This window comes from Variovorax sp. MSC1_012 (assembly GCF_023667525.1).
GTDB lineage: Bacteria > Pseudomonadota > Gammaproteobacteria > Burkholderiales > Burkholderiaceae_C > Variovorax > Variovorax beijingensis_B.
In genome coordinates this window covers 2,472,234-2,526,059 of record NZ_CM174443.1, presented here as the reverse complement: position 1 = coordinate 2,526,059, position 53,826 = coordinate 2,472,234, and the positions used below count along the sequence as shown (strand labels likewise).

Sequence of the window (53,826 nt, the reverse complement as noted above, 5' to 3'; positions counted from 1 at the left end):
CAGAGCGAGGTGGCGCATGAAGCGATTCATCGAAGGCGAAGACCGACAGCAGGTCGCGTTGTTGCCGGAATGTCTTGACGACTATATCGGCGAAGACAACCCGGTGCGCGTTGTCGACGTCTTTGTCGAGGAACTGGATCTTCAGGCACTCGGCTTCAAAGGCGCAGACCCCGCTCCACCGGTCGGCCTGCGTACCACCCGGCGGTGCTGCTCAAGCTCTACATCTACGGCTACCTGAACCGCATCCAGTCCAGCCGGCGTCTGGAGTGCGAGGCCCAGCGCAACGTCGAACTAATGTGGCTCACCGGCCGGCTTGCCCCGGACTTCAAGACCATTGCCGACTTCCGTCACGACAACGGGGCGGGCATCCGCAACGTCTGCAAGCGCTTCGTCGGCATGTGCCGGGAGCTCAAGCTGTTCACGCAGGCCATCGTGGCCATCGATGGCAGCAAATTCAAGGCGGTCAGCAGCCGGGACCGCAACGTCACGCCAGCCAAGATCGATGCGCGCCAGCGGCAGATCGAGCAGAGCATCCAGCGCTACCTCGACGCGCTGGAGACCGCCGACCGCACGCAGCCCGCGGAGGTCGAGGCCAAGACCGAGCGGCTGCAGGACAAGATCAAGAGATTGCGCGAGCAGATGCGCCAGCTCGATGAGACCAAGGAGCAACTGAAGCACGAGCCCGACGGCCAGCGCTCCACCACCGATCCCGACTCACGCTCGATGAACTCGCAGGCCAAGGGCTCGGGCCTGGTGGGCTACAACGTGCAAACGACAGTCGATGCCAAGCACCATCTGATCATTGCCCACGAGGTAACGAACATCGGCAATGACCGAGCCCAGCTAAGCAAGATGGCGCAGGCCGCGCGCGAGGCGATGGGTAAAAGCACGGTGCGCGTCTTCGCTGATCGCGGGTACTTCAACGGCACTGAGCTCAAGGCCTGTGAAGACACGGGCATCGCGACTTACGTGCCCAAGCCGATGACCTCGGGCGCCAAGGCCCAGGGGCGCTTCGACAAGAGCGACTTCATCTATATCGCGAAAGATGACGAGTATCAGTGTCCTGCAGGACAACGACTGCGGTGGCATCAGACCACCACGGAACGGGAGATGAACCTGCGGGCTTACTGGACGTCGGTCTGCCCGCAGTGCCCCCTCAAGGCGCAATGCACCACTGGCAAAGAACGACGCGTGAAGCGTTGGGAGCACGAAGCGGTGCTGGAGCGCGTTCAGCAACGGCTTGATCGCAAGCCCGATGCCATGACGCTGCGAAGAAGTACCGTGGAGCATGTGTTCGGTACGCTGAAGCACTGGATGGGATCGACCCACTTCCTCACCAAGACATTGGCGCATGTGAGCGCCGAAATGAGCCTGCACATGCTGGCCTACAACCTCAAGCGAGTGATGAACATACTGGGGATCGCGAGAACAATGAGGGCGATGCAGTTGGCAAGGGCGTGAGCCCTTTTAGTCGCGCTCGCGGCGCAGCGCGGCCAGTGCCTGCATCACTGACTTCGCCGCCGAGTTCCGCGTCTGCAGCGCGCCAGCTTGCATCTGAGTTCGGCATACTCGCACGTCGAGTGCGTTTCCACACAACCTCGGCCATAAGAAGCCGTTCGAAGGCGGCGCTCAATAAGGAATCTCATGGCGACAAAATTGGACCTGTTTGAAGACTTGGCGGGGGCCTTGGACGACTGGGCAGCCTTGGCGTCGGAGGCCCTTACCAATCGGGACACGAAGCTCGATTGGGTCGAAGACGATGTGCCGTACCGGGAGATTCAGAACGCGTTCGCCACGGCGGGTGTGAGCGACGCAACGGTTGCAAAGGTCCTTTCAGAGTGTTTGCGTGGTTATTGCGTTTCGCTTTTGACCGCGCTTGATGGCGGAACGGCCCTCGCGGATAAGGGGCGCATCTATCTGATTGACGAACGAGACAACCATCTGGGCGAAGGCCTACATGATGACTTCGTCGGATACCTCATGGATACTGGGCGCCTCACTTAGGGAAGGTCTGAACAACTCGCAAACGCGAGCCGGCGGCGCACGCGTATGTTGCGATGGTTCGCTGAGTTCATGATGCGATCGCCTCCAGAAGTGGCTTTTGAGGTGCCTCTTAGGCGCTCACGTCGCTTTTGGACGGACTACACCCGTCATCGCCATCAATGGCCTGCGCGCCATCCACAGGTTCGACAGCGCGAACAGCGTCAGCAGATGGGCCGTGTTCTTCTGCAGGCCGCGGAAGCGCACCTTCACCAGGCCGAATTGGCGCTTGATCACGCGGAACGGATGCTCCACTTTCGCGCGGATGCTTGCTTTGCGATGCTCTTGCTTCTGCAGCCGCGTCTTGGCCCTCCCGTCGGGCATCTTGGCGATGTCGCTGGGCCGCGCGGCGATATGCCACTGCAGGTCTTCGCGCTCCACGCGACTCGGGGCGCCTCGATAGCCGGAGTCGGCCCAGACTTGTTGCTCCTTGCCATGCAGGAGATCGGCAACTTGCTCCACGTCGGCCTCATTGGCTGGCGTGGTGGTCACCGTGTGGACCAGCCCGCTGTCAGCGTCCACGCCAATGTGCGCCTTCATTCCGAAGTGCCGCTGGTTCCCCTTCTTGGTCTGGTGCATCTCGGGGTCGCGTTCGCCCTCGGCGTTCTTCGTCGAGCTGGGCGCTGCGATGATCGTTGCGTCCACGATGCTGCCTCGCTTGAGCAGCAGGCCCTTGCGCGCAAGGTGCGCATTGACCTGCTTCAGGATGTCTTCGGCCAAGTCGTATTCCTCCAGCAGCTGCCGGAAGTTCAGGATCGTGGTCTCGTCCGGAATGGGCTCGCTCAGGTTCAGCCCCGCGAAGTTGCGCAGCGAGGCGATCTCATACAGCGCTTCCTCCATCGCTGGATCGCTCAGCGCAAACCAGTTCTGCATCAGGTGCACACGCCGCATAGCTTCAAGCGGATACGGCCTGCGGCCGCGACCGGCCGCCGGATAGAACGGCTCGATGACCTTCAGCAGCGCCTTCCAGGGCACCACCTGTTCCATCTCTTCGAGGAAGACCTCGCGTCTGGTCTTCTTCCTCTTGCCCGCGTACTCCGCGTCCGAAAGCTCAGCTGGCTCATCGCTTCGGCTCCTTTGAGCGATCAACGTCTGGTGGAATGATCGGTGGACTTGTTCAGACCTTCCCTAGCCCTGATGCACGGCAACGGCAACCGAGTGCGCATCAAGCCCTGGCTGGTGCCAATGACGGGGGTGGAGCTGGGCCTGCCGTGCGAGATCCGCAACTACAGCGACTTCTTCATCGGCATCCACCATGCGCACAACACCGGTCGCTTGTCCCGGCCCGACACGCCACTGTTGCCGAACTACCGCTGGGTGCCCATCGGCTACCACGGACGCGCGTCATCCATACAAGTCAGCGGGCGAGATTTCGCGCGGCCCAAGGGGCAGGTCAAGCCCACAGGTGCCGAGGAGCCGTCGATGCAGCCAAGCGCCCGGCTGGATTTTGAGTTGGAGATGGGCATCGTCATTGGCCGAGGCAACGAGCAAGGCGATGCGATCCCCATCGACGAGGCCGAGGAGCACATTGCAGGCCTGACGCTCCTGAACGACTGGAGCGCACGTGATCTCCAAGCTTGGGAAGCGCAGCCACTCGGGCCGTTCCTGGCGAAGAGTTTCGCCACGACGCTGTCGCCATGGATCGTGACGCTGGAGGCCCTGGCGCCATTCCGCACGCCCTTCGTCCGATCGGCCGATGAACCGCAGCCGCTGGCCTACCTGGAGGCCCAAGCGGGGCGTGAACTCGGAGCGATCGATGTGAGGCTCGAGGTCTGGCTACAGACGCCGCAAATGAGGGCTCAGGGGCAGAGCGGGGAATGCATCGTTCGCACCGGCCTCGCCAAGGCGGCGTATTGGACGGTGGCCCAACTGGTGACACATCACACCATCAACGGATGCAACCTGATGTCAGGAGATCTTCTTGGAACGGGGACGCTGTCCGGCGCGGGAACTGGCGAAGCAGCGTGTCTGCTGGAAATCACACAAGGTGGAAGGCATCCACTGCGACTGTCTAACGGCGAAGAACGTCTCTTCCTGCACGATGACGACACAGTCACATTGCGGGGCCGCTGCGAGCAACCGGGCCGCCGTTGGATCGGCTTCGGAGATTGCACAGCGACTGTGCGCAAGGCGAGGCTATAACTTGTCTGGAGAGTTCTTGGACGCCAACTAGCACGCTTACCAAATTTCCGGTCCGGGCCGATAGTACCCGTCCGCACGCTTCGATTGGACATCTGCAACCAGTCTGAACCAGAAGTTCGAGAACGGACTCTTTCGTGCCCAGCGATTTCATGCACCGCAGCAACTGCGTAAACACCATGTCGCTGCAGGGATTGACTCTAGGAGATATCAGGCCGCTGTTGATTTGCTGTTCTCGCTGTCTTGGCGGCGTACTTCAAGGAGCATGTCTTGGGGGCGCTGTCGTCTTGGCAGAGTTCACAGCTCGTTCCTTTGGTGGTCCAAATAGTCCGCCCACGCTTGCAGCATTGACCGGCGTTCGTCGTGATAAGCATGTCGGTTGTAGGCTGCACGCACTCGATTCACTGGCGCATGAGCGAGGCAATGTTCAATCACGTCGACGCTCGCCCCCAGTTTGTTGAAATGCGTACTGAACGCAGCCCGCATGCCGTGTGGGGTGCTTTCGCCGCCGTAGCCGAGACGTTCCAGAACAGCGTTGAGTGACCGATTGGCCATCGGCCTTGTCGGATCAACGCGGTTGGGGAACAGATGAAGGTGTTTGCTGTTGGTGTCTTTGCGCAATTCCTGGAGCAGTTCGACAGCTTGCTCCGAAAGCGGGACCCAGTGTTCCTGTTTCGCTTTCATGCGTGCGGCTGGAATGGTCCATGACTTTCCTTTCAGGTCAAACTCCTTCCATTCGGCCCCGATGACTTCATTCTTTCGGCAGGCCGTCAGAAGAACCATCAACATCGCGATGCGGGTCTCTGGATTGATACGCGACGCATCAAGTGCGCGCAGAAAATTTCCCATGCGCTCTGAAGGCAGCGACAGATGGTGCGTTGACCGCCGTGTGGAGAGTACTCGGCGGGGCGGAGTGGGGTTTGCCGTAAGCAAGCCAACATCAATTGCGTGCTCAAAAATTGCGTCGAGATGGGTGCGCAGATTTCTGGCTGTCTCGGGGGCGCGTTTCTCCACAGTGGTCAGATGAGCGGCTAGCTCTGCGCGCGTAATGCTCGCCACCGGTCGATTCTGAAACTTCGGAAGCAAATCATTCTTCAGCTCGCGCTCGCGTTGCTTGATGGTTGCCGGGCGCAGCCGGCCATCTGTCACCAAGCGCCACGATGTGGCCAAGTTGCCGAAAGTCGATAAATTTGTCTGGAGCTTTTCGCCTTGCCGGTGGTGAACGGGATTGATGCCGTCCGCGACGAGCTTGCGAGCATCTTGGTGCAGCTCACGTGCACGCTTCAGTGTCGTGTCGGGGTAGCGACCCAAAGCCAGCAAGCCTTCGGTTCCGTTCAGCTTGAAGCGGTACCGCCAAAGCTTTGTACCGCTTGGCTGCACAAGCAGGAACAGGCCGCCGGGCTCTACGAGCTTGTAAGGGCGCGGATTTGGCTTGGCGTTTTTTACCCGCGTTTCGGTTAGCGGGCGGCTGTTTTCGCGAAGGGGTATTGCGGTAGTCAAGGTGCTGTGGCGAGGTTCCGTACCCACCAGCATACCCACAAAAAGCTCGGCTACCAAGGAAGTGCGCCAAGATGCAAGGCCGCACAGGAGTGGGTGTAAGTTGTTGTTTTATAAGGTATTTATTTCGGAGAGAGCTATTAAAGAAATTCAAGAAAATCCAAAATGCGGTCAATGCACATTCCAAGTAGCAATTTTCATGAAATATTCTAAGCTGTTGATTTCAAAAAGTTTTTTCCCGTGCTCTCAGCGTCGTTTCGGTCCGTATCTGTCCTATGCTTCGCTGCGCTTTTGCCGTGGGGCACAGAGCTGGCCAGCTTAGCAAAAGCCCTCGAACTCCCCTCGCCGTTGAGGTATCTGTCGGCTGGCGCAGGTGCATTGCCAGGGCGGCGCATCCTTGCACACGAAGCTACTCGCCTTCGGCGCAATGGCAAGCCTTCGGCCCTCGCGCGGGCGACGCAGCCGCAAACCGCTCAATCGTGCACCCTGACTCTGTTTCGCCCCTCTTGCTTGGCAAGGTAGAGCGCTTCGTCCGCGGCTCTCAACAGTTCAAACGGCGTGCCGCCGGGCTGCGGAACCCCGGCTGCTACGCCAAGGCTGACGGACACTGTACCCAGCGCTGACGCCGCATGCGGAATTTGCAAGTCGACCACGGCCAGCCGCGCCCTTTGCGCAACCTCGAGTGCACCTTCGGCGTCCGTCGCAGGCAATAGCAAAACCATTTCTTCGCCCCCGTAGCGTGCGACAAGATCGCCCGAGCGCCACACGGCCGAGCGCAGTGCCTGTGCGACCCGCTGCAAGCAGTCGTCGCCTTCCAGGTGGCCGTACAGATCGTTGTATTTCTTGAACTCGTCAACGTCGACCATGACGACCGCCAGCGCCGTTTGGCTTGCCAGCGCCTGTTGAAAGTTGAGGACCAGGCGGGCGTCGAAGTAGCGGCGGTTGGCCAGGCCCGTCAGTCCGTCTTCCTGCGCAAGATGTTCCAGCCGCTCATTGGCCTCCGTCAATGCGTCCCGGGCATTTCGCAAATGCAGTTCAGCGACCAGTCGTCTGCGCATCGAGCGAATCAGATAGCGGCCCGACACGCCGACGACCAGGCACAAGAGAACCACCCAGGCCGTTTGATAGATCGATGCGGATTTCCATTCCCGCAGCGCCTCGTCCTCGCCCACGGCAACCGTGACGAAGAGCGGATAGTCCAGCAAGTGCTCGAAGCTGATGATCCGTGTCACGCCATCGATCGCTGATCTCCCCTCGACGGTGCCCGAGCGCGCGGCCCGGAAGCGCTGCTGCAACGGAGTGTCCGTATTGCGCCTGCCCAGGTCGGCTTCCCTGAAGGGCCTGCGAACCAGGAGCTGGTCCGTCCCGAACAGCGCAATCGCTCCTTGCTCGCCAATCTGAAAGCGGTCCAGGACGTTCAGCAGGTGCTTGACGCTGAGCGTGACCAGCACCACGCCGGCGAAGTTGCCGTCCGGATCATTGATCCTCCGCGACACCGGAATCACCCACTCGCCCGAAGAGCGGCTCACGATGGGGCCGCTGATCAGCGTGCGCACACTCGGGTTGGTTTTATGGTGAATGAAATACTCGCGGTCCGAATTGTTTCGAGTACCCGCTGGGGATGCATCGGAATAGACCAGCCACCGGCCTTGATCGTCGTAGATGAAGAGTCCCTTGATGGCCTGGACTTCGGAGGCATGGTTCACGAGGACCGGTTGAAGGCGCTGCAGCGTGTCGGGCGTGATGTCCGCACGCTCGAGTTCGAAGACGATGCCCGAGATGATGTGCTCGGCCAGGGCAACGGTGCTGTCGATCTGCTGGCTGACCGCGCGTGCGAGGTTGGAATTCGCCCGCGCGATTTGCTCGTTTTCCGCTGTGCGCGCGCGAATGACCAGCCATGCGTTCATGACCAGCAACGCCACGCACACAAACACTACAAACAAAGTAGTACCGTAGATGACGCGACTTCTTTGCGCGTCTGTTTTGCGGGCAAGAGCGTTCGCGTCGGTCGCCGGCCATGGATCAGTAGAAGTATCCGAAGCAGTCTCGGGCGACGTGGGCGAAAAAACCGTTTTCATCGAAGACCTGACTTCACATGGTCCGCGCAGGCGCAGTACGGAATTGAATTCGTCACTAGGGAGGCCATCTTTTCAATTGGGTGGCAACGCAACCGGTGGCATAGCAAGTTGCCTCTACCGTATTACCGAATACTTTTCGCGGGCTCGCCCCATCAACGCATTCCTGCCAATGCGCGAAGGACCGCTCCCGGCTGCTTGCTGCTGCTTGCCAACTGTAGCCGATGGGTCCGTTGCCCGCACCCCGACGTTCAGGAACGGGTTCGTCTTCGTGCTGCTGAAGCGCGACGCACCGGCCAGTGTTGCGGCATCATGACTCCCCATTGAAAAGGGACTTCATGCGTGTTTTCACATACTCCGTTGCCATCTTTGCATCAGCGATGTTCTCGCATGCTGCTCTGGCGCAACCTGTACGCGCAACCTGCGAAAGCAAGCGCGTGGACATCGCGCGCGACATCGATCACGCCAAGGCCAAGGGCCAAGCAAGCCGCGTACGCGGACTGGAGAAAGCGCTGCGCGAGATGCAGGCCAACTGCAGTGACGCGGAGCTTGAGAAAGAGCACGCAGCGCGCATTGCCCGCCAAGAGGAGAAGATTGCCGACCGACAACGCGACATCGACAAGGCGCGGGAACAGGGCAAGGCCGGCAAGATCGCTGACCGGGAAGCCAAGCTGGCCAAGGAGAAGGCCGAACTCGAGAGGCTGCGTAGCGGAGCGCGCTGAACGCGGATAGGAAGGGGGCGGGCTCCGTCGATCTCCGGCCCCGCCGCCAGGGGAAAATCGCCTGTGCCCAAGTCCGCCCTCCCGCTTTGCCCGAACCTTCAAGCTCTCTCGTGACATTCACCGAACTCCAGGGCTTCATCCTCACGCGCCACTGGCGTGACGCGCCCGCCGGCACGGAGATCGAGTACTGGCTCGCTACCGATGCGGGGCCGAGGAAAGTGGTCCTGACCTCCCGGAGCAGCGTCGCGTTCGTCGCCGCCCGGCACAGGGCGGCGGTCGAAGCCCATCTTGCGGCCATGCCGGGCGCGCAGATGCGCGAGCTCGAGCTCAAGACCTTCCAGCAGGAAGCGGTCCTCGGCGTCTATGCGAAGCACTTCCGCCAGCTCGGCCGGTTGGCACGCGCGCTCCAGGCACAGGACATTCCCCTGCTCGAGGCCGACGTGCGCCCGCACGACCGCTACCTGATGGAACGCTTCATCACCGCCGGCGTGCGGGTGGAAGGAGGGCGGGCAGAGCGCACCACCATCGTCGACTGCAAGCTCAAGCCCGCGCCCGAATTCCGGCCCGTGCTGAAGCTCGTGTCGCTGGACATCGAGACGAGTCAGGACGAAGCGCTCTATTCCATTGCGCTGGACGGCACGCCGGAACGTGTCGTCTTCATGCTGGGCGAACCGCCACAAGGGGTGCCACCCGTATCGGATGAGCCCATGTCCTTCTCGCTCATCTATTGCCCGTCCCGCCAGGCCATGATCGAGAAGCTCAACGATTGGTTCGAGCGGAACGACCCCGACGTCATCATCGGCTGGAACGTCATCCAGTTCGACCTGCGGGTGTTGCAGAAGACAGCCAACGACTGCGGTGTGCAGCTCTTGCTCGGGCGGGAGCGCCGCCCCATCGAATGGCGAACCCATCCGGGCAAGCAGGGCTACCTGTTCGCGCCTACGCCGGGCCGGGTCGTCATCGACGGCATCGACGCGCTCAGGGCCGCGGTGTGGAGCTTCCCGTCCTTCAGCCTCGAGACCGTCTCGCAGACGCTGCTCGGTGAAGGCAAGGCCATCGGCGACGAGTACGACAAGATGGCGGAGATCGAGCGGCGCTACCAGCAAGACAAGCCCGCGCTCGCGCTCTACAACATCCGAGACTGCGAACTGGTCCTGCGCATCTTCGACAAGGCCAGGCTGCTGCAGTTCGTGATGGAGCGGGCCCAGACCACGGGCCTGCAGGCCGACCACTTCGGTGGCTCCATTGCCGCGTTCAGCCATCATTACCTGCCGCGGATGCATCGCCTTGGCTACGTGGCGCCGAATGTGGGCGAGATTCCGAGCAAGGCCTATCCCGGCGGCTACGTGATGGATTCGAAACCGGGGTTCTACGACTCTGTCGTGGTGTTGGACTACAAGAGCCTCTATCCCTCGATCATCCGGACCTTCCTGGTCGATCCGGTGGGGCTCATCGAGGGCTCGAACGCCAGCGAAGAACCGGCCACGCTCGTCAAGGGACCACAGGGGACCGTCTTTTCACGCGACAGGCATTGCCTGCCCGCGATCGTGACCACCCTCTGGCGCGCCCGGGACGAGGCCAAGCGGGCGAAGAACGAACCGCTGTCGCAAGCGCTGAAGCTGCTCATGAACTCCTTCGCCGGCGTGCTGGGCGCGGCCGAGTGCCGGTTCTTCAACCCCAAGCTGGTGTCCGCCATCACCCTTCGCGGGCACGAGATGATGAAGCTCACGCGCGAGTTCGTGGAGAAGCGGGGCTACGAAGCCATCTATGGCGATACCGACTCCATCTTCATCTGGCTCAAGCGCGCCCACACCAACGAGGAGGCGCACGCCGTCGCGACCAGCCTGGCGGCCGACATCAACGGCTGGTGGACGCGCACGCTGCACGAAGAACAGGGCCTGGAGAGCTTTCTCGAGATCGAGGTCGACACCCACTACAAGAAGTTCTTCATGCCCACCATCCGCGGCACGGAGATCGGCAGCAAGAAGCGCTACGCAGGCCTCAGTGCCGATGCCGCGGGCAAGGAGGAGATGGTGTACCGCGGACTGGAAATGGCGCGCAGCGACTGGACCCCGCTGGCGCGGCAGTTCCAGCAGGGCCTGCTTTCACGCATCTTCCAGGGCGAGCCCTACAAGGAGTTCGTGACCGACTATGCGAAGTCGACGCTGGCCGGTGCCAAGGACGACCTGCTCATCTACCGCAAGCGCCTGCGCCATCGGCTCGACGCCTACCTGGTCAACGTGCCGCCGCAGGTCCGGGCCGCGCGCATCGCCGACGAACACAACGGCCGTGTCGGTCGGCCCAAGCAGTATCAGAAAGGCGGCTGGATCCAGTACGTGATGACGCAGAACGGGCCGGAGCCGCTGGAAACCCGCCATTCGCGCATCGACTACGAACACTACCTCACCCGGCAGCTCCAGCCGATTGCCGACGCCATTCTTCAGCCGATGGGGGAAAGCTTCATGGCCTTGACGACTTCGCAACGCGGGCTTTTCTAGACCGGGTCAGGTCTTCCGGGCGCCTGGTCTTCTTGCAATCTTCTCTCCGGAATGGCCTCGGTCCAGGCGGCCACGTCTTCGGCCGTCATGGTGCTGGCAGGGGTGAGGCGGCCGTCCACGTAGCCCAAGTGCTCGATGTCGTGAAGGTATTGCTCGCGCGACAAGAGGGTGCCGGCGCATACGTTCTCGCTCGAGGCCGGCGGCTCTCGCATCTCATCAGCCAGGCGTGCCATCAGCCGGTCCAGCACCCAGCCGGGAATGCGCTGCCGCTCGCGGGGGTAGATGTAGCCGAACAATGTCAGATGGGCCAGCAGCACCCGCCAGTGCGGGCCAAAGCGCTCCAGCAGGCGGGACCAGTCCAGCTGCTCGGCGTTGGCCTGCAGCAGGTGGGCGATGTCGCCGCCGTCGTAGCGCTCGCGCTCCATGATGAAGGCCTTGGACAGCAGGCTGTCCTCCACATTGGCAACGAGCACCGGCACGCCCAGGATTTCGGTGCGGCGGTTGTCGCGGAACCAGCGCTCGTCCACAGGCATGAGACCGTTGCCCGAGTTGAAGATCAGGTCGATGAACTCCTGCCCGTCGTGCACCTTGGCCAGCCAGTGCGGATAGCTCATTTCGGTGCGCCGGCCGTGCTGCCCCATCAGCTGCGCGATGCGTTCGTAGTCCGCGCGGCGGATGAACAGGTCCAGGTCCTTGGTCGATCGGCGGATGCCGGTGTGGCAGGCATGCGCGAAGGCGCCGCCGACCAGGAAAGGAATGCCCGCACCGTTCAGTGCGCACAGCGTCTGCCGGTAGAAGTCGGCCACGCGGGGTTCGACTTCTTCTGCTTCTTCCAGCGAAAGCGCAAGGGCGGTCGTGGGCTCCATTCAGGCAATGTAGGGCCGGCCGGCAGGGGCGCTCCTGGCAAACGGCCCCACCGGTCGTCGGCAAGCGCCTACAGCCGTCGCAGGATGAGGCCGATCACGGTCAGCGGCATCCAGGCGCAGCCTTCTTGCGATGCCCAATCCGAAATCTTCTTCCCATGTCCGGTTCGCCGCGGTCGGCGACATCCATGTCCACAAGGACGCGGCAGGCACGCTGCGCAGCTTCTTCGCGCAGGCCGCCGACGAGGCCGATGCGCTGCTGCTGTGCGGCGATCTCACCGACTACGGCACCGCGGAGGAAGCCAAGGTCCTGGCCGAAGAGCTGGGTGCCGTTCCCATCCCCATCGTTGCCGTCCTGGGCAACCACGACTATGAATCCGGCACGCCCGAACGGGTGACCGAGGCGCTCACGCATGCCGGCGTTTGCGTGCTCGATGGCGCGGCCTGCGAGATCGAAGGCGTGGGCATTGCCGGTGCGAAGGGCTTTGCCGGCGGCTTCGGACGCGGCTCGCTGGGGGCCTGGGGCGAACCGGCGATCAAGCTGTTCGTGCAGGAGGCGCTCAACGAGGCGATGAAGCTGGAGTCGGCGCTGGCCAAGCTGCGCACCCGGCGGCGCATTGCGCTGCTGCACTACGCGCCGATTGCCGGCACAGTGCAGGGCGAGCCGGTGGAGATCTTTCCGTTCCTGGGCAGCAGCCGCCTGGAAGAGCCGCTGCTGCGCTATCCGATGGATGCGGTGTTCCACGGCCACGCGCACCGCGGCACGCTCGAGGGGCGAACCATCAACGGCGTGCCGGTCTACAACGTTGCCAAGCCCCTGCTGCAGCGCAGCCGGCCCGACGCGCCGCCTTTCTTCCTGTACGAGCTGCCGCGCGAGCCGGCCGAGGAAGAAGCGGAACTGGCTTCATGAAACATCCCGAAACCGCGGCAGGCCACGGCATGTAGAACATGTCCTGCATGAGCCATGGCATCCGGCTGGCATGGCGGCTTCCCCGGCCGGGGAAACTTCCGTCTCCAACCCACTTGGAGATCCCGCGATGCCGGACGACATGGAGATCCGCGTCCCACAGGACGATGAGCAAATCGACATCACCGACCTGAAAGAGGTCGACTACTGGACGAAGTGTTTCGGCGTCAGCGAGGCCCGCCTGCGCATGGCGGTCGCATCCGCGGGGACCATGAAGGACGATCTGCGGATCTACCTTGGCCTTCCCTGAAGGCTGAAGGCTGAAGGCCGGGGCTGAACGCAAGGGCCGAGCGGCGCACCGCCGTCCGAACCCCTGATGGCTGCCGAATCGAAGCTTGCGATCTACGGCGCCATCGCGGCCAATGTGGCCATTGCCGCCACCAAGTTCACGGTGGCCGGCATCACCGGCAGTTCGGCCATGCTGTCCGAAGGCATTCATTCGGCGGTCGATACCTTCAACGGCGTTCTGCTGCTGGTGGGCATCCGGCTGAGCCAGCGGCCCGCAACACCCGAGCATCCCTTCGGCCACGGCAAGGAGCTGTACTTCTGGAGCCTGATCGTCGCAGTGCTGATCTTCGGGCTGGGCGGCGGCGTGTCGTTCTACGAGGGCATCCAGCACATCCGCAAGCCGGAGCCGATGCGCGATCCGGGCTGGAACTACTTGGTGCTGGGGCTGGCCGCGTTGTTCGAAGGCGCGAGCTTCCTGGTTGCGCTGCGGCAGTTCCGCGCCCAGTCGCGGGGCACTCCGTTTTGGCGCGCGCTCGGGCAAAGCAAGGACCCCACCACCTACACCGTGCTGGCCGAGGATTCGGCGGCGCTGGCCGGGCTTGCCGTGGCGGCGCTGGGCATCTACTTCAGCCATCGGCTCGGCATGCCGGCGCTGGACGGCGCGGCCTCGGTGGTGATCGGGCTGCTGCTGGCCGGCGTGGCGGTGCTGCTGATCGGCCAGGCCCGCGGGCTGCTGATCGGCGAGGGCATTCGCCCGGAGACCGCGCGCGCCATCCGCAGCCTGGCCATGGAGCAGCCGAGCGTGCAGGACGTCGGCCACGTGCTGTCGATGTACATCGGCCCCGACGAGGTGTTGGCGGTGGTCGACCTGAATTTCAGGGAGGGCACGGCGACCGGCGAGGCCGCCGATGCCATAGCCGCGATCGAGCGCCAGGTACGCGGTCGCTTCCCGATGATCAGGCGGCTCTTCATCGAGGCGAGCGAGGCGCCCGTGGAAGAAGCAGCTTCCGCGCGGGCCGGCGGGATCGTCGGCGTTGGCTGACGATTGCTGCCGCCATTGCCTGAGCGCGCCCGTGCCGCAGGCACTCCACTGTCGGGGCTCATTCAGGAGGTTGCCAGCCATGAACAAGCCACCGCCGAAGCGCCGCGAGCGCTCCCATGACGAACCGGAGATCACCCAGGAAGAATCCGTGCCCACCGATGGCAAGGACACCGAGGGCGAGGAGCTGATGAAGAAGGTCGACAACAAGAAGCTCGAGGACCGGGGTGATGCCGAACGCAAGACACCTGACAAGTCCTGAGGCCTTCCGCAGCCCGCGTACGGCGGCTGCGGCGCAGTGGCGTTGTCTTGTCCCGAAGAAGGGTGATGCCCTACAACCCTGGGGCCACGCCTCTTGATAAAAATCCTTGCGCCAGCAGATCGCAAGCAGAGAACAGGGCAGAAAGGACTGTCTGTCCAACGATGGAGGAAGAAATGAAACTCGACGGCACGGCCTTGCCGTCCGCCCAGGACGGCCTGATGAAAGTCGGTGTTCCCGGCCTCGACGATGTTCTGGGTGGCGGGCTCACGTCCAACCGCCTCTACCTGGTCGAAGGCACGCCCGGTGCCGGCAAGACCACCATCGCGCTTCAATTCCTGATCGAGGGCGCCAGGCGCGGCGAATCGGTGCTGTACGTCACGCTGTCGGAAACAGCGCGCGAGCTCAGGGGCGTGGCGAAATCCCATGGCTGGGACCTGAGCGGCATCGAGGTGCGCGAGATGCTTCCGTCGGAGGCCGCACTCGAGCCCGACGAGCAGTACACGATGTTCCACCCGTCCGAGGTCGAACTCAGCGAGACGACCCTTCGCATCCTCTCGGATGTCGATGTGCTCAAGCCCTCGCGCGTGGTGTTCGACTCGCTGTCCGAACTGCGCCTGCTGGCCGGCAGTTCGCTGCGCTACCGGCGGCAGATCCTCGCGCTCAAGCAGTTCTTTGCCGGCCGCCAATGCACGGTGCTGCTGCTGGACGACATGACTGCCATGAAGCACGACCTGCAGGTGCAGAGCATTGCCCATGCGGTGATCCGGCTCGAGCAGATCAGCTCCGACTACGGCGCCGCGCGGCGCCGGCTCGTGGTCAGCAAGTACCGGGGCCAGCAATTCCGCGGCGGCTACCACGACTACCGCATCGAGCGCGGCGGCCTGCGCGTCTTTCCGCGCCTGGTCGCCTCCGAGCATCCCTCGGCGCCGGCCGTCGTGCAGGCGCGCATTCCCAGCGGTCTGGATGCGCTCGACGCGCTGCTGGGCGGCGGCCTGGAACGCGGCACGAGCACGCTGTTCGTCGGCGCGCCGGGCACGGGAAAGTCGACGGTGGCCGTGCAGTTTGCACTGGCTGCGGCGCAGCGCGGCGAATGCGCGGCCCTCTTCATCTTCGACGAGAGCATCCACACGCTGCGCACGCGCTGCCAAAGCATGGGCATGGACCTGGGGCCGTACATCGAATCCGGCCGCATCAAGGTGCGGCAGGTCGACCCCGCCGAGCTCTCGCCGGGCGAGTTCGTGCACCTGATCCGGCTGGCGGTGGTGGAGTGCGGTGCGGCGGTGGTGGTGATCGACAGCCTCAACGGCTACCTCAACGCCATGCCGGACGAGCGCTTCCTGATCGTGCAGTTGCACGAGCTTCTTTCCTACCTGGGCCAGGCCGGCGTCGCCACGTTGCTGGTGGGCGCGCAGCATGGCCTCATCGGCATGCAGATGAAGACGCCCGTGGATGCGAGCTACCTGGCGGACGCGGTGGTGCTGCTTCGCTACTTCGAGCTGGCGGGCGAAGTGCGCCAGGCGATCTCGGTGCTGAAGAAGCGCGGCGGTGCGCACGAGCGCAGCATCCGCGATTTCTCGATGACCGCCACAGGCCTCAAGGTCGGCGAGCCGCTGCGTCATTTCAGGGGCATCCTGACGGGCATCCCCATTCCCATCGACGGCGCGCAGCACGCATCGTGAGCCCGCCCGCCGCATCCGCCGAGCAGCGCATCCTGTTGCGGACCGCAACCTCCAGGGACGCCCTCATGGCAAGCGCCGTACTGGCCCGCGCACAGATTGCGGCCCACACCTGCGACAGCCTCTGCGAGCTCGTGCGGGGGCTGGGGGAAGGCGCCGGCGCCATCATGCTGGCGGAAGAAGTGCTGGCCGATCCGGCCGCGGCCGCGCTGGCCGAAGCGCTGGGCTCGCAGCCTCCGTGGTCCGATCTGCCGGTGCTCGTTCTTGCGCGCCAGGGCGCGGACTCGCCCGTCATCGCCAAGGCCATGGACCGGCTCGCGAACGTCACCGTGATCGAGCGGCCGATGCGCGTGGCCTCGCTGATCAGCACGGTCCGCGCGGCGCTCAGGGCGCGCAACCGGCAGTACCAGCTGCGCGAGCTGCTCGACGGCCTGCGCGAATCGGACCAGCGCAAGACAGAGTTCCTTGCAACGCTGGCGCATGAGTTGCGCAACCCGCTCGCGCCGATGAGCACCGCGCTCGCGCTCCTGACGCGAAAGCCGCACGAGCCCGCGGAAGCCCGGCGCTACTACGAGCTCATGGGGAGGCAGATCGATCACATGGTGCGGCTCGTGAACGACCTGATGGAGGTCTCGCGCATCACGCGCGGCAAGATCGAGCTGCGCATGGAGGCGGTGGCGCTCGAAGCGGTGATCGAGGACGCCATTGAGCTGAGCCGGCCGCTGCTCGAAGGCGCCAGGCACACGCTGAGCACGCAGCTGTGCACCGAGCCGGTCGTCGTGCGAGGCGACGGCGTTCGCCTGACGCAGGTGTTCTCCAACCTGCTCAACAACGCCGCCAAGTACACCGCGCCCGGCGGAAAGATCCGCATCGTGCTGCGCCAGGAAGGGCGCGACGCCGTGGTCGAGGTCTGGGACAACGGCACCGGCATTGCGCCGGACATGCTGAAGTCGATCTTCGAGATGTTCGTGCAGGTGAGCGGCACCTCCAAGGCGGCGCAGGGCGGCCTGGGCATCGGCCTCACGCTGGTGAAGAGCCTGGTCGAGCTTCATGGCGGCAGCGTCGAGGCAACCAGCGCGGGCCTGGGCCAGGGCGCGATGTTCTGCGTGCGCCTGCCGCTCGCCCGCGTCGAGGCCGGCGTGCCGCAGTCGCCGGCACCGGCCGTTCGCGGCTGGCCGGCCTCGCTGCCGGGCACGGTGCTGATCGTCGACGACAACAGGGATGCGGCCGATGCGCTGGGCGAGCTGCTGCGCTCGATGGGCGCAACCACGCGCGTGGCCTACAGCGGAGATGCCGCGCTGCGCATGATGGCCGACGGTCCGCCGCCCGGGCTCGCGATCCTCGACATCGGCATGCCGGGCATGGACGGCTGCGAGCTTGCAACGCGGCTGCGCGCCGACCCCGCGCTGGCCGGCTTGATCCTCGTCGCGCTGACCGGCTGGGGCCAGCACGGCGACAAGGAGCGCATTGCGATGGCCGGGTTCGACCACCATCTGCTCAAGCCGCTCGACCTGCCGGCGCTGATTTCCACCCTGGTGCCGCCATGAACCACGACGCGACCACGCTTTCGGCCGCGGACCCGCCGACCGGCAGGCCATCGCTCTGGCGCCGCTGCCGCCGATGGCTGCTGCCGCTGCTGGGACTCGCGGTGCTGGGCCTGCTGCTGTCGCATGCGCACAAGGTCGACTGGGCCGGCGCATGGGAGGCCCTGCAGCGCTATCCGGCGATGCTGCTGCTGGGGGTCTGGGCCATCGCAACCGCGAGCCATGCGCTCTACGGATGCTTCGACCTCATCGGCCGGCGGCACACGCGCCACCGGGTGCCGCGCTGGCGCACCTGGGCCATTGCGGTGACGAGCTATGCCTTCAATCTCAACCTGGGTTCGCTGGTCGGCGGCATTGCGATGCGCGCCCGGCTCTATGTGCGCGCCGGCCTCGACGAAGCGGCGGTGGCGCAGGTGGTCGGCGTGAGCCTGGCCACCAACTGGCTCGGCTACGGGCTGCTGGCCGGCGGCCTGTTTGCCGCCGGCGTCATCACGCCGCCGCGCCAGGCGGGCATCGGGGCGGACGCGTTGCGCGCGCTGGGCGTGCTGATGATTCTTCTCGCGGCAGCGTACGTGGTGGCCTGTGCCTTTTCGCGCGGGCGGCAGTGGCAGGTGAGGGGGCGGCGGGTGAGGCTCCCCTCGGCGCAGCTTGCGGTCGTCCAGCTCACGCTCTCCACCGCCAACTGGGCATTGATGGGCTGCGCGATGTACCTGCTCTTGGGCCGGCAGGTGCCGTACGCCACCACGCTGAGCGTGCTGCTTGCCGCGTCCATCGTCGGCGTGATCACGCCGATTCCGGCCGGGCTCGGCGTGCTCGAGGCCGTCTACCTGGCGCTGCTCTCGGGCACCGTGCGCCAGGGCGCGCTGATGGGGGCCGTGCTGGCCTATCGCGCGCTCTACTACCTGCTGCCGCTGATCGGCGGCCTGGTGCTCTACCTGCTGCTCGAACGCTACGCGGCAAGCCATCCGCTGGACACGGAGGCCGACACACCATGGCGCGCACAAACCCCCTGAAGCGCTACAAGGAAAAGCGCAACTTCGGCGCCACGCCCGAGCCCGAGGAGGGCGGCGCATCGGCGCCCGGCGTGCTGCAGTTCGTGGTGCAGAAGCACTGGGCCACCCGGCTGCACTACGACTTCCGAATCGAGCTCGATGGCGCCATGAAGAGCTGGGCAGTGCCCAAGGGCCCCAGCTACGACACGCACGACAAGCGCATGGCCGTGCATGTGGAGGACCATCCCATCGCCTACAACCAGTTCGAGGGCGAGATCCCGCCCCGGCAGTACGGCGCTGGCAAGGTGATCATCTGGGACAAGGGCAGCTGGACGCCCATCGGCGATCCGCGCAAGGGCTACAAGGCGGGGCGTCTCAAGTTCGAGCTGCACGGCTACAAGCTGCGCGGCAAGTGGACCCTGGTGCGCATGCACGGCAAGGCCGATGGCAAGCAGGACGCGTGGCTGCTGATCAAGGAGCACGACGAGTACGCCCGCCCGGCTGCGGAGTTCAGCGTGGTCGACCAGTTCCCGGACAGCGTGGCGCAGATGCCGATGCCCGCTGCGGCGATCTCGGCGCCCGCTGAGGCGCCGCCCGCGCCGGCCAAAAGGCGCGGCAAGGCATCGGCCAGCGGCATGCCCGCCGATGCGGTGAAGGCCGCCATGCCCGCCAAGCTCTCGCCGCTGCTCGCCACGCTGGTCGATGGCCCGCCGCCCGACCCCGAGAACTGGTTCTACGAGATCAAGTTCGACGGCTACCGCCTGCTCGCGCGCATCGATGCCAAAGGCGGCGTGCAGCTGCTCACGCGCAACGGCCATGACTGGAGCGGCCGCATGCCGCACCTGGTGCGCGCGATCGAGCGCATGAAGCTGAAGCCCGGCTGGCTCGATGGCGAGATCGTGGTGCTCAACGAGTCCGGCGGCACGGACTTCCAGGCCCTGCAGAACGCCTTCGACAGCGAGAACACGCGCAACATCATCTACTTCCTGTTCGACCTGCCGTACCACGGCGGCTTCGATCTCACCGGCGTGCCGCTGGTCGAGCGGCGCCGTCTGCTGCAGGCGCTGCTTGCCAAGGCACCGCCCGAAATCCGCTTCAGCGAGATCTTCGATGCGCCGCCCGAGGACATCGTCGCCTCGGCCTGCAAGATCGGTCTCGAAGGCGTGATCGGAAAGCGCAAGAACAGCGTCTATGCCTCGCGCCGCTCGCCCGACTGGATCAAGCTCAAATGCTCGCAGCGGCAGGAGTTCGTCATCGGCGGCTACACCGATCCCAAGGGCTCGCGCGTGGGCATCGGCGCACTGCTGATCGGTGTGCATGACGACAAGGGCGACCTTGTCTACGCCGGCGCGGTGGGCGCGGGCTTCAACGGACGAACGCTCGCCGACATGCTCGAGAGGCTGAAGCCGCTCGGCATCGACCAGCGGCCGTTCAAGAACCCGACCGAGAACGACCGCCGCGCGCACTGGGTCAAGCCGGTGCTGCTGGCCGAGGTCACGTTTTCCGAATGGACGAAGGACGGCCACGTGCGGCATCCGGTGTTCCACAGCGTGCGTTCGGACAAGCCCGCCAAGGCCATCATTCGAGAGAAGCCGGTGCACCAGGCGGGCGCCGACCGCGAAACGGAGCCCGAGCCCGAACCCGCCGCCACCATGCCCGCCAACTTCAAGGTCTCGCACGCCGACCGCGTGGTCGATCCGTCGACCGGCATCACCAAGGTGGAGGTGGTGCGCTTCTACGGCCTGGTCGCGCCGCTGATGATGCCGCACCTCAAGGGCCGGCCCGTGTCGTTCGTGCGCGCGCCGCAGGGCATCAAGGGGCAGCTCTTCTTCCAGAAGCATCTCGAGCTGGGGCAGATGGCCGGCGTGCGGCAGCTCGATGCGGCGCTGTGGCCGGAGCACCCCGAGCTGATCGAGGTGGCGGGCCCGCTCGGGCTGCTGAGTGCGGCGCAGATGAACGTCATCGAGTTCCATACCTGGAACGGCGTGAAGACGCTCATCGGCAAGCCCGACCGCATGACCTTCGACCTCGACCCGGGGGAGGGCGTTGGCTGGCCCATGGTGCTGCAAGCAGCGGAGCTGATGCGCGTGGTGCTCGACGAACTGGACCTGGCGCCGTTCTGCAAGACCAGCGGCGGCAAGGGGCTGCACGTGGTGGTGCCGCTCAGGCGGCAGTACGACTGGGACACCATCAAGGATTTCTCGCAGGCCATCGTGCGTCACATGGCGCGCACCCTGCCGCAGATGTTCGTCGCCAAGAGCGGGCCGAGCAACCGCGTCGGCCGCATCTTCATCGACTACCTGCGCAACGGCTTCGGCGCGACCACCATCTGCGCCTGGTCGGTGCGGGCGCGCCCCGGCATGGGCGTGTCGGTGCCGGTAGATTGGCAGGAGGTTCCCACGCTCGCGAGCGGTGCGCAGTGGACCTTGCGGAACATCCATGCCCGGCTCGACCGCGGCAACGATCCTTGGGCCGGATACGAAAAGGCTGCAAAGAGTCCGGGAGCCGCGATGAAGCTGCTGGGCTTCAGAGTTCGATGAAGGCCGAGGTGGCCTTGTTCAGCGCCAGCTTGCCCTTGGCGGTGATCGATTCCACCTGGGCGAGCTGGCGTATCGCCCGGTCGTCCGGCGCATGGCTGGACGGCGGGATGAAAGCGGTCACCAGCTCGGCCGCACGCAGCACGCGCAGCCTGTCAATGTCGGCTGGCGTGTGGACGACGTATGGCAATTTCTGCTCGGCGATGACCCGAAGAAACTCCATGGACATGAGCCGTCTCCTTGTCTGGATGGTGGAGGGAACATTCTGCGGAAAAAATCACGGTTCTGCCTAATCCCTGCGAGGCACACGACTTTCTGGTGTGTACCTAAGTGTTCTTTTCTCGCCGATACCGGAAACGAAGGTGCCGATAGTGTTTCGGCGCCGGGCGCTCACCTTGCCAGCTGGATCGGTGCCGGGGCCCGTTCGGGGGAAAGAATCTGCCAGAGGCCGGGTGCCACGCCTTCGAAGGCGGCCGCATAGCGCTCGGCGCGGCTGTCCTCGCCGGTCACGTCGCGTATCGCGATGCTCTCGATGCGGCCGGGATGGGCGCGAAAGACCTGCCCGTAGATCTCGGGATCGCTCTCGCCCGAATCGCCCACCAGCATGAACCGGCGCTGCGGAAAGTCGGCCAGCAGGCGCTCGATCACGCCGAGCTTGTGCGTGCGCGAATCCTGCTCGCCGGGGATGAGCGTGCGCCAGGTCGTGCTTTCGCGCAGGTGCATGCTGCCCAAGGGAAAATCCGCATCGCGAAGGAAATCGGCGAGCGCGCGGTACAGCTGTATCGGGCTTGCCGAAAGATAGTGGAAGCGCGTGTCCGGCGCCTTGGCCAGCGCGCGGTAGTAGGCCGCCATGCCGGGCGCCGCCTCGAAGCGCCGCGCGAACGTGTTGAGCAGCATCTCGCGCCGGTCGCGCACCTGCGTGCGCTTGATGGTGTCGTCGATGTCCGAAATGATCGACAGGCCCTGCGCGGGGACGATCAGTGCCTCGCCCCTGAAGCGATGCAGCAGTTCGCCGGGCCCGGTCACGGCATGGAACTTCAGCCACTCGGCCGAAGGCGGCGTTCGGGGCGGGTCGATGACGATGCGCATGTTCATGCGGCCGTCGGCGCCCGAAGGCGGCGTGGCCACGCGCGCGGCGCTGCCGTCGAAGTCGAGTTCGAACACCTTGCCTTCTTCCGACTCGGCGTGGAACAGCGCGGTGCGCTGGTTGAAGCGCAGCCGCGCCGCCGGCGAGAGCTTCTTCAGGTTCAGGCCCAGGTAGTGCGCGAACGCGGCATTCAGGCCCCAGCGGCGCTCGGGTTCGTAGACCCAGGCGTGGATGTCGACTTCGAGCCGGCCATCGGCGGTAGGGCGCGCGGTGCCGGGAATGAAGAGCGCTTCTTCGTCGGGATCGAGCCGCTCGGCCGCCCGCAGCGCCTGCATGGGCGCCAGGCCACAAAGCAGTGCGGCGCCGGCCAGCAGGGAGCGGCGCCGCAGCGGCGGGGCGATGGCGCGCGGCTCGTCTGCGTTCATGCCTTCGATGGCGCGATGCGTTCGTAGGTCACGAAGCTGTAGTTGAGGCCCTCCTTCGCCGAGACATGCGATTCGCGCTTGGTTTCGCGCCAGGCGGAGGGGGAGAGTTCCGGCGCATGCGCATCGCCTTCGTAGTCGTGCGCGAGTTCGGTCACGACCACCTGCTGCGCGAGCGGCTCGGCTTCGGCATAGATCTGCGCGCCGCCGATGACCCACACATCGGGTACCTGCGATTCCTCGCACAGCGCCAGCGCATCCTGCAGGCTGCCCACGCGCCACGCGCCTTCGGCCTTCCAGTCGTCCTGCCGCGTCACAACGATGTTGCGCCGCCCCGGCAGCGGCCGGAAGCGCGGCGGCAGCGAATCCCAGGTCTTGCGGCCCATGACCACCGGGGCGCCGGCCGTCTGCTGCTTGAAGTGCACCATGTCTTCGGGCAGGTGCCAGGGAATGGTGCCCTTGGCGCCGATCACGCCGTTGGCGGCGCGCGCGAAGATCAGGTGGATGCGCGGTGTCGTGGCGAGCTCGGACATGGGCCTACACCGCCACCGGTGCCTTGATGGGATCGTGGTGCCGGTAGTCGAGCACCTCGAAGTCTTCGTACTGGTAGTCGAAGATCGAGGCCGGCTTGCGCTTGATGCGGAGCGTGGGATACGGGTAGGGCGTGCGGCTCAGCTGCAGCGCGACCTGCTCGGCGTGGTTGCTGTAGATGTGGCAGTCGCCGCCGGTCCAGATGAAATCGCCCACGTCGAGATCGCACTGCTGCGCCACCATGTGCGTGAGCAGCGCGTAGCTTGCGATGTTGAAGGGCACGCCCAGGAAGATGTCGGCGCTGCGCTGGTAGAGCTGGCAGCTCAGCCTGCCGCGCTCGCCCGGTGCCTGCGGCGGCGCCACGTAGAACTGGAAGAAGGCATGGCAGGGCATGAGCGCCATCTTCGAAAGCTCGGCCACGTTCCATGCGCTCACGATGATGCGGCGCGAATCGGGGTTGGTCTTCAGGGTCTTGATGACTTCGGAGATCTGGTCGATGTGGCCGCCGTCCGGCGTGGGCCAGCTGCGCCACTGCACGCCGTACACCGGGCCCAGGTCGCCGTCCTCGCGCGCCCACTCGTCCCAGATGGTGACGCCGCGCTCCTTGAGCCAGTTGTTGTTGCTGGAACCGGTCAAGAACCACAGCAGTTCCTGGATGATGGACCGCAGGTGCACCTTTTTAGTGGTCACCAGCGGAAAGCCTTCGTTCAGGTCGAAGCGCATCTGGTGGCCGAACACGCTCTTGGTGCCTGTGCCGGTGCGGTCGCTCTTGTGGACGCCATGGGTGTCCACATGGCGCATGAAGTCTTCGTATTGGGAGCGGACGGGGCGGGCGGGCGAGGTCATGTTGGGAATTTTACGGGGCGGCGCTAGCATTGGCCGATGACCGGCCATGACCACTCCCACGAACGCAGCGAACTCGGCGAGATGGACCTGCGCGTGCGGGCGCTCGAGAGCGTGCTCACCCAAAAAGGCTACATCGATCCGGCGGCACTCGACGTGCTGATCGACACCTACCAGACCCGCATCGGCCCGCGCAACGGCGCGCGCGTGGTGGCCAGGGCCTGGGTCGACCCAGCGTTCCATGACTGGCTGCTGAGGGATGCCACGGCCGCCATCGCCTCGCTGGGCTACACCGGCCGGCAGGGCGAGCACATGGTGGCGGTGGAGAACACCGCGGAGCAGCACCACATGGTCGTTTGCACGCTCTGCAGCTGCTATCCCTGGCCGGTGCTCGGCCTGCCGCCCACCTGGTACAAGAGCGCGCCTTACCGCTCGCGGGCCGTGAAGGACCCGCGCGGCGTGCTGGCCGATTTCGGCACGGTGCTGCCCGAATCGACGCGCATCCGCGTCTGGGATTCGACCGCCGAGGTGCGCTACCTCGTGATCCCGCAGCGCCCGGACCGCACCGAAGGCATGAGCGAAGAAGAGCTTGCCGCGCTGGTCACGCGCGACTCGATGATCGGCACGCGGCGGGTGGAAGCACCGGCAGTGCCTGGGAGCGCCGCATGAGCTATGTCACGCATGCCGACCTTGGCGGCCAGCCCGGTTTCGGCCCGGTCACGCCCGAGCCCGAGGGCGAACTGTTCCATGCCGCGTGGGAGCCGCGCGCGCTGGCGCTCACGCTTGCCATGGGCGCCACCGGCTCCTGGAACATCGACGCGAGCCGCGCCGTGCGCGAGACACTGCCCGGCTACGGAAACCTGAGCTACTACCAGATCTGGCTCGGCGCACTGGAGCAGCTGATGCTGCAGCGCGGCCAGGTCTTTCCGGACGAGCTCGCATCGGGCGAGATGCGCCATCCGGCGGCACCGGTTGCCCGCGTGCTGCAGGCCGCCGACGTTCCGGCCGTGCTGGCCAAGGGCTCGCCCACCCAGCGCGCCGAGCCCGGGCCGGCGCGCTTTGCCGTCGGCCAGTTGGTGCGCATGCGCCCCGGCAAGGTCGACCACCACACGCGCCTGCCTGGCTACGTGCAGGGCAAGCGCGGCGTGATCGAGCATGTGCATGGCGCGCATGTGTTCGCCGACGCCCATGCGCAAGGCCAGGGCGAGCAGCCGCAGTGGCTCTACACCGTGGTATTCGACGAGGCCGAGCTCTGGGGCGAAGGCGCGCCGCGCCAGAACCTCGCGGTGTCGGTCGATGCCTGGGAAAGCTACCTGGAGCCCGCCGCATGAAGAGTGGCACGGCACCACCGCTCGCGCTGGCCCCTGGCATGCCGCGCGATGCCGACGGGCCGGTGTTCAACGCACCCTGGGAGGCCCAGGCCTTTGCGATGACGCTGGCGCTGCACGAGCGCGGGCTCTTCACTTGGGTTGAATGGGCCGAAGTGCTTGCGGCGCAGATCGCGGCCGCGCAGGCCGCGGGCGACCCGGACACCGGCAGCACCTACTACCGCCACTGGCTCGCCGCGCTCGAAAGCCTGGTCGCGTGCAAGGGCGCCAGCTCTGAAGACGAGCTCGCGCGCTACCGCCACGCCTGGGACCACGCCGCGGACCGCACGCCGCACGGGCAGCCGATCGAGCTGCGCGGCGAAGACTTTCCGGGTTAGACGCGAATCACGCGCCCGGGGTTCAGGATGTTCTTCGGATCGAGCCCGCGCTTGATCGCCCGCATCATCTCCAGCGCCACCGGCGACTTGTGCTTCTCGAGCTTGTCGACCTTGAGCGAGCCCACGCCATGCTCGGCCGAGAACGAGCCGCCGAACTTCTCGACCGCGTCGTACACCAGCGTGTTGATGCGCTCTTCCTCGTTCTTCAGGAAGGCCTTGGTGTCGATGTTCTCGGGCGCCTGCACGTTGTAGTGCAGGTTGCCGTCGCCCAGGTGGCCGAAGTTCACCAGCCGCACGCCGGCGATCTCGCGCGCCAGCAGCGCGTCGGTTTCCGCCACGAAGGCCGGAATGCGCGACACGGGAATCGAGATGTCGTGCTTGATGTTCAGGCCCTCTTCGGCCTGCGCGAGCGGAATGCTTTCGCGGATGTGCCAGAGCTGGTGCGCCTGCGCGAGGTTCTCGGCCACCACCGCATCGGTTACGCAGCCGTCTTCGAAAGCCGTTTCGAGCAGCGCCTCGAAGCGTGCGCGCGCATGGTCTTCGGATTCGCTGTCGGAGTTCTCCAGCAGCACACAGTACGGCACGGCTTCGTCGCCGATGAAGGGCACGCGCAGCTGCGGCATGTGCTTGTCGACCAGGCTCAATGCAAAACGGCCCATCACCTCGAAGCCAGTGAGGCCCGAACCCAGCTGCCTGTGCGCAAGGCCCAGCAGCGTGACCGCGTGGTCGAGCGAGGGCACGGCGGCCCAGGCCGTGAGCTGCGCGGCGGGCAGCGGGTAGAGCTTCATGGTGGCCGCGGTGATGATGCCGAGCGTGCCTTCGCTGCCGATCATCAGGTCGCGCAGGTCGTAGCCGGTGTTGTCCTTGCGAAGGCCGCTGGTGCCTTCCCAGATCTCGCCCTGCGGCGTGACCACTTCGAGGCCCAGGCACAGCTCGCGCGTGTTGCCGTAGCGGACCACCTGCGTGCCGCCGGCATTGGTCGCAAGATTGCCGCCGATGGTGCAGCTGCCCTCGGCCGCAAGGCTCAGCGGGAACAGGAAGCCCTGCTTCTCCGCTGCATCCTGCAGCGTCTGCAGGATGCAGCCGGCCTCCACCGTCATCGTGAGGTTGGCGGCGTCGATGGTGCGGATGGCGTTCAGACGCTGCAGGCTCAGCACCACCTGCGTGCCGCTGTCGTCGGGAATGGAGCCCACCGCCAGGCCGGTGTTGCCGCCCTGCGGCACGATGGCCGTGCCGGCCGCGGCGCAGGCCTTGACCACCTCGGCCACCTGCTGCGCATTGGCGGGCCGCACCACGGCCAGCGACTTGCCGCGCGCGCGCTTGCGCCAGTCCTGTTCGTAGGCCGTGAGGTCGCCTTCGTTCAGCACGTGCGGCGCGCCGACGATGGCACGCAGCTGTTCGATCAGGGGAGCGGAAGAAGAAGTCGTCATGGGGTGGAAGTCTCCAGTTGGCGGGCCGCCTTGGCGTTGCGCAGCCGCAGCCGCACATGCCAGGCACAGGCCGCGAAGAGCATGAGGCACAGCAGCACCTCGACGAGCGCGAGCACCTGCCCCACGCCGTTGGTGTCGCTCCAGGCGCGCACCACGCCCTCGGTGAAATAGAGCCAGATCATCAGGCTGACCCAGCGGTAGGTGTACATGCGGTTCTTGTAGAGCCCCGCGAGCGGAATGACCAGCGGCAGCACCTTGAGCGCCAGCAGCGAACCACCCGGGCGCAGCGGCGCGAGCCACAGCTCCCAGGCCAGGCCCAGCACGATCAGGCCGGCGAGGCTGCCCACGGCAAGCCAGCGGGTGGCGCTGACGGAAGAAGAGGCTTGCGGCGTGATGGTTGTCATGGGCAGAACACCGCGGAACCGGGTTGGCCGGGCCGGCTCTTTCGAGCGGAGGCCACGGCGACACGAAGTGCGCGAAGACGGGGAAAGGATTCGGGTTCTTATGATACCGGCCATGAATCGTCGTCAACTCTGGAGGGATCTTTCGCGCTTTCCGTGGGGCAACACCGCGGCGGTGCTGGGCGAGCGTTTCCGCGAAGACCGGCTCGGGCTCACGGCCAGCAGCCTCACCTTCACCACCACCATCGCGATGGTGCCGTTCTTTACGGTGGCACTGGCGCTCTTCACCGTGTTCCCGATGTTCGCCAAGCTGCAGGGCCGGCTGCAGCGCTGGCTCATCGAGAGCCTGATTCCCGACAACATCGCGCGCCAGGTGCTGGGCTACCTGAACCAGTTCTCGAGCAAGGCGGGCGGCCTGGGCATCGCGGGCCTGGTGGTGCTGCTGATCACCGCCATTGCGCTGATCCTCACCATCGACAAGACGCTCAACAACATCTGGCGCGTGCGCTCGCCCCGGCCCTTTGCGCAGCGCGTGCTGATCTACTGGGCCGCCATCACGCTCGGGCCACTGATCCTGGCGGTGAGCCTCTCGACCACCTCGTACGTGTTCGCTGCATCGCGCGACGTGGTGGGCGGGAGCATCCTCAAGCTGTTCTTCGATACCTTCGAATTCGTGCTGCTCGCGGCCGGCATGGCGTCGCTCTACCATTACGTGCCCAACACCAACGTGCGCTGGTCGCATGCCTGGGCCGGCGGCATCTTCGTGGCGGCCGCCATCGAGATCGCCAAGCGCGTGCTGGGCTACTACCTGAGCCTGGTGCCGACCTATTCGGTGCTCTACGGCGCCTTTGCCACCGTGCCGATCCTGCTGGTGTGGATCTACGTGGCCTGGGTGATCGTGCTGCTGGGCGCGGTCATCGCGGCCTACCTGCCGAGCCTGCTGACCGGTGTTGCGCGCCGGGGCGGGCGGGCCGGGTGGCCGCTGCAGCTGGCCATGGAGGTGCTGCAGCACCTGGCGCGGGCGCGCGCCACGCCGGCCAAGGGCATGGGCGCCACCGAACTTGTCACCCGCATGCGGGTCGATGCGCTGCAGGTGGTGCCGGTGCTCGAAACGCTGGTGGCGCTGGACTGGATTGCGCCGCTCGCCGAGGAAACCGCCAATGAAGATCCGCGCTACGTGCTGCTGGCCGATCCGTCCACGCCGATCGAGCCGCTGCTCAGGGAACTGCTGATGCCGCGCGCGGAGCCGCTCGAAGACCTGTGGCGCAAAGGCCCGCTGCACTCGCTGCGCCTGGGCGACGTGCTCCTGATTTGATAGCCCCTCAGATCTTGACCTTGCCCCGCCAGATGTCGCGGTACATCGCCCAGTCGCCCATGAAGCTGTAGAGCGGGCGCTTGAACGAGGCGGGTTTGTTCTTCTCGAACCCGAAATGCCCGATCCAGGCAAAGCCGTAGCCCGCGACCAGCCCGGCCAGCAGCCAGAGCGGGTTGAGCGTGACGGCCAGCGCCACCAGGCACAGCAGCGAGATCGTCGAGCCCGCGAAGTGCAGGCGCCGGCAGGTGCGGTTGGCGTGCTCGCTCAGGTAGAAGGGGTAGAACTCCGCGAAGCTCTTGAAACGTCGCGGATCGACAGCAGATTCCGGGGCAGTCGTGGTGTTCATCGTGCGAGTCTCCTGAACGCCGGAGGCGCTTTGTCCATAATAGCCACGACCTTTGGGCCGCACCACTGCGGCTTCGTATTCACACCTCCACCGCATCAGCCTTGAGCGCCCTTCCTGCCGCCCCCGTTTCCGCCGAGCCGGCCAGCGATGCGCCGTGGGTCGTTTGCCTGTGCGCCGAATGGTGCGGCACCTGCCGCGACTACCGGCCGCTGCTCGAGCAGGTGGCGCGGGCGCATCCGCAGTTCCGCTTCGCCTGGGTCGACATCGAGGACCACGCCGAGATTGCCGACGCCTTCGACGTCGAGACCTTTCCCACACTGCTGATCGCCGGTGCCGACGGCACCCGCTTCCTGGGCCCGCTGCTGCCGCATGCCGAGACGCTCGCGCGCATGCTCGGCGCGCTGCAGGCGCCGCAGCCTTCCAGCCTCGACGTCGACCTGCTGCTGGCGGTGCTCGAGAAGCGTCCCGCCGACTTCGCGGTCTGACCGCGCCCCATCCCATGAAGATCCTGATCTTTGGCGCCACCGGCATGGTGGGGCAGGGCGTGCTGCGCGAATGCCTGCTGGCGCCCGACGTGGCGCGCGTGGTCGCGGTCGGCCGCAATGCCACCGGGGTTCAGCACCCGAAGCTGCAGAACGTGGTCATCAAGAACATGGCCGACTACAGCGGCTTCGAGCCGCAATTGCAGGGCTTCGATGCCTGCTTCTTCTGCCTCGGCGTGTCGTCGGTCGGCATGAAGGAGGCCGACTACAAGCGCATCACCTACGACCTCACGATGGCCGCCGCCACCGTGCTCGCGCGGCTCAATCCCGGCATGACCTTCACCTACGTGACAGGTGCAGGCACCGACAGCAGCGAGCGCGGCAGCCGCATGTGGGCGCGCGTGAAGGGCGCGACCGAAAACGCCTTGCTGAAGCTGCCGTTCAGGGCCGCCTACATGTTCCGCCCCGGCATGATCCAGCCGCTGCATGGCGTGCGCTCGAAGACGCCGCTCTACCAGGCCGCGATCATGGTGCTCAAGCCCGTGCTCGGGCTGGCCTACCGGCTCTGGCCCGACAAGGTGACGACCACGGAGAACGTGGGCCGCGCCATGCTGGCCGTGGCGCGGCACGGCGCACCGAAGGTGCTGCTCGATCCGGCCGACATCAACGCGCTGGGCCGCTGAAGCTCAGACGCTCGAACGCGCACGCCCCAGCTTGCGCCGGCCTGCGCTGGCAATGGCATGCACCAGGTGCCGCACGAACTCCTGCGCCAGTGGCGTGAGCGTGCGGCCTTCGAGCGCCAGCACCTGCAGCTGCCGCTGCTGCAGCGGCGCCTCGGCGAACGGGCGCGCCACCACCGTGCCCGCGTCGATCAGGTGCGTGACCGTGAGGTGCCCCGACAGCATCACGTCCGGCGTGCGCAACAGCGGCAGCAGCACCGATGAAAAATTGCTGACGAAGATCGCCCGGTATTGCAGGCCCTGCAGGCTGCACGCCTGGTCGAACAGCTGCCGCGCGGTCACGCCCTTGTCGCCCACGGCCAGCGGGTAGCGCACCGCGTCCGCCACCGACACCACGCGCTGCCGCGCCAGCGGATGGTCGGGGCGCAGCACCGCGAACACCGGCGCATTGGCCGAGTGCTCGATCTTCAGGCCGGGCTCGGGCGCCACCACGTACTTGAGTGCGATGTCCGCCTCGCCGCGCGCGAGCAGCGTGCTCACGCCATCGGGCGAGCCCACGTGGAGTTCGAGCTGCGTGCCCGGATGCGCCGACTCGAAGCTGCGCATGACCTGCGGCATGAAGTGGGCCGCAAAGCCTTCGGTGCACGCCATGCGGATGCGGTGCGCGCTGCGGCCGCCGAGGTCGCGCACCTGCTCGACGACCTGCTCGATGTCGAGCTGCGCATTGCGCAGGTGCGCCGCGAGCCGCTCGCCCGCCGCGGTGAGCGCCATGCCGCGCGCGTGGCGCTCGAACAAGGGTGTGCCCAGGCTGTCCTCAAGTTTGGCGATCTGCCGGCTGACTGCCGACGAGGCCACGAACAGCCGCGCCGCGGCCTGGCTGACCGAGCCGCTGCGCGCCACTTCGAGGAAATGGCGCATCGGAATGCTGAGGAGCGGTGGCGTCATGGCGATGGGAGCGTTGCCTTGAAGGCAATGGTAGCTTGCAAAATCGGTGCTGGAAGCATTGCCCTTCAGGCCTTGTACTTGCTGCATCCCACGCAAACAGGAAATCCCTTCATGCAACGTACCGAGAGCCTTGCCGCTGCCGCCGCCTATTTCGACGATGGCGGCTTCTTTGCCGACCTGCAGCGGCGCGTCGCCTTCCGCACCGAGAGCGACACCGGCGCCGCCACGCCCGCGCTCGGCGCCTACCTGCGCGACGAACTGGTGCCGCCGCTGGCGGCGCTGGGTTTCGAATGCGAGATCGTCGAGAACCCGGTGGCCGGCGGCGGGCCCTTCCTGATCGCGCGGCGCATCGAAGACCCTGCACTGCCCACCGTGCTGAGCTACGGCCATGGCGATGTGGTGAGCGGGCAGGACGCGCACTGGGACGAAGGCCTCGGACCCTGGGCGCTCACCGTGCGCGGCGACCGCTGGTACGGGCGCGGCACGGCCGACAACAAGGGCCAGCACAGCATCGCGCTCGGCGGGCTGGCCGCCGCGCTGCGCGCGCGGGGCGGGCGCCTGGGCTACAACATCACCTGGCTCATCGAGACCGGCGAAGAGGCCGCGTCGCCGGGCCTGCACGCGGTGTGCGAGCAGCAGCGCGACCGGCTGCGCGCCGACCTGTTCATCGCCAGCGACGGGCCGCGCGTGAGCGCGGAGCGGCCCACGCTGTTCCTGGGCTCGCGCGGCGCCGTCAACTTCAGCTTGAGGCTGCGCGCCAGGGCAAGGGGCTACCACTCGGGCAACTGGGGCGGCGTGCTCGCCAATCCGGGCACCGTGCTGAGCCATGCAGTCGCATCGCTGGTGGACGCGCGCGGGCGCATCCTCGTCGAGGCCTTGCGGCCGCCTGGAATTCCGCAGGGCGTGCGCGAGGCGCTGGCCGACATTGCCATCGGCGGCGGCGCGGACGATCCCGCACTCGACGAAGGCTGGGGCGAGCCCGGCCTGAGCCCGGCCGAGCGGCTGGTGGCGTGGAACACCATCGAGGTGCTCGCGCTCGGCGCCGGCTCGCCGCAGCGGCCCGTCAATGCGATTCCATCCGAGGCGGCGGCGCATTGTCAGCTGCGCTTCGTGGTCGGAACGCCGTGGCGCGAACTCGCGAGCATCGTGCGCACCCACCTCGATGCGCATGGCTTCGGCGATGTGGAAGTGAAGGTCACGCTGGAAGGCGCGGCGACGCGGCTCGACGTGGAGAACCCCTGGGTCGACTGGGCCCGCCGCTCCATCGAGGAGAGCAGCGGCCAGCGCGTCGACCTGCTGCCCAACCTCGCGGGCTCGCTGCCCAACGATGTGTTTGCCGACCTGCTGGGGCTGCCCACGCTGTGGGTGCCGCATTCGTACCCGGCCTGTGCGCAGCACGCGCCCAACGAGCACCTGCTGGCGCCGCTGGCACGCGAGGGCCTGCAGATCATGGCGGGCCTCTACTGGGACCTGGGCGAGCCGGGGCTCGCGCCGTGGGCCGCCGGTAAAACGCCGCACGCCGCTGCTGCCTGATTTCTCTTCCTGGACGAACCCCAATGAAAACTGCTCTCTTCCATCGGCTCCGTGGCCTGCTGGTCTGCGCCTTGGCGCTCGTCGCCTTCCATGCGCCCGCGCAAGAAAAATGGCCCGACAGGCCCGTGAAGCTGGTCGTGCCCTTTCCGCCGGGCGGCGGCACCGACATCGTTGCGCGGGCGATGGGGCAGGGCCTGTCGGAGCGGCTCGGCCAGCCCGTGGTCATCGACAACAAGCCGGGCGCAGCCACCATCATCGGCACCGACGCCGTCGCCAAGGCCGCGCCCGACGGCTACACGCTGCTGCTCTCGGGCTCCACCAGCTACAGCGTGAACCCTGCGCTGCGCGCCAGGCTGCCCTACGACCCGGTGCGTGACCTCGCGCCCATTGCCATCGTGGCGCGCACGCCGCTCGTGCTGGTGGTGGGTGCCGGCACGCCGTGGCGCTCGCTGCCCGAGCTCATCGCCGCCGCCAAGGCCAAGCCGAAGAGCATCCGCTATGCCACCTTCGGCGCCGGCTCGGGGCCGCACCTCGCGGGCGAGCTGCTCGCGCTGGCCGCGGGCATCCAGCTGCAGGACATTCCGTACAAGGGCAGCAGCCAGGGATCGATGGCGGTGATCGGCGGCGAGATAGAGGTCGGCATCGACACCGTGGCGGCCGTGGCGCCACATGTGCGCTCGGGCAAGCTGCGCGCCCTGGGCATCGTGGGTGCGGCGCGCTCGAGCATGCTGCCCGAGGTGCGCACCCTCACCGAACAGGGTCTGCCCGATGCCACCTTCGACGCCTGGTACGGCTTTGCCGCGCCGGCGCGCACGCCGGCTCCGGTGCTCGACAAGCTGGCGCGTGCTGTCACGGCCACGATGGGCAGCCCGGCCCTGCAGGCGCAACTGCGCGCGCAGGGCATGGAGCCTGTCGCCATCGGTGCGGCGGCGTTCCGCAGCCAGATGGAGGGCGAGATTTCCCGCTACCGCGCACTGGCCCACCGCGCGGGCATCGCGGCGGAATAAAAGCGGCTCTTCAGGCGGGCGCGCCGACGAAGTCGCGCAGCGCGAACAGCACTTCGTCGGGTGCCTCGCTCATCAGCGAATGGCCCGCATGCACGGTCACCACCTTGCTCTTCCTTGCCTTTGTCACGAGCGCCTTGGTGGCGCGCGGCGGCGTCATCTGGTCGGCATCGCCGAGCAGGAACAGCACCGGGCACTGCACGGCTTCGATCGCTTTCTCGCCGTTCGCATAGTCGTTGCAGGCTTTGAAGCCGATGTGGAATACGTTGGCGTCGCGGTTGCTCGCGAGCACGCGCCGCATCAGCGCGCGCGAGCTGCCGTAGAGCCAGGTGCCGGGGCCGAGCGAGGAGGGCGGCGGCGCCAGCAGCGAATGCGAGAAGGTGTTGACCATCGCGATGGCGCGCTGCGGGTCGTTGAGCGCGCCGTCGAGCAGCGCGGGCGACACGGCCATCGGGTAGGCGGTGCCCACCAGCGCCAGATGCGTCACCCGCTCAGGCGCGCGCGACGCGGCTTCGAGCGCGATCAGCGAGCCGAAGCTGTGGCCCACGAGCGCAGCCTTCTGCACGCCGGCCGCATCGAGCAGCGCGATGACGAACTGCGCCGCGTCTTCCACGCTGGCGGCCGGCGGGCCTTCGCTCCTGCAGTGGCCGGGCAGGTCGACTGCGAGTACGTTCCAGCCGTGGTTGGCGAACCAGCGGCTTTGCAGGATCCACACGCTGTGGTCGTTGAGCACGCCGTGGATGAACACCACGGTCGGCTTGTTCGCATCGAAAACCTTGCCACCGGTGTAGCAGTAGGTGGTGTGGCTGTTGACGGTGTAGTTCATGTCAGTTGCTCCACCGGATGTTGTGTTTTAGGTGCTCTTGTCCAGGGCGCTTGCACAGGCCACCGGGTACTCCCCTGCGCGAATGTCCCCCGGCTTCGCCTCCTCCTTTATTTCGCTGCGGGGAGCACCCGGCGCCCTGTGCACGCTGGGCGCTGCCGTTGTTCCGCTCGATCAACCGCTGCTCCGAACAACGATCACGCTGATGGGGTGCCTTGCGCAGCGAAATAAAGGAGGAGGCCGCAGGCCGGGGGACATTCGCGGAGCAAGGTACCCCGTCGGCGTGATCGCGCCCTGAATGAGGGGCAACGCGAGGCAAGGAAAAGCAAGGTCTCATTCCTGGGCTCCCGCCTTTTCCGCCGCCTTGAGCGCACGCTTCAGGTCGTCGATCAAATCGGCCGGGTCCTCGAGCCCGATCGAGAGACGGATCGTCCCTTGGGAAATGCCCGCCCCCGCCAGCGCCTCGTCGGTCATGCGGAAATGCGTGGTGCTCGCCGGATGGATCACCAGGCTGCGGCAGTCGCCCACGTTCGCCAGATGGCTGAAGAGCTTCAGCGCCTCGATGAACGCCTTGCCCTGCGCGCGGCTGCCCTTGATGTCGAAGCTGAACACCGCGCCTGCGCCGCGCGCACCGTGGCGCAACAGCTTCTGCGCCAATGCATGGCTGGGGTGCGATTCGATCAGCGGATGCCCCACGCGCGACACGAACGGATGGCTCGCGAGGAACTCGACCACCTTCTGCGTGTTGTCGATGTGGCGCTCCATGCGCAGCGGCAGCGTCTCGATGCCCTGCAGGATCAGCCAGGCCGTGTGCGGGCTCATCGAGGCGCCGAAGTCGCGCAGCCCTTCGCGCCGGGCGCGCAACAGGAACGCACCGACCGTGCTCTCCTCGCTGAAGACCATGTTGTGAAAGCCGTCATAGGCCTGCGTGAGCTCCGCGAATTTGCCCGACTTTTCCCAGTCGAAGCTGCCGCCGTCGACCACCACCCCGCCAATCACCGTGCCATGGCCCGAGAGGAACTTGGTGGCCGAGTGGTAGACCAGGTCGGCCCCCCAGTCGAAGGGCTTGATGAGGTAGGGCGAGGTGAGCGTGGAATCGACCAGCAGCGGCACGCCGGCTGTGTGGGCGATGTCGCTCACCGCCGGGATGTCGAGCACATCCAGCCCGGGGTTGCCCACGGTTTCGCCGAACAGGAGCTTGGTTTCGGGCCGGATCGCGGCGCGCCAGCCGTCCAGGTCGCCGGGCTTCACGAAGGTGGTGTCGATGCCGAAGCGCCGCATCGTGTAGTGCAGCAGGTTCTGCGAGCCGCCGTAGAGCGCGGTGCTCGCCACGATGTGGGAGCCGGCGCCCATGAGCGTGGCCACCGACAGGTGCAGCGCGGCCTGGCCGCTGGCGGTGGCAATGGCGCCAATGCCGCCTTCGAGCGCCGAGACGCGCTGTTCGAGCACCGCGTTGGTCGGATTGCTGATGCGCGAATAGACATGGCCCGCGCGCTCGAGGTTGAAGAGCGCCGCCGCATGGTCGCTCGACTCGAAGACGAAGGAGGTGGTGAGGTGGATCGGCACCGCCCGCGCGCCGGTGGCGGGGTCGGGCGCGGCGCCGGCATGCAGCGCCAGGGTGTCGAAGCCGGGGTCGGAATAGCCGGGCATGGGAGCCTTTCTGGGTTCGTTCGCAATGCCCCGTTACGTCTGCTGATCATGCGCGCGCAACATGGGCGTGGGAGTCGGCGCCGATTGTGGGCTATATTCAAATCGGTACCGCCGCCGAGAACGATTTCCGAGAGGAGCACACGATGAAAGTCAGCGACATCCTTCGCGTCAAGGGCAACACGCTCTTCACCATCACGCCCGACGACCTGCTGGCCGAAGCCGTCAACACCATGGCGGAAAAGGACATCGGCTCGCTGGTGGTCATGGAACACGGCGACCTGGTCGGCATGCTCACCTTCCGGGAAGTGATCCTGGCCATTGTCGACAACGGCGGCCAGGTGGGCGGCACGCTGGTGCGCAAGGCCATGGACGACGCGCCCGTGACATGCACGCTCGAAACCGACCTCGACGAAATCCGCCGCATCATGCTGGAGCGCCACGCGCGCTACATGCCCGTGATGGACAAGCGCATGCTGATGGGCGTGATCAGCTTCTACGACGTGGCCAAGGCCGTGGTCGACAGCCAGAACTTCGAGAACAAGATGCTCAAGGCTTATATCCGCGACTGGCCCGAAGAGCAGTAACCAGCCACGCGCCGGCTCTGGCCGGCTGGCTTATTCCTTGATATTGGCTGACTGCACGATCTTCTGATTGCGGGCGTATTCGGCCTGGACGAACTGACCGAACTGCTCGGGCGTGCCGCTGCCGGGCAGGGCGCCCTGCTCGTTGAGCTTGGCCCGCACCTGCTCCTCGGCGAGCACTGCGTTCAGTTCCTGGTTGAGGCGGGCCACGACGGCCGGCGGAGTCCGGGCGGGGGCGAAGATGCCGGTCCAGCTCACCATGTCATAGCCCTTGAGGCCCGGCATCTCGTTGAAGGTGGGCACGTTGGGCAGCGCGGCAAGGCGCTGGCTGCCGGTGATGCCCAGCGCCTTCAGGCGGTTGCCGTTCACGTGCGGAATGGCGCTGGTGCTGACCAGCATCGCCAGGTCGACCTGGTTGCCGATCACGTCGGTGGCAATCTGCGCGCCGCCGCGGTAGGGCACATGGGTCACGAAGATGCCGCTGCGCTGCTTGAGAAGTTCCATGGCCAGCTGCAGCACCGTGCCCACGCCCGAGGTGGCGTAGTTGTAGGCGCCAGGCTTGGCCTTGGCGAGCTTCACGAAGTCGGCATAGGTCTGCGCCTCCAGGCCGGGCCGCGCCACCAGCACCATCGGCGCGGTGTTGAGCATGCCGACCGGCGCCAGGTCCTTGAGCGGATCGAACTTGAAGGCCGAAGGGTTGACCAACCGCCCGATGGCGATGGCGCTGTCGGGCCCGACCACCAGCGTGTAGCCGTCGGGTGCCGCGTTCACGGCCTTGGCCACGCCGATGGCGCCGCCCGCGCCGCTCACGTTCTCGATGACGACCGACTGCTTCAGCCGCTCGCCCAGCCGCGTGGCAACGAGGCGCGCGTTGACGTCCACGCTGCCGCCCGCCGTGTAGGGAACGATCAGCGTGATCGGCTTGGCGGTGGGCCATGCGCCTTGGGCAAGTGCCGCGATCGGCAGCATCGAGCAGAGGGTTGCGGCAAGAAGAAGGCGGCGAGGGGTGTTCATGGCGTAGGTCATTGCGGGTGGGCGGGATGCGGCGCTTGCGCAAGGCCGGCGCGCAGCGTGTCGAACTCGCGGCTCCATTGCGTGCGCCAGGCGCGACGCTGGGTGTCGTCGATCCATGCGCCGTCGAGCCCGTTGTGCATGAAGCCGCGCAGATCGTCCAGCCCGAAGCCGAAGTCGCGCGCCATCATCAGCCAGGCCTGGGTGGGCGTGACCTTGTGCAGCGTCGGGTCGTCGGTATTGGGATGGATGCGCAGGCCCAGGCCGGGCATGCGGCGGATGGGATGGTCGAGCGCCCAGCGTTCCGGCGGCAAGGTGCGCAGGTAGTAGGAGTTGGTGGGCACCACGGTGAAGATGACGCCGCGCTCGGCGCACTGGCGCGCGAAATCGGGCTGGTCGACCACCGTGTAGCCGTGGTCGATGCGGTCCACCTGCAGCACCTCGAGCGCGGTGCGCACGTTGGTCCACGGCATGCCGAACTCGCCCGCATGCGCAGTGGCCTTGAGCCCCGCGCGCCGCGCCTCGGCATAGGCGCGCGCGAACAGCTCGGGCGGCCGGTCGACCTCGCGGTAGTCGATGCCGATGCCGATCACCTCGTCGCAGCGGTGCGCCTTGACCCACTCCACCATCTCCACGGCGGCCTCGGGGCTGGCCTCGCGGTCGATCGCGGCGATGAGCCGGCCGGTGATGCCGAATTCCTGCTGCGCGTCCTGGATGGCGCGGACGATCGCGCCCTGCGCCATCGGATAGGCAATGCCGGAGCCGTGCACGGTGCCGGTCGGGTTCCAGAAGAATTCGGCGTAGCGCACGTTGTGGGCCGCCGCGTCCTCGAGGTATTCGCGCGTCAACTGGTAGAGGTCGCCGGGGCTGCGCACCAACTGCGCGTCGAGCGCGCGCAGCACGCGCAGCACACCCACCGGCTTTTCCCCGCGCGTGTAGAAGCCTTCGACGTCCTCGGCCGCGAGCGGCGAGCCGGCGCGGTGGTTGAGCTGCCGGAAGGTTTCGTGGCGCACCGTGCCGAACAGGTGGCAATGCAGCTCCAACTTGGGAATCGCATGCAGCATCGATTCCAGCGTGAAGGGCGGCGAGGCGGGGCTGGTCATGCCGGCCAGTCTAGGGATGGCCGCTCCATAAGCAAAATTTTGAATTTCTATAATTTGATTCATCGAATCGATAACCAAGACGCCATGGCCTCCTTGCCGCTCCGCGCGCTCACCTTGCGTCAGCTTCAGTTCTTCTCGGTGCTGGTGGAAGAAGGGCACTTCGGCCGCGCGGCGCGCCGGCTGGCCATCACCCAGCCGGCGCTCAGCAACGCGATCAAGCAGATGGAAAAACTGCTCGGCGCCGAGCTGCTGACCCGCTCCACCCACCGCCTCGAGCTCACGCCGGTGGGCGCCGAGGTGCTGGCACGCACCGATTTCCTGGTCAATACCTTCGAGGTGGCGCTGCGCGACATCGAAAGCACCGTGCAGCGTGGGCGGGCCTTCGTGCGCGTGGGCGTGATCCCGTCGGCCAGCGCGCGCGTGACGGCCGCGGCCAGCGAGTTTCTTCAAGCCGGCGAGCGCGAGCTCGAGATCGCCTGGCGCGATGCGCCTTCGACCACCTTGCTGGCCGAGCTGCGCAGCGGCCAGCTCGACATGGCGGTGGCCGCCATCACCGAGCCGCCGGGCGGGCTGGCCTGCGTCGACCTGTTCCGCGATCCGCTGGTGCTGGTGGTGCGCCGCGACCATGTGCTGGCGGCAATTGGGGATGCGAGCTGGGAGGCCATCGGCCGCGAGCGGCTGGTGCTGTTCGAGAGCGGCAGCATGCCGGCGCTCGGCAACCCGGCGCGCGCGCAGTTCGAGCAAGGCCCCGAGCCCTACCGCGTGAGCTATTCCGAAACGCTCTATGCGCTGGTGCGCAGCGGGCAGGCGCTGGGATTGATGCCGCGGCTCTACACCGCGCTGCTGCGGGACCCCGATCTGGTGGTGCTGCCGCTGCTCAAGCCGCGCGTCGAGCGCCGCGTGGTGCTGGCCTACCTGCCGGGACCGATGCGCAACGTGGCGGCGCAGGAACTGATTGCGTTCCTGCGCGAGCGGCTGCCGCAGGCTGGCGAAGCGACGGTGCGGCGCGTGGCCTCGAAGGAGCGGCGCAGCCGGCGCTGAAGCCGGGCGTCCAGAACCGAAGGCTCAGTGCAGCTCGGCCGCGGCGTGGATGGTCTCGCGCACGCGCGGATAGATCTGCGCGTTCCACTTGCTGCCGCTGAAAACGCCGTAGTGCCCCACGCCGGCCTGCAGGTGATGCACCTTGAGATAGGGCCGGATGCCGGTGCAGAGGTCTTGCGCCGCCACCGTCTGGCCGACCGAGCAGATGTCGTCGCGCTCGCCTTCCACCGTGAGCAGCGCGGTGCGGCGGATGGCCGCCGGGTTCACCGTGCGGTCGCCCACGGTGAGCACGCCGCGCGGCAGGTCGTAGGTCTGGAACACGCGCTCCACGGTCTCCAGGTAGAACTCGGCCGGCAGGTCGTTCACCGCCAGGTACTCGTCGTAGAAGGTGCCGATGGTGCGGGCCTTCTCGATGTCGCCCTCGACCAGGTGGCGGACCATGTCCTGGAACTGCTTCTTGTGGCGCTCGGGGTTCATGCTCAGGAAGGCCGAGAGCTGCAGGAAGCCCGGGTACACGCGCCGCATCAAGCCGGCATGCGGCCACGGCACATGGCTGATGAGGTTGCGGCGGAACCACTCGATCGGCTTGCTGTTGGCGAGCTCGTTCACGCCCGTGGGGTTGATGCGGCAATCGACCGGGCCGGCCATGAGCGTGAGGCTGCGCGGCGTGGCGGGGTTGTCGTCCTCGGCCATCAGCGCCGTGGCTGCCAGCGCGGACACGCAGGGCTGGCAGACCGCGACCATGTGCACGCCGGGACCGACGGCTTCGAGAAACCGGATGAGCTGCAGCGTGTAGTCGTCCAGGCTGAAGCCACCATGCCACAGCGGTACGTCACGCGCGTTGTGCCAGTCGGTCAGGTACACGTCGTGGTCGCGCAGCAGGGTGCGCACGGTTTCGCGCAGCAGCGTCGCGAAATGGCCCGACAGTGGTGCGACCAGCAGCACGGGCGGGTGCACAGCCTGCGTCTCCTTGCGGAAATGCAGCAGCGTGCCGAAGGGCGAGACCAGCGTTTTCTCCTCGTGCACCGCGGTCTCCACGCCTTCGACCGGCACGCTGGCAATGCCGTAGTCGGGACGCGAATGGGTCAGCCGCATGCGCGAAAACACTTCGAACTGCGCGGCCATGCGCCGCATCATGGTGCGGTCGGTGCCGTCCTTCCAGAGGGCCCGGCCGAGGTACTGGGCTGCAAGCCGGGAGGGCGAGAGCAGGTCGGCTTGGTTCTGGTAGGCCCGGTACAGCATGAAAGTAGTACAGGCAAGTTGCGGGCCAAGCGGTGGCACAGGCCTTGCACGCCCCATGGAGCCAACCGGCAGCAGGCAGCCCGTCAAGGAGATCCACGATGGCCAAACCCGTTCTCACGATCAGCAGCAAGAACTACGGCGCCTGGGCGCTGCGCGGCTGGCTGATGTGCAGGCTGGCCGGGCTCGACTTCAGCGAGAAGATCATTCCGCCCGACGATCCGGCCATGAAGGCCGAGATGCTGCTGCTTTCGTCGTCGATGCTGGTGCCCTCGCTGCAGCACGGCGGCGTCAAGGTGTGGGACACGCTGGCCATCGGCGAATACCTGAACGAGATCAAGCCCAAGGGCGGGCTGCTGCCGGCCGACATCCAGGCCCGCGCGCACTGCCGCGCCATCTGCGGCGAGATGCATTCGGGCTTCGCTTCGATGCGCGGCGCATTGCCGATGAACATCAAGGCCCGGTTTCGCGGCTTCAAGATCTGGTCGCGCGCGCAGGCCGACATCGACCGCGTCGTGGCCATCTGGCGCGAATGCCTGAAGACCTACGGCGGCCCGTTCCTGTTCGGCAAGCAGCCCGGCATGGCCGACGCGATGTATGCGCCGGTGGTCACGCGCTTCCTGAGCTATGACGTGCCGCTGGACAGCGCCTGCGCCGCGTACTGCAAGCGCGTGATGGACCTTCCCGCCATGCAGGAATGGGTGGCCGCCGCGAAGGAAGAGCCCGAGGAAATCGACGAGCTCGACGCCGAGTTCTAGCCAGGGCCTGTTAACGCCATGGAAGGGGTCGCGAAGCTCGCCACAGCCCGCCCATCAAGGCGCGTGACGCCGTGCGTGCGTCCGCACGCACAAGGAGCGCAACGCCGAGGGGCGGGCTGTGGCGAGCTTCCCTGCGGGTTGCTTCGCCAAGGGGCCGTCTGCGGCGTTGCCCGCGCTTGCAAGGCCAAAGCCTTGCTGCGCCCGGGCGCCTTGCATCCAGCCCCTTGGCGAAGCAACGCGATCCCCTTCCATGGCGTTAACAGGCCCTAGCGCCGGAACATCCGCAGGTCGAGCGGGCTTTCCTCGCCGAGCCACATGGCATGCGCCGTGTGGTCGGCGAAGTCGTCGCCCGTGACCCCGTGCACGAAGATGTCGAGGCCGTTGCGGTGGGCTTCGAGCCATTCGATCACCTGGTCGAACTCGGCCGCATCGAACGCCAGCTGGCAGCTCCAGCGCGTGTGAGGCCCCACCAGCCGTTCGTGCACGCGGCCGACCACCACCATCAGTTCGCGGCCCGCCTGTTCGCACAGCTGCCTGGCCTGCGCCACCGTTGCGGGGTCGAAGTAGACGTGGGCGTGGTATTGCGGATAGAGGTTTTCGGGGCGGCGCGGCATGGTCTGGTCATTGTGGCCCCAACCGGAAGCGCCCGCTGTAGCGGAACACGTCGCCGAACCAGCGGTGGCGCAGCACCATCTTCATGGTGAAGCGGTCGGCATCGTGCGGGTCGGGCCGCTCCTCGACGTAGGCGGTGCCCAGCAGCAGGCCGAGCGGCAGCGGCAGGCGCAGCCTGCCAAGGCGCCAGATATAGCCGAGGTCGCGGAACACCAGCGCGCCTTCTTCCGCGCTCACGGCCAGGCGCATGCCGATGCCGAAGCGCACGTACTCGATCACCTCGCCGCCGCCTCCGGCGGCCGCATGCGCCATGTGCGAGCGGAAGTGAAACGGCGCGCGCCCCTCGAAGCTGAAGATGCGGTCCCAGTACAGGAGCGCGTTGTCGGGCCGGCAGCGGTAGTGCACCTCGATCGGCACGCCGGTGCCGGTGTAGGGAACGAGCGCGCCGAACAGGCGGCCGAAGGGCATCAGCAGGCGCGCCCAGGGGGCGTGATGCACTTCGTCCATCGTTCCGCGCACGCACACGTGGGCGTTCGAGAACGGCGCCATGGCGTAGTGCCGGCGGATCACGTCGCCGAGCTGGTCCCAGCCAGCGCCGAGCACCTGCTGGAAGACGGGGCGCGTGTCCTTCATGCGGCCGCCGCGGCTGCCGTTTCGCTGCGCACCTTGTAGAAGCGCAGGATGTGCTCGGAGAAGTCACCCAGCAGGAACTGCGCCACCCGGTCGGCATACCAGTTGAAGCGCGTGCTCACGCGCCAGGAAACATCGATGCGAAGCTCCGTGCCGCCATCGTGCGGCGTGAGCGTGTAGGCCGAATCGCGCAGGTCGAAATAGTGGCCGCCGATCACCACGTGGTCGTCCAGCGCGCCGGCGGGAAAGGAGTCGGGCGAGAAGCGGTAGCGCCACTTCACGCGCTGCAGCGGCTGCCACTCGGTGATGATTTCGTCGAAGTGCACGTCCTTCTGCCATTGCACCTTGCGCACGCGGCCCTCGGGCGTATTTTGGGTCACGCCCGCCACCGGCATCGGCACGCCGATGCGGTAGGCCCAGGCATCGCCGACTTCGCTCGGGCGGATGTCCCGCGCATCGTTGAGTTCATGCCACACGCGCTCGGCGGGCGCGGCGATGAAGAGGGTGCGCGAGGTGCTCGAGATCTGCTCGGGGTTGGGCCAGTTCGGCTCGACGGCACCCAGCGCGAGCGGCAGCACCGCGAAGCCGTAGAGCGCCGGCCTGGGCCAGTCGGTCACGCGGCAGACGATGCCCATCGCGAGCCCGCCGAGGCTGCCCATCACGCTGAAGAGGGGAACGATCACCACCGCGCAGACTATCCCTTCGATGAAGACCAGCAGCGTGCCGACGACGAACAGCGCGGTCGAGACCCACGGTGCCCAGATGTAGTAGCCCCAGCTGCGCCGCTCGATGCGCTCGGCCATGTAGACCGTGACCGCGCCGCACACGGCGGGGGCGAGGTAGATGAACGAACCCAGCATGGCCGAGAAGCGCTGGCCCGGCAGGCCGCTGAAGGCAATGCGCAGCACCAGCGCGGCGGCCGCGCCGACGAGCAGTGGCCAGAACCACGCGAAGGGAATGGGGTGCCTGGGCATGTCGCGCACCTGCGCGTCGGTGGGCGGGTGCTCGGGGGGCGTGGCTTGGCCGGATTCGGTGCTCATGGAAATTGCTTCTCCTCGCTGCGCCTGGCCGTCACCATGCAGTAGTCGAAATCGCGCCAGAAAAGGCCCAGCACCAGCGCGCAATAGCTGGCCACGATGTGCTTGCGGCGCCAGGGGCTGAGCCTGCCGCGCGCCTTCCAGAGTTCGGCCAGCGCGAAGCGCGTGGCAAGCACCGGGATGTGCAGCGCACTGGGCGCCACGCGCCAGCGCAGCGACCGCACCTCGATGTCTTCGAAGCCGTTGTTGCGCAGGGCGGCGACGAAATCGTCCCGCACCGCCAGCGTGGGCACGGCCCAGCTGTCGGCCCACAGGCGGTGCAGCCAGCCGGCGCTGCGGCCGGGCTTCTCGCGCAGCAGGAAGCCGTCGATCACCGCGAGCCGTGCGCCGGGCTTCAGCAGGCGGGCCGCCTCGCGCACGAAATCGGCCTTGGCCGTGCCGCTCGCGTAGCAGGCGCTTTCCACGGCCCAGGCACCATCGGCCTGTGCGCTGGGCAGGCCGGTGCGGGTGTAGTCGGCTTCGATGTGCGCCACCCGGTCGGCCACGCCCGCGCCGGCATCGAGCCGCACGGCGATGCGGTTCTGCACCGCCACGTTGGTGACCGTGACGGCAAACAGCGAGGGGTCGTCGCCCACCAGCGTGCGCGCGGTGGCGCCGGCGCCGCAGCCAAGGTCGACCACGCAGCGGCGCTGCGTGCTTTCCTGCACTGGCCGGGGCTCGTCGAGCTTCAGCGCGCGGCCGACGGCGCGGTTCATTTCCACCAGCATGCCTTCGCGCCGCAGCGGATTCAGGCCGGGCCGCCAGAAGCCGAAGTGCATGTTGTAGCTGGGGCTCCATGCGCGGTAGTCGTCGGCCACCTCGGTGAAATAGTCCTGCGTGTCGGCCTTGGTGACGGAGGCTTCGGACGGCGCGGATGTTCGTGGCGCGGTGCGGGCGCCGGAAGGAGGGAAATCGGGCTGGAAGACATTGGTCACGAGAGCTCCTTTTTTCAGATCCGGCAATTGCCGCCGGCACAGGTGCGGGATGAGCGCGCGGCCTTGCCCGCGAGCAGGGCCACCAGCCAACGCGGCAGCCGGTATCGGTTGCGCGCGAGCACCGCATAGGCGCGGTCGGCCAGCGGCGCGAGCAGCGGCAGATCGAGCAGGAAGCTGCCGCTCGGCAGCCCGACGGCATCGCGGCAGGCGCGGATGGCGGGAACGCCCACGAACAGCCGTCCCGCGGCGTCGACGGCGTGGATCGCGGTCATCAGCGCCTCGCGCGGGGCCGGGCCCGCGTCGAAGCCGGCGGGCGAGCAGTCGACGAGGTTCAGGCGGGCTGCGGCATCGCGCGCCTTCATTGCATTCATTTCTGCCGTGCACAAGGCGCAGGTGGCATCGAAGTAGACGGTCAGCGGGAAGGCGGCGAGGGCGGGCATGAGGTTTGTTTTCGTTGTTTCTGTCAAAACAGAAATAATGGGGCAAAAAAAGAGCAGCTCAGATCATCGGCAGGCTGGCGTGGTGGGCATCGGGGTCGTCGTCCTTCCTGGGGGGCGCGGGAGTTGCCGCCGGCGCCGCATCGCCGCGAACGAACTTCTGCACGCTGGCCCCCAGCGTCAGCACCTTGTCGAGCGTGCCGGGCGAGAGCCGCAGCATTTCGTCGGCCCAGGTGGCGAGCTTGCTCATGAGGTCCATGGTGGAGCGGATGCGGTCCTGCGCATCGGCGGGCTCCTTCTGGAAGTCGGGGCTGGAGACGATCTCGCGCAGCACGCGGATGGTCGGATCAAACTCGCGTTCCTTGCGCTCGCGCACCACGGTGCGGAACAGCTCCCAGACGTCGACGCTGGTTTCGAAATAGTCGCGCCGGTCGCCCAGGATGTGCGTCACGCGCACGAGGTTCCAGGCCTGCAGTTCCTTCAGGCTGTTGCTCACGTTGGAGCGGGCCACGCCCAGCGTGTCGGAGAGCTCTTCTGCATGCATGGGCTTGCCGTGCGCGAACAGCAGCGCATGGATCTGCGAGACCGTGCGGTTGACGCCCCACATGGAGCCCATTTCTCCCCAGTGGAGAACGAACTTGCGTTGGATGTCGGTGAGTTCCATGCTTCGGAGTCTAGGATTTTAGAAATTTCTGTCAATAGAGAAATAAAAATCAGCTTGCCTGCGGAAAAGCTTTGGAATACTGTGTAAACATACAGTATTCGAGAGAAAGGACCTGCCATGCCGGCCGCCCGGATTCCCATCCATGCCATCAAGGGCCGCGGCGCGGCCACGCGCCTGGCGCACCGCTTTTCGCGCGACGAGCGCAATGCCTTCGACGATGGCTGGGGCACGCTCGAAGAAAGCGCGGCCGAAGCCGAGGAACTGCCGCCGCTCGCCACCGAAGTGCGCTTCGAGGACGTGAAGTCGGTGCTCAACGCAAACGACTCGCCCGATATTTCCTTCGACCGCTCGCTCAACCCGTACCGCGGCTGCGAGCACGGCTGCATCTACTGCTTTGCACGGCCCACGCACAGCTACCTCAATCTCTCGCCGGGGCTCGACTTCGAGACCAGGCTCATCGCCAAGCGCAACATCGTCGAGGTGTTGCGTGCCGAGCTCGGCCGCAGGAGCTACCGGCCCAGCCACATCGCCATCGGCACCGCCACCGACTGCTACCAGCCGATCGAACGCGAACTGCGGCTCACCCGGTCGGTGATCGAGCTGCTGAAGGAAACGCGGCATCCATTTGCGCTGGTCACCAAATCGAGCGCGGTGGAGCGCGACCTCGACCTGATCGCACCCATGGCCGCCGAGCACCTGGCCGCGGTGTACATCACCGTGACCACGCTCGACGGCGAGCTGGCCCGCAAGCTGGAGCCGCGCGCCGCCGCGCCGCACCGGCGGCTGCGCACCATACGCACGCTGGCCGAGGCGGGCGTGCCGGTGGGCGTGAGCGTGGCGCCGCAGATTCCCTTCGTCAACGAAGACATGGAACAGGTGCTCGAAGCCGCCTGGGCCGCCGGTGCGCGCAACGCCTTCTACACGGTGATCCGGCTGCCCTGGGAGGTGGCGCCGCTCTTCAAGGAGTGGCTCGAGCTGCACTACCCGCAGCGCGCGGACCGCATCATGGCGCGCATCCACGAGATGCGCGGCGGCAAGGACTACGACGCCGACTTCGCCACGCGCATGAAGGGCGCCGGGTTGTGGGCCGACCTGATCCGCCAGCGCTTCGAGAAGGCGGCGAACCGCATCGGCTTCAACCGCGAGCGCATTGCGCTCGACCTCGGCGCGTTCCGGCCGCCGGGCGCTGCGGGGCAGGGCAGCCTGTTCTAGGATCAGCCGCTGCGGTCGTGCCTGTCCGGCGAAAAAGCGCTGCATCATGAGGAAGTGGCTTCAAGTTCCGCCGATGCACGGAGAATATCTCCGCGATTTCATCAAGAAGGGTATGTATGAACGGGCTTTGGCTGGTCGTGATGGGTGTTTCGGGCTGCGGCAAATCGAGCCTCGGGGCCGCGCTGGCGGTGGGATTCGGGCTGCCGCTGATCGAGGGCGACGACTACCACCCGCCGGCCAATGCCGAGAAGATGAGCCGCGGCATCGCGCTGACCGACGCGGACCGCGCCGGCTGGCTCGCAACGCTGGGGCAGAAGCTGGCCGCTGCGCCGCAGGGCGCGGTGCTGACCTGCTCTGCGCTCAAGCGCAGCTACCGGGAGCAGCTGCGCGCGGCCGTGCCGGGCCTGCGCTTCGTGTTCATGGAGATCGAACGCGCCGAATCCGAGCGCCGCGTGGCCGCGCGGGCCGGGGCGGGCGAGCACACCTTCCCCGCGAGCCTTGTGGCCAACCAGTTCGCGACGCTGGAGTCACCGGTCGGCGAGCCGGGCGTGCTTGCGGTCGACGCAACCGAGCCGCTGGGGGTGCTGGTCGGGCAGGTGAAGGCCTGGTTGCCGGCGGGCTGATTTGCAGGGGTCAGCCGATGACTTCCGGCCAGTTGGTATGGAAGAACTCGCCGGCCGGCTTGTCCACGCGCTCGTAGGTGTGGGCCCCGAAGAAGTCCCGCTGCGCCTGCAGCAGGTTCGCCGGCAGCCGCTCGGTGCGGTAGCTGTCGTAGTAGGCGAGCGAGGCGCTGAACGCCGGCACCGGAATGCCGTTGCCCACCGCCAGCGCCACCACCTCGCGCCAGTTCTGCTGCGTGCGGTTGAGCAGGTCCTTGAAGAAGGGGTCGAGCATCAGGTTGCCCAGTGACGGGTCGCTGCGGTAGGCGTCGGTGATGCGGTTCAGGAAGCGCGCGCGGATGATGCAGCCGCCGCGCCAGATGGCCGCGATGCGGCCGAGGTCGAGCTTCCACTCCTTCTTCTCGCCCATGGTCTGGATCAGGTCGAAGCCCTGCGTGTAGCTGACCACCTTCGAGGCATAGAGCGCGTCGTGCACCTTGGCCACCAGCGCCTTCTTGTCGAGCGAGAGTTCGATCTTCGGCCCCTGCAGCAGCTTGCTGGCCGCCACGCGCGCCTTCTTCTGCGACGACAGCACGCGCGCCTCCACGGCGGCATTGATGGTGCTGATGACCACCGCGTTCTCGGCCGCGTTGACCAGCGTCCACTGGCCCGTGCCCTTCTGGCCGGCCTTGTCGAGAATGAGCTCGACGATCGGCTGCCCGGTCTCCGGGTCCTTCTGCTCGAGCGCCTTGGCGGTGATCTGGATCAGGTAGCTTTGCAGCTCGCCCTCGTTCCATTCGCTGAAGACCGCCGCCATCTCGTCGGTGCTGAAGCCGGCCGCCTTGAACAGGCTGTAGGCCTCGCAGATCAGCTGCATGTCGCCGTACTCGATGCCGTTGTGCACCATCTTCACGTAGTGGCCCGCGCCGCCGGGGCCGATGTGGATCACGCAGGGCTCGCCGTCGACCTTGGCCGCGATGCTCTCGAAGATCGGCTTCATCACTTCCCAGGTGGAGAGCGGGCCGCCCGGCATGATCGACGGCCCCTTGCGCGCGCCTTCCTCGCCGCCCGAGACGCCGGCGCCGATGAAACGCAGGCCCTTGGTCTGGAGATAGGCGTCGCGGCGCTCGGTGTCGGTGTAGAGGCTGTTGCCGCCGTCGATCACGATGTCGTCCTTGTCGAGCAGGGGGATCAATTGCTCGATGACCTGGTCGACCGGTGCGCCGGCCTTCACCATGATCTGGATCTTGCGCGGCCGGGCCAGGCTCTGCACGAACTCCTCCAGCGTCTTGGCGCCGACCAGCTTCTTGCCGGGGTGGGCGGCCACGAAGGCCTCGGTGGTGGCTTCGGTGCGGTTGTACACGCTGACTTGGAAGCCGCGGCTTTCCACGTTCAGCACCAGGTTCTGGCCCATCACGGCCAGGCCGATCAATCCGAAATCGCTCTTGTTGTTGCTCATGGCCCTTCTTTCGTCTGCGGTGGATGTGACGGGCATTGTGCCGGGGGCGCCGCGCAACCGCAGCCGCAGGCGCCTATGGCCGGTCGGGATGCAGGGGCGCCGGCGTTTCAGCCGCCGAACAGCGCATCGAACACGCGGATCGATGCATAGGCGTCATTGGCCGCATAGCGCATCTGCGCTTCGGTCAGCTGCCTGTTGGCCCAGTTCGAGGTGGTCGCCTTGCGCGACTTCACGAAGCGCCGGTTGAAGACCAGCGCCACGGCCGCCTTTACGCCCACCGACTTGCGGTAGCCGCGGCGACGGAACTCGCTGTCGATGTCGAACACAGCCTTCGGCTCGATGTTGAGGCGGTTGCGTATCAGCGTGAGATCGGTCGACAGGCCGAAGCCGACCTTGCGCAGTTCGGTGGACGCAATCAGCGTTGCGACCACCGGGTTGCATTCGGTGCGGTGCAGCTGGAACAGCCAGGCGGTCTCGCGCGTGGCGAACTGCACCACGTGCGGGCCGCCCGAGACTTCGTTCTTCGCGAAGGTGGGCTTGGATTCGGTGTCGAATCCCGCGATGCCGGCGGCCAGCAATTCGGCGGCGGCATGTTCGGCGTCCTGCAGCGTGGAAACGACCACGATGTCTTTCAGGTCCAGGCCTTCGAAGGGTTCGAGCAGCGCGATCTGCTCGCGTTCGGGAAGGGGCGGCAGCGCGGGAGGGTTGTCGCTCACGAGGGGGCTGCTTTCTTTTTCTTCACTGGGGCTTTCCTGGGAGGAGTTTTCTTGGCGGCAGCCACGGTCTTTTTCTTCTTCGGAGGCTGGCCCGAACGCAGGGCCGCTTCATAGGCGCGGCGGCCCCAGAGCGCGGCTTCCTCGCGGTCTTCGAAAAGATCGGCCGGGGCCAACCGGTACGACATGGGCATCGCCTTGCCTTCGCGCACATAGGTGAAGGGCGGCAGGTTCAGCCTGTCGAAATGCTCGGCGCTGCCGGCATCGGACTTGAGGTAGAGCGTGTCCTTGGCAACGAGCGCGATCATGCGGCCCTCGTGCCACACGCCGTGGCCGCCGAACATGCGGCGCGTTTCGATGCGGCCGAGGCGCTCGAAAACTTCGTGCAGGCTTTGTACGAATGCGCTCATCGGGCAAGCTTCCAGCGGCTCATGCGGTGATCTCGATCCGGTTGCCGTCGGGGTCGAGCACCACGCTCTCGTAATAGCCGTCGCCGGTGCGGCGCGGGCCGTCGAGCAGCGGGTAGCCATCCGACTCTAGCCGCTGCGTCAGTTCGTCGACGGCAGTCTCCGAACCCACGCTGATGGCCAGGTGCGTCCAGCCCATGCGCTGCGCGCCGGGTTCGGCGGGCACTGGCGAGAGCGTGCGGGTGGTCATGGCCTCGATGCGGGCGCCATCGCCCAGGCTCAGGAAGCAGGACGCAAAGCCCTTGGCCGGATTGACATAGCCCGCACCGGCCGTGGCGCCGAAGTAGTCGACGTAGAAGCGCTTGCACCGTTCGAGATCGGTGGTCCAGAGGGCAATGTGATCGATGCGCATGAAGAAACCGGGGAAAGGCGAGCGCTCAGCCGATACGCCGCGACTGTGATGGCGGGCCCGCCGGATACCAATGGTAGGCGACCCGTTCGCGTCCGCTGGCCGGGTGCCGGTCGACGGCGCCGCGCACGAGGCCGTAGCGTTCGTAGAAGCGCTGCGCCGCGGTATTGCTGGTGGCCACGTGAAGCTTCCAGCCGAACGGCATGCGCACGCTGGCTTCGTCGAGCAGTGCCTGCCCCAGGCCCTGGTTGCGAAGATGGGGCTCGACGAACAGCTGCGCCACGTATTCGCGCCGCACCAGCAGCACCATGAAGGCGAGCACCTGGCCTTCGCGCTCGGCCAGCACCACGTCGGCGGGTGGTATGAATTCGGTTTGCACGCGCCGCAGCCAATGCGTGATCGGCTCGATGACGGCGGCATTCCGGTTGGCCGCAATCCAGGCGCGGCGCCAGATGCCGGCCAGCGCCAGGCTCTCTTCGGCGGCACCGTCGCGGGACCGCAACTGGAAGGCGGGAATCTGTGCTGCGGACATGCGCCCCATGATAAGCCGGCCGTGGGCCGCGGTCGATCAGCCGCGCAGCGTCTGCGCGTGGTGTGCGATGTGGTCCGCCATGAAGGTCTGGATGAAGTAGTAGCCGTGGTCGTAGCCCGCATGGCGGCGCAGCGTGAGCGGCTGGCCGGCGGCAAAGCAGGCGGCCTCGAAGGCTTCGGGGTACAGCTGTTCGGCCAGGAATTTGTCGGCCAGTCCCTGGTCGATCAGTATGCCTTGCGGATAGGGTACGGCGGTCTGCGATTTCATGAGCGCGCTGGCGTCGTGCGCGAGCCATTGCGCGCGGTCGCCGCCGGGCTCGCCCAGGTAGCCGCCGAGCGCCTTCTGGCCCCATGGGCATTGCGTGGGCGCGCAGATGGGCGCGAAGGCCGACAAGGACTTGAAGCGCCCCGGATGCCGCAGCGCCAGCGTGAGCGCGCCGTGGCCGCCCATCGAATGGCCGAAGATGCCCAGCTGCTGGTCGTCGATGGCAAAGTGCCGCCCCACCAGCGGCAGCAACTCCTGCACGATCCAGCTTTCCATGCGCCAGTGGGTCGACCAGGGCGCCTCGGTGGCGTCGAGGTAGAAGCCCGCACCAACGCCGAAGTCCCAGTGGGCGGTGGCGCCGGGCAGGTTTTCGGCGATGCTGCCGCGAGGGCTGGTGTCGGCCGCGATCAACGCCAGGCCCAGGCTGGCGGCCATGCGCTGCGCACCGGCCTTCACTGCAAAGGTTTCCTCGTTGCAGGTCAGCCCCGCAAGATAGAGCAGGGCCGGCACGCGCTCGTGCGCGGCCTGCGGCGGCAGATAGACCGAAAAGCGCATCGGCAGGCCGATCTCGTGCGAGGCGTGCTCGTGGAAGCTTTGCACGCCGCCGAAGGCATGGTGCTCGGAAAGGGTCTTGAGGGAGTCGGTCATCGGGAAGTGTTGTGGTGCCGCAATGCGGGCACGAGTTCGAGCACGGCGTCGGCAAAGATGCGCGGCGCCTCCTGCGGCAGGTTGTGGCCCGCGCCGGGCACCAGGCGGTGCGAGCGCGGGCCGCTGAAGCGCTGCGCATGGGCCGAGGCATCGGCGGGCGGCCGCACGCCGTCGTCGATGCCGTCGAAGGTGATGGCGGGCACGGTGATCACGGGCTGCGCGGCCAGCCGGCGCTCGATGTCCGCGTAGGCCGGGTCGCCTGCAACCAGGCCGAAGCGATGCCGGTACGAGTGGATCACCACCTCGACGAAATCAGAGTGGTCGAAGGCCGCGGCGCTGCGTTCGAAGGTGGCCTCGTCGAACTTCCAGGTCGGCGACCAGAGCCGCCACAGCAGCCGCGTGAGCGACCTGCGGTCCTTCGCGAGGCCGGCGCGGCCGCGCTCGCTATGGAAGTAGTACTGGTACCAGAGGCTGTGCTCGTTTTCGGGCGTGTCCGGCTCCATCGCCTTGGCGATGTTCTGGATGTTGTAGCTGTTGAGCGAGACCAGGCCCGCGCAGCGCTCGGGCCACAGCGCCGCCACCACGCAGGCGGCGCGGCCGCCCCAGTCGTAGCCGGCGAGCACCGCGCGTTCGATCTTCAGCGCGTCGAGCAGCGCGAGCAGGTCGGCGCCGAAGGCCGCCTGTTCGCCCGAGCGCGGCGTGGCATCGCTCAGGAAGCGGGTGGCACCGTAGCCGCGCATGTATGGGACGATCACGCGGCAGCCTTGCTCCGCGAGCATCGGCGCGACCTCCGCGTAGGTGTGGATGTCGTACGGAAAGCCGTGCATCAGCAGCACGGGCGGCCCGCCCGAAGGCCCCGTTTCGTAATAGGCGATCTCGAGGACGCCCGCATCGATCTTGCGCAGGGGTTCCATGCGGTTCATGGCGGGCGTTCTCCTCGAAGGCTAGTAGAGCACCACGCCGCGGATCGACTCGCCGCGCTTCATCAGGTCGAAACCCTTGTTGATGTCTTCGAGCGGCATGGTGTGGGTGATCAGGTCGTCGATGTTGATCTTGCCTTCCATGTACCAGTCGACGATCTTCGGCACGTCGGTGCGGCCGCGCGCACCGCCGAAGGCCGAGCCTTCCCACTTGCGGCCCGTGACCAGCTGGAACGGCCGCGTGCTGATTTCCGCGCCGGCCTCGGCCACCCCGATGATGATGCTGCGGCCCCAGCCCTT

At 66.7% G+C, this 53,826-nt stretch carries 56 protein-coding genes and 1 pseudogene (1 of these 57 cut by a window edge); 26 read left to right on the top strand and 31 right to left on the bottom strand.

Features of this window, described 5'->3' with window-relative positions; genetic code table 11:
- Nucleotides 1-16 precede the first annotated feature (16 nt).
- A pseudogene (locus L1081_RS11975) lies at nt 17-1,461 on the top strand (IS1182 family transposase).
- A gap of 183 nt (nt 1,462-1,644) precedes the next feature.
- Entirely contained in the window at nt 1,645-2,004 is a 360-nt protein-coding gene (locus tag L1081_RS11970; protein ID WP_489416593.1) for a hypothetical protein, read from the top strand.
- 117 nt (nt 2,005-2,121) lie between these two features.
- Here the strand turns inward: L1081_RS11970 and L1081_RS11965 are convergent, their stop codons facing one another.
- Nucleotides 2,122-3,126 (bottom strand): IS5 family transposase, encoded by a 1,005-nt coding sequence (locus L1081_RS11965; RefSeq protein ID WP_489416769.1) that lies wholly within the window; start codon nt 3,124-3,126, stop codon nt 2,122-2,124.
- Nucleotides 3,127-3,177: 51 nt separating this feature from the next.
- Here L1081_RS11965 and fahA point away from each other — a divergent pair, with 51 nt between their 5' ends.
- The gene (gene fahA / locus L1081_RS11960) at nt 3,178-4,182 is read left to right on the top strand and encodes a fumarylacetoacetase (RefSeq protein WP_489416592.1); all 1,005 of its coding nucleotides are present in this window, start codon (nt 3,178-3,180) and stop codon (nt 4,180-4,182) included.
- 294 nt (nt 4,183-4,476) lie between these two features.
- Here the strand turns inward: fahA and L1081_RS11955 are convergent, their stop codons facing one another.
- Together L1081_RS11955 and L1081_RS11950 are read right to left on the bottom strand one after the other, a co-directional pair.
- Nucleotides 4,477-5,736 carry a tyrosine-type recombinase/integrase gene (locus L1081_RS11955; protein WP_489416591.1) on the bottom strand — a complete coding sequence of 420 codons (1,260 nt, stop codon included), beginning with the start codon at nt 5,734-5,736 and terminating at the stop codon, nt 4,477-4,479.
- Between the two features lie 413 nt (nt 5,737-6,149).
- On the bottom strand, nt 6,150-7,754 hold the full coding sequence (locus L1081_RS11950; protein ID WP_489416590.1) for a diguanylate cyclase: 1,605 nt from the start codon (nt 7,752-7,754) through the stop codon (nt 6,150-6,152).
- Nucleotides 7,755-8,188: 434 nt separating this feature from the next.
- On the opposite strand from L1081_RS11950, the gene L1081_RS11945 reads away from it, so the two are divergent.
- Both L1081_RS11945 and L1081_RS11940 read left to right on the top strand, forming a co-directional pair.
- Nucleotides 8,189-8,473 carry a DUF1090 family protein gene (locus L1081_RS11945; RefSeq protein ID WP_489416589.1) on the top strand — a complete coding sequence of 95 codons (285 nt, stop codon included), beginning with the start codon at nt 8,189-8,191 and terminating at the stop codon, nt 8,471-8,473.
- Nucleotides 8,474-8,583: 110 nt separating this feature from the next.
- Entirely contained in the window at nt 8,584-10,971 is a 2,388-nt protein-coding gene (locus L1081_RS11940) for a DNA polymerase II (protein WP_489416588.1), read from the top strand.
- Here the strand turns inward: L1081_RS11940 and L1081_RS11935 are convergent.
- The gene (locus L1081_RS11935; RefSeq protein ID WP_489416587.1) at nt 10,968-11,837 is read right to left on the bottom strand and encodes a nucleotidyltransferase; all 870 of its coding nucleotides are present in this window, start codon (nt 11,835-11,837) and stop codon (nt 10,968-10,970) included. The two genes, L1081_RS11940 and L1081_RS11935, sit on opposite strands and share 4 nt — an antisense overlap.
- Nucleotides 11,838-11,967: 130 nt before the next feature.
- Between L1081_RS11935 and L1081_RS11930 the strand changes: the two genes are divergently transcribed.
- From L1081_RS11930 to ligD, 8 genes are all read left to right on the top strand, one after another.
- Nucleotides 11,968-12,744: a metallophosphoesterase gene (locus L1081_RS11930; RefSeq protein WP_489416586.1), complete on the top strand. Its 777-nt coding sequence runs from the start codon at nt 11,968-11,970 to the stop codon at nt 12,742-12,744.
- 127 nt (nt 12,745-12,871) lie between these two features.
- Nucleotides 12,872-13,051: a DUF3606 domain-containing protein gene (locus L1081_RS11925; protein ID WP_489416585.1), complete on the top strand. Its 180-nt coding sequence runs from the start codon at nt 12,872-12,874 to the stop codon at nt 13,049-13,051.
- Nucleotides 13,052-13,117: 66 nt separating this feature from the next.
- A complete protein-coding gene (locus L1081_RS11920) occupies nt 13,118-14,071 on the top strand; it encodes a cation diffusion facilitator family transporter (protein WP_489416584.1) in 954 nt (317 codons plus the stop codon).
- Between the two features lie 79 nt (nt 14,072-14,150).
- Complete coding sequence (locus L1081_RS11915; protein ID WP_489416583.1) at nt 14,151-14,330, top strand: hypothetical protein; 180 nt, start codon at nt 14,151-14,153, stop codon at nt 14,328-14,330.
- Between the two features lie 173 nt (nt 14,331-14,503).
- Nucleotides 14,504-16,009, top strand: a complete 1,506-nt coding sequence (locus tag L1081_RS11910; RefSeq protein WP_489416582.1) for an ATPase domain-containing protein — start codon at nt 14,504-14,506, stop codon at nt 16,007-16,009.
- Between the two features lie 65 nt (nt 16,010-16,074).
- Complete coding sequence (locus L1081_RS11905; protein ID WP_489416581.1) at nt 16,075-17,553, top strand: ATP-binding protein; 1,479 nt, start codon at nt 16,075-16,077, stop codon at nt 17,551-17,553.
- Nucleotides 17,550-18,563 carry a lysylphosphatidylglycerol synthase domain-containing protein gene (locus L1081_RS11900; protein ID WP_489416580.1) on the top strand — a complete coding sequence of 338 codons (1,014 nt, stop codon included), beginning with the start codon at nt 17,550-17,552 and terminating at the stop codon, nt 18,561-18,563. The genes L1081_RS11905 and L1081_RS11900 overlap by 4 nt, the downstream gene beginning before the upstream one ends.
- Nucleotides 18,542-21,082, top strand: a complete 2,541-nt coding sequence (ligD, locus tag L1081_RS11895) for a DNA ligase D (protein WP_489416579.1) — start codon at nt 18,542-18,544, stop codon at nt 21,080-21,082. The genes L1081_RS11900 and ligD overlap by 22 nt, the downstream gene beginning before the upstream one ends.
- On the opposite strand, the gene L1081_RS11890 is transcribed toward ligD, so the two are convergent.
- The 4 genes from L1081_RS11890 to L1081_RS11875 all read right to left on the bottom strand — a co-directional run bounded on the left by L1081_RS11890 (nt 21,069) and on the right by L1081_RS11875 (nt 23,965).
- Nucleotides 21,069-21,308 (bottom strand): hypothetical protein, encoded by a 240-nt coding sequence (locus L1081_RS11890; protein ID WP_145741851.1) that lies wholly within the window; start codon nt 21,306-21,308, stop codon nt 21,069-21,071. The two genes, ligD and L1081_RS11890, sit on opposite strands and share 14 nt — an antisense overlap.
- 161 nt (nt 21,309-21,469) lie before the next feature.
- Nucleotides 21,470-22,591, bottom strand: a complete 1,122-nt coding sequence (locus L1081_RS11885; RefSeq protein WP_489416578.1) for a phosphatase domain-containing protein — start codon at nt 22,589-22,591, stop codon at nt 21,470-21,472.
- Nucleotides 22,588-23,121, bottom strand: a complete 534-nt coding sequence (locus tag L1081_RS11880) for a dihydrofolate reductase (protein ID WP_489416577.1) — start codon at nt 23,119-23,121, stop codon at nt 22,588-22,590. Before L1081_RS11880 ends, L1081_RS11885 begins: the two co-directional genes overlap by 4 nt.
- Nucleotides 23,122-23,125: 4 nt before the next feature.
- Nucleotides 23,126-23,965 carry a thymidylate synthase gene (locus tag L1081_RS11875; protein ID WP_489416576.1) on the bottom strand — a complete coding sequence of 280 codons (840 nt, stop codon included), beginning with the start codon at nt 23,963-23,965 and terminating at the stop codon, nt 23,126-23,128.
- Between the two features lie 36 nt (nt 23,966-24,001).
- Between L1081_RS11875 and nthA the strand changes: the two genes are divergently transcribed.
- From nthA to L1081_RS11860, 3 genes are read left to right on the top strand one after another with little or no spacing between them, the layout of a single operon-like run.
- Nucleotides 24,002-24,631, top strand: a complete 630-nt coding sequence (nthA, locus tag L1081_RS11870) for a nitrile hydratase subunit alpha (protein WP_489416575.1) — start codon at nt 24,002-24,004, stop codon at nt 24,629-24,631.
- Nucleotides 24,628-25,293 carry a nitrile hydratase subunit beta gene (nthB, locus tag L1081_RS11865; RefSeq protein ID WP_489416574.1) on the top strand — a complete coding sequence of 222 codons (666 nt, stop codon included), beginning with the start codon at nt 24,628-24,630 and terminating at the stop codon, nt 25,291-25,293. The genes nthA and nthB overlap by 4 nt, the downstream gene beginning before the upstream one ends.
- Nucleotides 25,290-25,667, top strand: a complete 378-nt coding sequence (locus L1081_RS11860; protein WP_489416573.1) for a nitrile hydratase accessory protein — start codon at nt 25,290-25,292, stop codon at nt 25,665-25,667. The genes nthB and L1081_RS11860 overlap by 4 nt, the downstream gene beginning before the upstream one ends.
- Here the strand turns inward: L1081_RS11860 and L1081_RS11855 are convergent.
- Nucleotides 25,664-27,097 (bottom strand): FAD-linked oxidase C-terminal domain-containing protein, encoded by a 1,434-nt coding sequence (locus tag L1081_RS11855; protein ID WP_489416572.1) that lies wholly within the window; start codon nt 27,095-27,097, stop codon nt 25,664-25,666. The two genes, L1081_RS11860 and L1081_RS11855, sit on opposite strands and share 4 nt — an antisense overlap.
- Nucleotides 27,094-27,501: a DUF2069 domain-containing protein gene (locus tag L1081_RS11850; protein WP_489416571.1), complete on the bottom strand. Its 408-nt coding sequence runs from the start codon at nt 27,499-27,501 to the stop codon at nt 27,094-27,096. The genes L1081_RS11855 and L1081_RS11850 overlap by 4 nt, the downstream gene beginning before the upstream one ends.
- Nucleotides 27,502-27,601: 100 nt before the next feature.
- On the opposite strand from L1081_RS11850, the gene L1081_RS11845 reads away from it, so the two are divergent.
- Complete coding sequence (locus L1081_RS11845) at nt 27,602-28,813, top strand: YihY family inner membrane protein (protein ID WP_319430985.1); 1,212 nt, start codon at nt 27,602-27,604, stop codon at nt 28,811-28,813.
- Between the two features lie 7 nt (nt 28,814-28,820).
- Here the strand turns inward: L1081_RS11845 and L1081_RS11840 are convergent, their stop codons facing one another.
- Nucleotides 28,821-29,159 carry an Mpo1-like protein gene (locus L1081_RS11840; RefSeq protein WP_489416570.1) on the bottom strand — a complete coding sequence of 113 codons (339 nt, stop codon included), beginning with the start codon at nt 29,157-29,159 and terminating at the stop codon, nt 28,821-28,823.
- Between the two features lie 101 nt (nt 29,160-29,260).
- On the opposite strand from L1081_RS11840, the gene L1081_RS11835 reads away from it, so the two are divergent.
- Entirely contained in the window at nt 29,261-29,644 is a 384-nt protein-coding gene (locus L1081_RS11835; RefSeq protein ID WP_489416569.1) for a thioredoxin domain-containing protein, read from the top strand.
- Nucleotides 29,645-29,658: 14 nt separating this feature from the next.
- Nucleotides 29,659-30,324 carry a Rossmann-fold NAD(P)-binding domain-containing protein gene (locus tag L1081_RS11830; RefSeq protein ID WP_489416568.1) on the top strand — a complete coding sequence of 222 codons (666 nt, stop codon included), beginning with the start codon at nt 29,659-29,661 and terminating at the stop codon, nt 30,322-30,324.
- Between the two features lie 3 nt (nt 30,325-30,327).
- Here the strand turns inward: L1081_RS11830 and L1081_RS11825 are convergent, their stop codons facing one another.
- A complete protein-coding gene (locus tag L1081_RS11825) occupies nt 30,328-31,266 on the bottom strand; it encodes a LysR substrate-binding domain-containing protein (protein ID WP_489416567.1) in 939 nt (312 codons plus the stop codon).
- A 111-nt stretch (nt 31,267-31,377) separates the two neighbouring features.
- Between L1081_RS11825 and L1081_RS11820 the strand changes: the two genes are divergently transcribed.
- Nucleotides 31,378-32,799: a M20/M25/M40 family metallo-hydrolase gene (locus L1081_RS11820; RefSeq protein WP_489416566.1), complete on the top strand. Its 1,422-nt coding sequence runs from the start codon at nt 31,378-31,380 to the stop codon at nt 32,797-32,799.
- A 23-nt stretch (nt 32,800-32,822) separates the two neighbouring features.
- Complete coding sequence (locus L1081_RS11815; RefSeq protein ID WP_489416565.1) at nt 32,823-33,806, top strand: tripartite tricarboxylate transporter substrate-binding protein; 984 nt, start codon at nt 32,823-32,825, stop codon at nt 33,804-33,806.
- Between the two features lie 10 nt (nt 33,807-33,816).
- On the opposite strand, the gene L1081_RS11810 is transcribed toward L1081_RS11815, so the two are convergent.
- Together L1081_RS11810 and L1081_RS11805 are read right to left on the bottom strand one after the other, a co-directional pair.
- Entirely contained in the window at nt 33,817-34,629 is an 813-nt protein-coding gene (locus L1081_RS11810; RefSeq protein WP_489416564.1) for an alpha/beta fold hydrolase, read from the bottom strand.
- A gap of 330 nt (nt 34,630-34,959) precedes the next feature.
- The gene (locus L1081_RS11805; protein WP_489416563.1) at nt 34,960-36,276 is read right to left on the bottom strand and encodes an O-acetylhomoserine aminocarboxypropyltransferase; all 1,317 of its coding nucleotides are present in this window, start codon (nt 36,274-36,276) and stop codon (nt 34,960-34,962) included.
- Between the two features lie 143 nt (nt 36,277-36,419).
- On the opposite strand from L1081_RS11805, the gene L1081_RS11800 reads away from it, so the two are divergent.
- Nucleotides 36,420-36,860, top strand: a complete 441-nt coding sequence (locus tag L1081_RS11800; protein ID WP_055799807.1) for a CBS domain-containing protein — start codon at nt 36,420-36,422, stop codon at nt 36,858-36,860.
- 30 nt (nt 36,861-36,890) lie between these two features.
- Here L1081_RS11800 and L1081_RS11795 read toward each other — a convergent pair whose 3' ends face one another.
- Both L1081_RS11795 and add read right to left on the bottom strand, forming a co-directional pair.
- Nucleotides 36,891-37,871, bottom strand: coding sequence for a tripartite tricarboxylate transporter substrate-binding protein (locus L1081_RS11795; protein WP_489416562.1), 981 nt, complete (start codon nt 37,869-37,871; stop codon nt 36,891-36,893).
- An 8-nt stretch (nt 37,872-37,879) separates the two neighbouring features.
- Nucleotides 37,880-38,971, bottom strand: coding sequence for an adenosine deaminase (gene add / locus L1081_RS11790; RefSeq protein WP_489416561.1), 1,092 nt, complete (start codon nt 38,969-38,971; stop codon nt 37,880-37,882).
- 84 nt (nt 38,972-39,055) lie between these two features.
- Between add and L1081_RS11785 the strand changes: the two genes are divergently transcribed.
- Complete coding sequence (locus L1081_RS11785) at nt 39,056-40,012, top strand: LysR substrate-binding domain-containing protein (RefSeq protein WP_489416560.1); 957 nt, start codon at nt 39,056-39,058, stop codon at nt 40,010-40,012.
- Between the two features lie 24 nt (nt 40,013-40,036).
- Here the strand turns inward: L1081_RS11785 and L1081_RS11780 are convergent, their stop codons facing one another.
- The gene (locus tag L1081_RS11780) at nt 40,037-41,254 is read right to left on the bottom strand and encodes a polyhydroxyalkanoate depolymerase (protein ID WP_489416559.1); all 1,218 of its coding nucleotides are present in this window, start codon (nt 41,252-41,254) and stop codon (nt 40,037-40,039) included.
- Nucleotides 41,255-41,352: 98 nt separating this feature from the next.
- Here L1081_RS11780 and L1081_RS11775 point away from each other — a divergent pair, with 98 nt between their 5' ends.
- Nucleotides 41,353-42,009, top strand: coding sequence for a glutathione S-transferase C-terminal domain-containing protein (locus L1081_RS11775; RefSeq protein ID WP_489416558.1), 657 nt, complete (start codon nt 41,353-41,355; stop codon nt 42,007-42,009).
- Between the two features lie 266 nt (nt 42,010-42,275).
- Here L1081_RS11775 and L1081_RS11770 read toward each other — a convergent pair whose 3' ends face one another.
- From L1081_RS11770 to L1081_RS11745, 6 genes are read right to left on the bottom strand one after another with little or no spacing between them, the layout of a single operon-like run.
- On the bottom strand, nt 42,276-42,623 hold the full coding sequence (locus tag L1081_RS11770) for a DOPA 4,5-dioxygenase family protein (protein ID WP_489416557.1): 348 nt from the start codon (nt 42,621-42,623) through the stop codon (nt 42,276-42,278).
- A 7-nt stretch (nt 42,624-42,630) separates the two neighbouring features.
- Entirely contained in the window at nt 42,631-43,254 is a 624-nt protein-coding gene (locus tag L1081_RS11765; protein WP_489416556.1) for a DUF4166 domain-containing protein, read from the bottom strand.
- Nucleotides 43,251-44,291, bottom strand: coding sequence for an SRPBCC domain-containing protein (locus L1081_RS11760; protein ID WP_489416555.1), 1,041 nt, complete (start codon nt 44,289-44,291; stop codon nt 43,251-43,253). The genes L1081_RS11765 and L1081_RS11760 overlap by 4 nt, the downstream gene beginning before the upstream one ends.
- On the bottom strand, nt 44,288-45,262 hold the full coding sequence (locus tag L1081_RS11755; protein ID WP_489416554.1) for a methyltransferase domain-containing protein: 975 nt from the start codon (nt 45,260-45,262) through the stop codon (nt 44,288-44,290). The genes L1081_RS11760 and L1081_RS11755 overlap by 4 nt, the downstream gene beginning before the upstream one ends.
- A 14-nt stretch (nt 45,263-45,276) precedes the next feature.
- Nucleotides 45,277-45,702: a DCC1-like thiol-disulfide oxidoreductase family protein gene (locus L1081_RS11750; RefSeq protein WP_489416553.1), complete on the bottom strand. Its 426-nt coding sequence runs from the start codon at nt 45,700-45,702 to the stop codon at nt 45,277-45,279.
- 58 nt (nt 45,703-45,760) lie between these two features.
- Nucleotides 45,761-46,363, bottom strand: a complete 603-nt coding sequence (locus L1081_RS11745) for a GbsR/MarR family transcriptional regulator (protein ID WP_124961491.1) — start codon at nt 46,361-46,363, stop codon at nt 45,761-45,763.
- A gap of 117 nt (nt 46,364-46,480) precedes the next feature.
- Here L1081_RS11745 and L1081_RS11740 point away from each other — a divergent pair, with 117 nt between their 5' ends.
- Nucleotides 46,481-47,575: a PA0069 family radical SAM protein gene (locus L1081_RS11740; protein WP_489416552.1), complete on the top strand. Its 1,095-nt coding sequence runs from the start codon at nt 46,481-46,483 to the stop codon at nt 47,573-47,575.
- A gap of 116 nt (nt 47,576-47,691) precedes the next feature.
- A complete protein-coding gene (locus tag L1081_RS11735; protein ID WP_489416551.1) occupies nt 47,692-48,198 on the top strand; it encodes a gluconokinase, GntK/IdnK-type in 507 nt (168 codons plus the stop codon).
- A gap of 10 nt (nt 48,199-48,208) precedes the next feature.
- Here the strand turns inward: L1081_RS11735 and gnd are convergent, their stop codons facing one another.
- From gnd to L1081_RS11695, 8 genes are all read right to left on the bottom strand, one after another.
- Nucleotides 48,209-49,633: a decarboxylating NADP(+)-dependent phosphogluconate dehydrogenase gene (gene gnd, locus L1081_RS11730; RefSeq protein WP_489416550.1), complete on the bottom strand. Its 1,425-nt coding sequence runs from the start codon at nt 49,631-49,633 to the stop codon at nt 48,209-48,211.
- Between the two features lie 107 nt (nt 49,634-49,740).
- A complete protein-coding gene (locus L1081_RS11725) occupies nt 49,741-50,349 on the bottom strand; it encodes a 3'-5' exonuclease (protein ID WP_489416549.1) in 609 nt (202 codons plus the stop codon).
- Complete coding sequence (locus tag L1081_RS11720; RefSeq protein WP_489416548.1) at nt 50,346-50,756, bottom strand: TfoX/Sxy family protein; 411 nt, start codon at nt 50,754-50,756, stop codon at nt 50,346-50,348. Before L1081_RS11720 ends, L1081_RS11725 begins: the two co-directional genes overlap by 4 nt.
- 19 nt (nt 50,757-50,775) lie before the next feature.
- The gene (locus L1081_RS11715) at nt 50,776-51,165 is read right to left on the bottom strand and encodes a VOC family protein (protein ID WP_489416547.1); all 390 of its coding nucleotides are present in this window, start codon (nt 51,163-51,165) and stop codon (nt 50,776-50,778) included.
- A gap of 25 nt (nt 51,166-51,190) precedes the next feature.
- The gene (locus L1081_RS11710; protein ID WP_489416546.1) at nt 51,191-51,694 is read right to left on the bottom strand and encodes a GNAT family N-acetyltransferase; all 504 of its coding nucleotides are present in this window, start codon (nt 51,692-51,694) and stop codon (nt 51,191-51,193) included.
- Nucleotides 51,695-51,730: 36 nt separating this feature from the next.
- On the bottom strand, nt 51,731-52,606 hold the full coding sequence (gene fghA, locus L1081_RS11705) for an S-formylglutathione hydrolase (RefSeq protein ID WP_489416545.1): 876 nt from the start codon (nt 52,604-52,606) through the stop codon (nt 51,731-51,733).
- Nucleotides 52,603-53,529: an alpha/beta fold hydrolase gene (locus L1081_RS11700; RefSeq protein WP_489416544.1), complete on the bottom strand. Its 927-nt coding sequence runs from the start codon at nt 53,527-53,529 to the stop codon at nt 52,603-52,605. Before L1081_RS11700 ends, fghA begins: the two co-directional genes overlap by 4 nt.
- 21 nt (nt 53,530-53,550) lie before the next feature.
- Nucleotides 53,551-53,826: the 3' portion of an S-(hydroxymethyl)glutathione dehydrogenase/class III alcohol dehydrogenase gene (locus L1081_RS11695; protein ID WP_021006426.1), read on the bottom strand. The gene runs 831 nt beyond the window's last position; the window shows 276 of its 1,107 coding nt (coding positions 832-1,107); its start codon lies off the right edge, out of view; the stop codon is at nt 53,551-53,553.

What these genes read in the sequence shown, in the direction of transcription:
- L1081_RS11970 (WP_489416593.1), top strand. Translation starts at nt 1,645, where the DNA reads ATGGCGACAAAATTGGACCTGTTTGAAGACTTGGCGGGGGCCTTGGAC.
- fahA (WP_489416592.1), top strand. Translation starts at nt 3,178, where the DNA reads ATGCACGGCAACGGCAACCGAGTGCGCATCAAGCCCTGGCTGGTGCCA.
- L1081_RS11950 (WP_489416590.1), bottom strand. Translation starts at nt 7,754, where the DNA reads ATGAAAACGGTTTTTTCGCCCACGTCGCCCGAGACTGCTTCGGATACT.
- L1081_RS11935 (WP_489416587.1), bottom strand. Translation starts at nt 11,837, where the DNA reads ATGGAGCCCACGACCGCCCTTGCGCTTTCGCTGGAAGAAGCAGAAGAA.
- L1081_RS11930 (WP_489416586.1), top strand. Translation starts at nt 11,968, where the DNA reads ATGCCCAATCCGAAATCTTCTTCCCATGTCCGGTTCGCCGCGGTCGGC.
- L1081_RS11925 (WP_489416585.1), top strand. Translation starts at nt 12,872, where the DNA reads ATGCCGGACGACATGGAGATCCGCGTCCCACAGGACGATGAGCAAATC.
- L1081_RS11920 (WP_489416584.1), top strand. Translation starts at nt 13,118, where the DNA reads ATGGCTGCCGAATCGAAGCTTGCGATCTACGGCGCCATCGCGGCCAAT.
- L1081_RS11915 (WP_489416583.1), top strand. Translation starts at nt 14,151, where the DNA reads ATGAACAAGCCACCGCCGAAGCGCCGCGAGCGCTCCCATGACGAACCG.
- L1081_RS11910 (WP_489416582.1), top strand. Translation starts at nt 14,504, where the DNA reads ATGAAACTCGACGGCACGGCCTTGCCGTCCGCCCAGGACGGCCTGATG.
- L1081_RS11905 (WP_489416581.1), top strand. Translation starts at nt 16,075, where the DNA reads ATGGCAAGCGCCGTACTGGCCCGCGCACAGATTGCGGCCCACACCTGC.
- L1081_RS11900 (WP_489416580.1), top strand. Translation starts at nt 17,550, where the DNA reads ATGAACCACGACGCGACCACGCTTTCGGCCGCGGACCCGCCGACCGGC.
- ligD (WP_489416579.1), top strand. Translation starts at nt 18,542, where the DNA reads ATGGCGCGCACAAACCCCCTGAAGCGCTACAAGGAAAAGCGCAACTTC.
- L1081_RS11890 (WP_145741851.1), bottom strand. Translation starts at nt 21,308, where the DNA reads ATGTCCATGGAGTTTCTTCGGGTCATCGCCGAGCAGAAATTGCCATAC.
- L1081_RS11885 (WP_489416578.1), bottom strand. Translation starts at nt 22,591, where the DNA reads ATGAACGCAGACGAGCCGCGCGCCATCGCCCCGCCGCTGCGGCGCCGC.
- L1081_RS11880 (WP_489416577.1), bottom strand. Translation starts at nt 23,121, where the DNA reads ATGTCCGAGCTCGCCACGACACCGCGCATCCACCTGATCTTCGCGCGC.
- L1081_RS11875 (WP_489416576.1), bottom strand. Translation starts at nt 23,965, where the DNA reads ATGACCTCGCCCGCCCGCCCCGTCCGCTCCCAATACGAAGACTTCATG.
- nthA (WP_489416575.1), top strand. Translation starts at nt 24,002, where the DNA reads ATGACCGGCCATGACCACTCCCACGAACGCAGCGAACTCGGCGAGATG.
- nthB (WP_489416574.1), top strand. Translation starts at nt 24,628, where the DNA reads ATGAGCTATGTCACGCATGCCGACCTTGGCGGCCAGCCCGGTTTCGGC.
- L1081_RS11860 (WP_489416573.1), top strand. Translation starts at nt 25,290, where the DNA reads ATGAAGAGTGGCACGGCACCACCGCTCGCGCTGGCCCCTGGCATGCCG.
- L1081_RS11855 (WP_489416572.1), bottom strand. Translation starts at nt 27,097, where the DNA reads ATGACGACTTCTTCTTCCGCTCCCCTGATCGAACAGCTGCGTGCCATC.
- L1081_RS11850 (WP_489416571.1), bottom strand. Translation starts at nt 27,501, where the DNA reads ATGACAACCATCACGCCGCAAGCCTCTTCTTCCGTCAGCGCCACCCGC.
- L1081_RS11845 (WP_319430985.1), top strand. Translation starts at nt 27,602, where the DNA reads ATGATACCGGCCATGAATCGTCGTCAACTCTGGAGGGATCTTTCGCGC.
- L1081_RS11840 (WP_489416570.1), bottom strand. Translation starts at nt 29,159, where the DNA reads ATGAACACCACGACTGCCCCGGAATCTGCTGTCGATCCGCGACGTTTC.
- L1081_RS11830 (WP_489416568.1), top strand. Translation starts at nt 29,659, where the DNA reads ATGAAGATCCTGATCTTTGGCGCCACCGGCATGGTGGGGCAGGGCGTG.
- L1081_RS11825 (WP_489416567.1), bottom strand. Translation starts at nt 31,266, where the DNA reads ATGACGCCACCGCTCCTCAGCATTCCGATGCGCCATTTCCTCGAAGTG.
- L1081_RS11820 (WP_489416566.1), top strand. Translation starts at nt 31,378, where the DNA reads ATGCAACGTACCGAGAGCCTTGCCGCTGCCGCCGCCTATTTCGACGAT.
- L1081_RS11815 (WP_489416565.1), top strand. Translation starts at nt 32,823, where the DNA reads ATGAAAACTGCTCTCTTCCATCGGCTCCGTGGCCTGCTGGTCTGCGCC.
- L1081_RS11810 (WP_489416564.1), bottom strand. Translation starts at nt 34,629, where the DNA reads ATGAACTACACCGTCAACAGCCACACCACCTACTGCTACACCGGTGGC.
- L1081_RS11805 (WP_489416563.1), bottom strand. Translation starts at nt 36,276, where the DNA reads ATGCCCGGCTATTCCGACCCCGGCTTCGACACCCTGGCGCTGCATGCC.
- L1081_RS11800 (WP_055799807.1), top strand. Translation starts at nt 36,420, where the DNA reads ATGAAAGTCAGCGACATCCTTCGCGTCAAGGGCAACACGCTCTTCACC.
- L1081_RS11795 (WP_489416562.1), bottom strand. Translation starts at nt 37,871, where the DNA reads ATGAACACCCCTCGCCGCCTTCTTCTTGCCGCAACCCTCTGCTCGATG.
- add (WP_489416561.1), bottom strand. Translation starts at nt 38,971, where the DNA reads ATGACCAGCCCCGCCTCGCCGCCCTTCACGCTGGAATCGATGCTGCAT.
- L1081_RS11785 (WP_489416560.1), top strand. Translation starts at nt 39,056, where the DNA reads ATGGCCTCCTTGCCGCTCCGCGCGCTCACCTTGCGTCAGCTTCAGTTC.
- L1081_RS11780 (WP_489416559.1), bottom strand. Translation starts at nt 41,254, where the DNA reads ATGCTGTACCGGGCCTACCAGAACCAAGCCGACCTGCTCTCGCCCTCC.
- L1081_RS11775 (WP_489416558.1), top strand. Translation starts at nt 41,353, where the DNA reads ATGGCCAAACCCGTTCTCACGATCAGCAGCAAGAACTACGGCGCCTGG.
- L1081_RS11770 (WP_489416557.1), bottom strand. Translation starts at nt 42,623, where the DNA reads ATGCCGCGCCGCCCCGAAAACCTCTATCCGCAATACCACGCCCACGTC.
- L1081_RS11765 (WP_489416556.1), bottom strand. Translation starts at nt 43,254, where the DNA reads ATGAAGGACACGCGCCCCGTCTTCCAGCAGGTGCTCGGCGCTGGCTGG.
- L1081_RS11760 (WP_489416555.1), bottom strand. Translation starts at nt 44,291, where the DNA reads ATGAGCACCGAATCCGGCCAAGCCACGCCCCCCGAGCACCCGCCCACC.
- L1081_RS11750 (WP_489416553.1), bottom strand. Translation starts at nt 45,702, where the DNA reads ATGCCCGCCCTCGCCGCCTTCCCGCTGACCGTCTACTTCGATGCCACC.
- L1081_RS11745 (WP_124961491.1), bottom strand. Translation starts at nt 46,363, where the DNA reads ATGGAACTCACCGACATCCAACGCAAGTTCGTTCTCCACTGGGGAGAA.
- L1081_RS11740 (WP_489416552.1), top strand. Translation starts at nt 46,481, where the DNA reads ATGCCGGCCGCCCGGATTCCCATCCATGCCATCAAGGGCCGCGGCGCG.
- L1081_RS11735 (WP_489416551.1), top strand. Translation starts at nt 47,692, where the DNA reads ATGAACGGGCTTTGGCTGGTCGTGATGGGTGTTTCGGGCTGCGGCAAA.
- gnd (WP_489416550.1), bottom strand. Translation starts at nt 49,633, where the DNA reads ATGAGCAACAACAAGAGCGATTTCGGATTGATCGGCCTGGCCGTGATG.
- L1081_RS11720 (WP_489416548.1), bottom strand. Translation starts at nt 50,756, where the DNA reads ATGAGCGCATTCGTACAAAGCCTGCACGAAGTTTTCGAGCGCCTCGGC.
- L1081_RS11715 (WP_489416547.1), bottom strand. Translation starts at nt 51,165, where the DNA reads ATGCGCATCGATCACATTGCCCTCTGGACCACCGATCTCGAACGGTGC.
- L1081_RS11710 (WP_489416546.1), bottom strand. Translation starts at nt 51,694, where the DNA reads ATGTCCGCAGCACAGATTCCCGCCTTCCAGTTGCGGTCCCGCGACGGT.
- fghA (WP_489416545.1), bottom strand. Translation starts at nt 52,606, where the DNA reads ATGACCGACTCCCTCAAGACCCTTTCCGAGCACCATGCCTTCGGCGGC.
- L1081_RS11700 (WP_489416544.1), bottom strand. Translation starts at nt 53,529, where the DNA reads ATGAACCGCATGGAACCCCTGCGCAAGATCGATGCGGGCGTCCTCGAG.